Source organism: Streptomyces sp. NPDC057137 (genome assembly GCF_042670825.1).
Classification (GTDB): Bacteria; Actinomycetota; Actinomycetes; order Streptomycetales; family Streptomycetaceae; genus Streptomyces.
This window is the reverse complement of sequence record NZ_JBHUUW010000002.1, coordinates 56,352-114,022: the sequence shown is the minus strand read 5'-3', so window position 1 is coordinate 114,022 and position 57,671 is coordinate 56,352. Positions and strand designations below refer to the sequence as shown.

Here is a 57,671-nt window from a genome sequence, read left to right as displayed (position 1 = left end):
CTGTGGCTGGCCGAACTCGGCGAGGAGCGCGTACTCGCCGACCGCCACGCCACGCACTTCTCCGCGCTCGTCCGGGAGGCACACGCCGGATGGCTCGGCCGGGACCAGATCGCCTGGTACGGCAGGATCGCCGACAGCCACTCCGACCTGTGCGACGCCCTCGACCACTTCCTCGCCACGGACCCGGCGGCGGCCCAGGAGATGGCGGGCCGGGTCGGCTTCTTCTGGACCTGCTGCGGCCACCTCCACGAGGCCAGGATCTATCTGGAACGCACCCTCACCGCCCACCACGCGCCCGGACCGGACCGGACCCGCACGATGTGGGCGCTGGGCCTGACCGTCATGCTCCAGGGCGACCACGAGGCCGCGCACCGCTTCGGCGAACGATGCAGCATGGCCGCCTGGCAGGACAAGGACCCCGAGTCCATGCTCTCGGCGGCGTACCTCCTCGGCCTCACCTCACTGATGATGGGCCGCGCGCAGGCCGGCCACACGGTGTCCGACCGCGCGCTGAGCGCCGTCGGGGGCGACGGCTTCTCCTACCCCTCCCAACTCCGCTGCCGCCTCGTCCGTGTCTTCGCCCTCACCGGTCTCGGCCGGCTCGAAGAGGCGGGCAGGGAGGCGGCGGCCCTCCGCGAGGAGTGCGCGGAACGGGGCGAATGCTGGACCCGCTCGTACGCCGACTACCAGCTCTCCCTGGTCCATCTGCTGAGCGGCCACGCGCACGCGGCGGAGATCCACGCCCGCTCGATGCTCGCGGGCAAACACCAACTGCGCGACAGCTTCGGCATCGCGCTGGGCCTCGACCTCCTGGCGGCGGCGGTCGCCGCCCAGGGCGACGGCGAACGGGCGGCCCATGTCTACGGCACGGGCCAGGCCTACTGGCGCATGGTCGGCCACCCTCAGCGCGGCACGCCGGAACTGGCGGCGGTCCGCGCGGAGTGCGAACGCAGCGCGCGCGAGTCGGTGGGCGACCCGGCGTACGAGACGGCGTTCGGCCGGGGCCTCGCGGAGGACAGGGCGAACGGTCTGGCGCGGGCGCTGCGGGGGCCGATGCCGTGACCGGGGCGGGACCGTGGCGGGACCGCCAACGCTGCTTTCATGCGCGGGAGTTGCCCGAACTTGTTGCAGGCTTCGTCGTGGCGTGAACCCCGCCGGACGGGTAACCCGGTAGGTATGACGTCCACCGACGTGAAACCAGAGCCAGAACCCGCACAGAGTCAGGGCAGGACACGCGTCTCGCGCGTGTCGAGGGCGCCCTGGTGGGTCAAGCTGCCCGTCGGGCTCGTGGTGCTTGTCGTGCTGCTCGGCATCGGCAGCCGGCTCGACCTCGTGCCCGGATTCGACGACGTCTTCGGTGAGGAGACGAACGACCGGACCGGACCGACCCTTCTCAAGTCCATCCAGGACCTCAGCCGGTACCAGGCGGCGTCCGGGAACTTCCAGGTGGTGGTGGATCTGGAGAAGGACGCCAAGTACCTCCCCGACACCATCAAGGGGAGCCGCACGCTCTACGTGGGGGCCGGCAGCGTCGGGTCGTACGTGGATCTCGGCGGGATCGGCGACAAGAACGTCCAGGTCAACAAGGAACGCACCACCGCGACGCTGCGGCTGCCGCACGCCCAGCTGGGCAAGGCCACGCTGGACGCCGACCGGTCGTACGCCGTGTCCAAGCAGCGCGGGCTGTTCGACCGGCTCGGTGACTTCTTCTCCGACAATCCGGCCGACGAGCGCGCCGTCAACAAGCTCGCCGCCAAGCACATCCAGGACGCCGCCAAGGACAGCGGACTGACCACACGCGCCGAGAAGAACACCACCAGCATGCTGCAAGGGCTGCTCACCTCCCTCGGCTTCAAGGAAGTGACGGTCGTCTACGGGACGGCGGGCTGACCGGGCCCATCTGTCCCCGCGTCCCCTACGCCGTATGCCGTCCCACGCCGTCCTATGCCGTACGCGGGGCGGGCAGCGGCAGCGTCGCGGCCGGCAGTGTCGCCGCCAGAGCCGTCAGGCGGGCCACCAGATCGCCGAACGGGCCGCCCGGCGGCTCGTCGGCGAGGACCGGCAGCAGGATCCGTGCCATCTCGTCGTCGTACGCCGCGCTCACCGCGGCCAGCGCGGCGAAGTCGTGCACCAGCTGCAACTCCAGGTCGCCGCGCGGGATCCGGCGGCCGTCCAGCCACAGCAGCGCCGTCGACTCGGCGAGCGACACCCAGGAGCGCACGACCAGCTCCAGCCGGGGCGGCGGCGACTGGATGGAGAGATGGGACAGGATCTGCTCGTACGCGGCCTGCCGCACCTCGTCGATCATGGCGTTGGCCCTGGACGAACCCACGGCCGGACCGCCCCGCATCAATGCGAAGAAGCCGGGGCCGTGCTCGTCGACGAAGTCGAAGAAGCGCGTCATGACACGCAGCAGCCGGGCGCCGAGCGGCCCTTCGCGCGGTTCGACGAAGCGCTCGGCCAACTCGTCGGCGGCCCGCCGCAACGCGGCCTCGTACAGCGACTGCTTGCCCGGGAAGTAGTGGTAGACCAGCGGCCGGGAGATGCCGGCGGCCGCCGCGATCTCGTCGATGGAGACGTGATCGGGCGAGCGGTGGCTGAACAGTTCCAGCGCGACACCGATCAGTTGTTGCCGTCGTTCTTCGACGCCCATTCTGCGTCGCACCCCGGTCGTCATATGAACAGCCTAACCGTCGGTGGCCGCGGCCTGTCGGTTACGCTCGCCGACCATGAGCGCATCTGACCAGGAAGAGGTCACCGAAACGCCGGAACCGGGGCCGGTGTCCGGGGCGAAGGGGGAGTTGACGGCCGACCTCCCGGCCGTCGCCGACGACCCCGCCGACGACCCCGCCGACAACGGCACGGACGACCTCGACGACAGCGGCGCCGACGGCCACGACGAGCCTGACGACGGCCACGACGACAGTGCCCTCACGCCACGCCAGGCCCGCCGCATCCGCGTCGTCGTCGCCTCGGTGCTTCTGGTCACCATGGCCGCCCTGTTGGCCGTACGCCTCGCCAACCGCAGCTCCGTCCTCGTCGTCGGCCTCTACGGATTCGCGATGATCCTCTGCGGCGTCGTCATCGAACTCAGCAGGAACGGCCGTACCCGCCTCGCCACCTGGGTGCTCGGCTTCGGCCTCGCGGGGACGCTCGCCACGGACTGGCTGCTCCTGCCCTGACCGGCCGGGGGCGGCCCGCCCGTCACCGCAGCGCGCCCACCCGGGTGCCGTCCGCCAGCCGCCCGTCCAGCTCCGCCCGGTCACCGGGCTTCGCCGGTGCCGCGAGCACCCGCCCCCGCGCGTCGCCCGTCACGCCGCCCGTCGCACGGACGGAGCGGAACTCGTCGCTGCCGGCGGCCAGTACGTACCACCGGCCGCCCCGCGACTTCCACAGCACGCCCGCCAGCACCCTCGGCTCCCGTACGCCGCACGCCGACGAGTTCGCGGCGCGCGCCGCGATCGCCCCGGTCTTCGGCGCCCCGGCCTTCGCCGACGGCGGCTGGAACTGCGCCAGCACCCTGCTCTCCGTGCCCCGCCACGTCTCCGCGCGGGTGCACACCCACCGCGCGTCGCCGTTGGACTCGGGCAGGCTCTGGCTCGCGTACTGCCAGGAGTTCACCGTCCGCACGCCGTGCGAGCGCACCGCGGGCAGCAGGCACGCCGTACGGGCCCAGGCGGCGCGCGCCGCGCCGCCCGACACGTCCGAGGGGGCCGATGGCGGGCCCGACGTCAGCCGGGCGGGCGTCAGTTCGCCCAGGTCGGACAGCAGCCTCACGGCGCCGTCTCCGCCGCCGCCGCTCTCCGCCACCTCCAGCACGTCCCACGCCCCGCACTCCCGCGTCGCCCCCGGCGTCGGCAGCGGATCCGTCACGCCGTCCGCGCCGCGCCGCAGGGGCCGCGCGTCACCGGTCGGGTCGAGCAGATCGCGTACGGCCGTCGCGCCCACCCAGGGCGCCGTCAGATAGCGCACGTTGCCGTCCGTGCGCCCGGCGACCAGCGCGTACGTGGCCGGGGGCGCGCCGGGCGCGGTGTCCGCCGACGCCCCGTCGACCCGGGCGAAGTCCAGTGCCACGGAACCCGTGCCGGTGCGGGGTTCCGCGTACCGGGCGATCCGCAGCCCGTCGTACAGCAGCACCACCCGCGCCCGGTCGACCTCGCCCGCGTACAGCAGCTGCGCCGGCCCCATCGGCGGCCCCACCGGTGTGGCCGGGGTCGAGGAGACCCGTACCGACGATCCCGGTCTGGCCCACACCGCCAGCGCCCGCCGCAGCAGCGGCCGGTCGTCGGCCAGCGCGCCGCGCGTGGGCCACACGGAGAAGTCCGTACGGGCCGAGGCCCGCCACGCGTTCTCCGGGACGCGGTGCACCTTGGCCGGGTCCAGAGCCGCCTCCGCCGCCGAGTTGCGCGCGTACGACGGGGCGGCGGCGCCGTTCGCGCCCCAGCCGTCGCCGGGCAGCCCGAGCAGCGCGCCGCATACGGCCACGGCGGCGACACCCGCGACCGCGGCGCGCGCGTGCTGGCGCCGGCGCAGCAGATCGGTGGGGCGGGCCTGGAGCGAACAGGGGTCGTACTCGGGGGACTCCAGCAGCGCCACGCCCTCCGTACCGATGCCGTCGGCCTCCAGGAGCGCCGCGTGCGGGTCCTCGACCCCGGCGGCGGTGAGCAGCCGGCGTACGTCCCTGTCGGGCAGCCCTTCCAGCCCCCTCAGTACGAAGGCGGCCCTGGCGCCGCCGGAGAGGCCCGACAGACGCTGGTCGAGGGCGAGTTCGTCGGCGCCGCCGGAGCGCGGGAACAGCCGCAGGCCCCACACGTGCGGCAGCAACGGCGGCAGTTGGGCCCGCCGGGGCCACGCCGCGCGGCGCAGCGACCGCCCCGCGTCGAGCGCCTGCCGCAGCACCCGGCCTCGTACGTAGGCGTATCCGTCGTCCGGCGTCGCCGCCGTGCGGTTGCGCGGCAGCGAGCGCTGGACGACGGCGTGGGCGGTCAGCACGCGGCGGTTGCGGCCAAGGGCGGGAGGCAGCACGAGATAGGCGATCCGCACCAGCCGCGGGTAGTGCTCGACGAGGGCGGCCTCGGCCTGCTCCACGTCGATGGGGGCGGGGGCGGAGGCGGGCGCGGTGGCCGTGGCGGCGTCGGGTGGGGGCACGTTCAGCAGAACGAGCGATTCGTCGGATGGTCACCCCAACGGCACGGCCCGACGCCCACAACTCCCTTGTCACACGGGCGCCTTCACGCCCGCGGCCGGAGTCCCTGCCGGGCCCTGGGGCGTCCCGGCGGGACGACGCCCCGCCCGTGACGCCTGGACCACGTAGGGCCGGGTCGTCCGCCACGCCGGGCCGTCGCCTCGCGAGGCATCGCGAGGCGACGTGACAACAGCCGCTCCGTGGCGGGCGCGAGCCCCGCCCTGCGGGCGGCGGACACCCCTTGGAGCGGGTCTGCCGGGGCACTCGCGCGAGGCGACAGGCGCGTTCACGGCGTTGTCGTCGGCCGCGCACGCGCGCGTGGCACGCGCTTCGCGACGCCGCTCGCCTCCGCGCCGGCCCGCCGGACACGCCCTGGGGGCGGGTCTGCCGGGGCACTCGCGCGAGGCGACAGGCAAGTTCACGACGTTGTGGTCGGCCGCTCACGCGGGCGCACGCGCCGCGACGCCGCCCCCCGGCCCGCCCACCGGCAGACGGGGCTACTTGCCGGACACGCCCTGGGGCGGGTCTGCCGGGGCGTGTCGCCCGACGCGACAGGCACGTTCACGGCGTGGTCGTCGGCCGCGCACGCGCGCGTGGCCGCGCCCTGCGACGCCGCGCGCCTCCGCGCCGGCCGGCCAGGCACCCTTTGGGGCGGGTCTGCCGGGGCGTGTCGCCCGACGCGACAGGCACGTTCGCGACGTTGTCGTCGGCGGCTCACGCGGGCGCACGCGCCGCGATGCCACCCACCCCCGGGCCCGCCCACCGGCTGACGGCGCTACTTGCCGGACGCGCCCCCGCCCGACACCCCCCACCCGCTGAACTCGACCGTGCCCCGCAGCCCGCTGCTCCCGTTCGTCGCGCTCATGAACAGGCCCACGTCCTGGACAGCCGCCGCGCCCGGGACCGGGATCGAGGACACCGTTCGCCAGGTCGCACCGTCGTCCGTCGAGCACGCACCCGTGAACAGGCCGTCCGCCCGCGTCAGTCGCAGCAGCACCGGGGCCGTGACGCCGGTGATGCGCCGGTACGTGTCGAGCGTGCCGTCGCCGGACGTGTCGTACGACAGCACCACTCCGTTGGACGGCGTCACCGCCAGGTTGACGATGCCCGGGGAGCCCGGCGTCGTGAGGGTGTCGCGGGCGATGAGGCCCGCGCGGGCCCACGCCCCCGTGTTCTCCTGCGCGTCCACCCGGACCGTCACGCTCACACCGTCCTTGAGCGCGCCTTCTTTGAAGGCCGTGCCGAACTGCGCGGTCCCTCGCCACAGGTCCTGGCCGCCGCCGTTGACCGCGAAGCGGTCGCCCAGCAGCCCGAACACCGCACCGTTGTTGCTGTACGTGCGCCAGCCCGGTGCCAGTGGCCCGGCGACGTACACGGTGCCCCGCTGGACGGTCCGCACGCGCTCCTCGCCGCGCGGCCCGTACTCCAGCGCCAGCGCGTACGGAAGCGGGCGCAGCGGCGCCGTGAGCGGTTCGGCGGGGGCCGTCACCGACCAGGAGACGGACCCGGTGCCCGCCGGGGCGACGGACGGCAGGCGTGTCGGGCCGTCCGGCCGGGCGGCGGGGCCGGTCAGGGCGAAGTCGACGGGGCCGGTGCCGCGCAGCCCGTTGACGTTTCGGAAGTCGGCCTTCACCGTGCCCGTGCTGCCCGGCGTGAAGGCGAGCGGGTCGGCGGTGACGGTGACGCTGCCCTGGTACGGGGCGGCGGCCAGGGTGTCCCGTACGCGCAGAGCAGTCCGGTACGCGTCACCCGTCGCCCGTACCGGATAGGCGCCGCGCGCCCGCGTCCACGCCTCCTCGTCCACGTACCAGTCGAAGGCCTTCGGCTCCCGCCCGGTGGCCAGTGCGTCGGCCAGCTCGTCCAGATAGGCCTGCCACTGCGGCAGATGGACATCGGCGAGCAGGCCCTGCCAGTCGCGGTTGGCGTAGTTGCTCAGAAGCCCGGCCGCCGACCTGTCGGCCCATGTGGTGATCAGCGTGCGCGCCGTCCACTCCAGCGTCGCGGCCTCCGCCGGACCGGTTGCGAACCGTTTGGCGTCCTCCAGCCACGGACCGAGCAGGAACGAGCGGTGGCAGCCCGCCATCGTGTCGCTCAGCCGCATCAGCTTCAGCCACAGCGCGGCCAGCGCGCGGAACGTGGCGGCGTCGCCTCCTTGGAAGGCGCCACGCAACTGCGGCAGCAGCAGCCGGGAGCGGTTGGCGAGCGCCTGCCTGGCCAGCTCGGTCACGTCGTGCCGGTACGCGTCGGAGCCGCGCAGCCCGGCCGCCACGTCGAGCAGCGAGCCGAGGGCCTTGTCGAACTCGGCGGTGTCGAAGGCGGTTCCGACGGACGAGGTGAGGGAGGGGCGGCGGGAGAAGAGGGAGTCGACGGGGCGGCCGTCGGCGGTCGTCAGCCGGTACGCCGTCGCCGCGAGCACGCCGAAGGCGTCCCGCGCGGCGCCGTCCTCGCCGCCGTAGCGCAGATCGGCGTACGACCGGAACCAGCTCTCGCGGTCGACCGCCTCCTCCCGCCACGCCAGTTCGCTGAACAGCTCGAAGGCGGCCGGGTCGCGCTCGGCGGCCTCCGGCATGTACGCCGTCCCGACGAGCGCGCTGCCGGGCTTGTCGCGCCAAGCGGTGAACCGCTGCGTCCAGCGGTCGGTGTTGGCGCCCAGCGTCGTACGGCCGCCGAAGTTGGGGATGGTGCCGAAGGCGTACGGCGCGCCGCCCCAGTCCCGTTCGCGGTCCGTCACCGAGTCCAGGTCGGACAGGCCGTCGACGATCAGCACGCGGTCGGTGTCGATGGCGTCGAGCAGGGCCGGTACGGGGTTGGTCTGCCAGCCGAGGATCACCCAGGTCGCGTCGGGGCGGGCCGTGTGGAGCGAGGTCTCGACCGCGCGGGCCGCGTCGGGCACGGGGACGTCCCCGGCGCTGCCGCCCTCGTGCAGCAGGTCCATCTTGAAGTGGTCGACCTCGCCGAAGAGATCGCCCTGGTGCCGGTAGAAGGCGGCGGCGACATCGGCGAAGACCGGGGTGCGCGGGTCGAGCCAGTCGGGGCGCGGCAGACCGTTCCAGTCGCCCTGAGGCACGGTCCGCGCGCCGGGGTTGCGGGCGGCGAAGCCGTCCGGGACGGTGCCGAAGTAGCCGGGGAGCACGGGGGACATGCCCAGCTCGCGCATCCGGTCGGTGATCCGCCGGCCCAGCAGCGCGCGGGCCTCGATCAGCTCGGGGGAGAGCGGGCCGCCGTACGCGCTCATGTTCTGGAGCAGCCACCACGGCTGGTGGGAGGGCGCGGGGAGCCAGGTGCGGGCCTCGGTGTCGGTGTAGCCGAAGTCGGTCAGCAGCCGGTGGTAGACGGCCTCCTGGCCGGTGGTGACGAGGACCTCGTTGCAGCCGTGCAGGGCGAGGATGTCGAGCATCCGCTCCCAGCGCGGCCAGTCGGCGTACGGCGCGGTGTAGCCGTCGTGCGTGTCGTTGAAGGCGAACCGGTGCCGTACGGTCGCCGAGCGCTCCAGCGGGCGGCGGGGCGCGGGCAGCGTCGCGGGGAGGTCGAGTTGGCTGCCCGACCAGCTGACGTGGGCGCCGCACTCGTACTTCAGATACCAGTGCACCCCGGTGAGCAGGACTCCCGCGTCGGTGCCCGAGACCTCGATCCGGCCGGCGGACCCGGCGACCCGGAACCGCTCGGCGCCGCGCACCACCCGGAAGCGGAACTGGTCGGCGTGGCCGGGGAGCAGGCGTCCCACGGCGGCGCGGGCGGCGGCGGTGACCGCGGCGTCGGTGGCACGGGCGGTGGCCGGCGGCGCGGCGGGCCGGGCCGCCGCGGGGGAGTGCGTGGCCAGCGCCGTACCGACGCCGATCGCACCGGCGCCGGCCAGCACGGCGCGTCTGGAGGGAGCGGAGGGGAGCGAGGCGGTGGCAGGAGGGATGGGACTCGGCAGCTCGGGCATCAGCGGTCCTCTGTCCTCGGTTACGGGGGGTGCCAACAGGTGCGTGCGGAGCGCACGCTAATGACGGGGAGGGGGGTGGGCAACGATGTGATGCGTCGTTCACCCGCGCGGGGGCTTGTGGAGAGGGCACGATGGCCGAATGCGTACCGAGCGACCCCGAGTGGCACTGGTGGTGCCGGCCCTGGCCCTGGCCCTGTTGAGCGGCTGCGGATCCAATGACGACGAGGCCCCGAAGGCGCCGAGGACGGCGACCGGGAGCCTCGAACAGCTGGCCGAGAAGGCCGAGTGTGATCCGAACGTGCAGACCGACGCGGACGAGCTGCGCCAGGCCAACTGCAAGACGGGTTACGGCAGATACATCCTCACCACGTTCGCGACCGACCGAGGTCTGCGCGAGTGGATCAACGAGGCCAACGACTACGGCGGCTCGTACCTCGTCGGCAGGAAGTGGGTCGCCAGCGGCGACGCGAAGGTGGTCGAGTCGCTGCGCGGCCGGCTGGGCGGCACGGTCGAGACGGCCCCGGCGCACGGCTCGGGCGGAGGGGACTCCGGCACCGGCGGCGAGGACCACGGCACCGGCGGCCAGGACCACGGCACCGGCGGCGAGGACCACGGTACCGAGGGGCACTCGGGGCACCCGAAGAAGAGCTGACATCGAGCGGCGCCGGCCGGGCTCTGAGCCCGGCCGGCGCCTGAGAATCGGATTTACATCACACCGTCAGTTGCATTCCTTGCCGGTGTTGATGCAGTCGACCATCTTGTTCATCACGTCCTCGTCGAAGACATTGATGAAGTCACCGTGGTCGGTGACGGGCTTGTGCAACTGCTCCGGGAACGAGTCCACCGCGAATCCGGGACCCGGCGGAATGTCGTACACGATCCGCTGCTTGAGCTGCGGAATCGCCTGGAATCCCTCCTGGCACTGACCGTTCTCGTCGGCGAACGCCACATGGGTGCGGTGATTCGCGCTGTCGGTGTTCTGCCCGTCCCAGCAACTCTGGAAGTCGAATGAACGCACCACCTGGCTGTCCGCCGGGCAGATCGGGTATTTGTCCTTCAGCTGGCGGTCCTCGAATCCGGTGCAGCTCCACGAGGCATTGGCGTTGGCGTCGCCGTTGACGAACGCCTTCGCGTCACCGGTGATGATGCGCAGGAAGCGGGGCATCGCCGTGACCTTCGACACGGCGCTGCCGGCGAATTGCAGGGTGACCTCGGACGGCGTCTGGATCTCTCCGACGTTGCCGTCCTTGCCGCCGCCGTCCTCGTTCGCGTCGGCCTCGTTCTGACCGTTCTGCAGGCGGACCACCGGCCAGTAGTAGGTGGACTTGTCACCCTGCTCGTTGCAGGTCGTCTCACCGTTGGCCAGGTCGTCGTCGCTCGCGAAGGCGTTGTTGGCCTGGTTGCCCACGTAGTCGTGCTTGTGGTGGGCGCCGTTGCTCACGCCGGGCGCGGCGATGACGTTGTCGGAGTTGAAGAGGCCGTTCTCGTTGCGCCCGCACTCGGTGGTGAAGTTGCCGGTCGACGCCTGCTCACCCGGCTGGGGCTCCTGGATGTTCGGCTCGACGGACTCGATGGCGACGAAGTCGGAGGCGTCGGGGCCGTTGCCGGGCGGCTGGCCGCCGTCGCCGCCCTGGCCACCGTCCTGACCGCCGTCCTGGCCCGCGTTCTGACCCTGACCGCCGTCCTGACCGCCGTTCTGGCCGCCGTTCTGACCTTGCCCGCCGTTCTGCCCCTGGCCACCGTTCTGGCCGCCGCCCGGGTCGCCGCCGTTGGTGCTGTCGTCGTCGGGCCGCATGGTGCAGGGGGCGAGCGAGTCCAGGCTCTTCTGCCAGTGCCCCGCGCGCTTGAGCGCGGAACGGATCCGCTTGAGGCTGGCGAGCCTCTTCGCCTTCAGCGGCTTGAGGATCTTCTTCTCGGTAAGTTTCGGATCTCTCTCCAACTTCACCTTGTTGTCGGCGAACCGCTTGTAGGCATCGGTGATCTGCGTGTCCATCCGGGCCAGTTCCCGGTCGACCGTGGCTCGGGCGCGCCTCGGCACCTTGGTGAGCTCATTCGCGACCTCGGGACAGTCGATGGTGGACATCTGCCGTCCGGCATTCTGGATCCGCTGCTCCTGACCGGAGCGGCCTTCTCCCGCGGATGCGTAGACATTTACCGCTACCAGCCCACCCCCGCCCAGAATCAAGGCCGCCGAGGCCGCGATGGCCCGGTTCGCCACTGTCGAGCGTTTTCTTGACGTGCGTCCCATGGAACTCCTCAAGCTTCGGTGCCGGTTCAGGGGGATCTCCGGCGTGGGGAGGAAGCGCTCCGTTCCATACGGACGTCATTCGCGGCCTGTTCAGCCGCCATGAGAATTCATAGAAATCTCCATCAACAAACCGGGCGGATGCCCTCAACACACCTCGCCCGGCGCCCCCTTGGGCAGTACGGGCGCCGCGGCGCCCGCCCCGCCACTGCCGCCCCCGGCCCTACTGCTGTCCCCGGTCCAGATACGCGATCACCGCGAGCACCCGCCGGTTGTCGTCGTCCGACACCGGCAGCCCCAGCTTCCCGAAGATGTTCGACGTGTGCTTGGACACCGCCCGCTCCGTGACGACGAGTTGGGCGGCGATCGCCGCGTTCGACCGCCCCTGCGCCATCAGCTCCATGACCTCGCGCTCACGCGGCGTCAGCTGGCCGATCGGCTTGTCCTGGGCCCTGCGGGACAGCAGTTGCTGGATGACCTGGGGGTCCATCGCCGTACCGCCGCCGGCGACCCGGCGCACCGCGTCGATGAACTGGTCGGCGTCGAAGACCCGGTCCTTGAGCAGATACCCGATGCCGCCGGTGCCGTCGGCCAGCAGCTCCCGCGCGTACAACTGCTCGACGTGCTGCGACAGGACGAGGACGGGGAGTCCGGGGCGGTCCCGGCGCGCGGCGAGGGCGCACTGGAGTCCCTCGTCCGTGTGCGACGGCGGAAGCCGGACGTCGACGACGGCGACGTCCGGCTGAAGTTCCGCGAATGCTCTGGTCAGTTCGGGTCCGGTCTCCACGGCGGCCAGGACCTCGAAGTCGTACGCCTCCAGCATCCGGACCAGACCGTCACGGAGCAGGAAGAGGTCTTCGGCTAGGACAACTCGCAAGGGATCTCCACGGTGACCATGGTGGGGCCGCCCTCGGGACTGCTGACGGCCAGGATGCCGTCGAATGTACCGAGTCGGCGCTCCAGTCCGCTCAGCCCGGTACCCGAACCGATCTTCGCGCCGCCGTCGCCGTTGTCGCCGATCGCGACACGCAGTTTGGAGTCCGTGTGGATCATGTCGATCCAGATCCGGTCCGCGTTGGAGTGCTTGATCGCGTTGGTGAGGATCTCGCTGACCGCGAAGTACACCGCCGACTCCACCGGCGCGTCGGCGCGGCCCGGCAGATCCACCTGTACGTCGGTCTCCACCGGCAGGCGCAGCGCCAGCGCCTTCACCGCGTCACCCAGTCCGCGCTCGGCGAGCACCGGCGGGTGGATGCCCCTGACCAGGTCGCGCAGCTCGGTCAGCGCCTCGGCGGAGGACAGGCGGGCGTTGGCGATCAGCTCCTTGGCCTTGGCCGGGTTCTTCTCGATGAGCGCCTCGATCGTGCCCAGGTCCATGCCCATGGCGACCAGCCGGGCCTGTGCGCCGTCGTGCAGATCCCGCTCGATCCGGCGCAGTTCGGCGGCGGAGCTGTCCACGGCGTCGTGCCGCGTCTCGGTGAGGTGGGCGACGCGCTGCGCCAGCTCCTGGTCCTGGTTGGGGGCGAGCAGCGACTTGGCGAGCAGGAAGTGGCCGCGCTGGACGTCGTTGGCGTACCGGACACCGATCCCCATGATCACCACGCCCACGGCGGCGGCGAGCAGACCCGTGAACTGGCTGTCGACGGAGACGAAGCCGACGTACGGGTACGCGTTGTCCTCGAAGGCCCGCCACAGACCGGCCGCCAGCACCACGCCCTCCAGCCCGTAGATGAACAGGCCCGCGGAGAGCAGGGCGGAGACCGCCCCCACCGTCATGTCCTCCATCAGCCACACCAGGTCCCGCCAGGTCGCCGGGTCCTTCAGCATCAGCGTGGTCCGCTCCACCTGGCCGGTGACGCCGGTGCGCAGATCGGCGGGCATCGGGCGGTACGGCACCGGGACCTTGACGTCCGACCAGGTGGCCGCCAGCAGCCGGCGCCGGTTGGCGTGCGCCCGTACCGCGGTCAGGACGTAGGGGGTGGTGAAGAAGCCGATACCGAGGAGGATCAGGGTGATCGAGAGCACCGAGAAGACGAACAGTGTGATGGAGCCGACGAGGGCGGTGATCCCGAGCACCAGCCCCCGGCCCGTGGTCCTGGCCGACTCGGCGATCATCTTCGTCCCGTTCATCGTGGATCCTCTCTTGTCGCCCGTGCCCCATCGGCGACCGGCCTTCCGCCCGCTGACGGGCACAGCCATCAGTCTGCCGTGAGGTGCCCGTCGTACGTGAGCGGTTTCCGCCCCCAATCGGTGGTGTACCTAGCACCACTTGGACACCATCGGCCATCCCCCGTCAGAGGGACGTGAGAACCCCCGTCAGGGGGACGTGCGAACCCCCGTTCGCCGGGTCGAGGACCTGCCCGTCCGCCGGAGTCGGCCACCTGTCCGTCCGTGGGAGTCAGCCGCCCAGAAGGGCCGCCTCCACCTCCGGCGCGAGCCCGACCTTCGGGCGGTCCGGGCGCTGCGGGGCCTCGCCGCCGATCGACCGGAGCCAGGCCCAGGTGTCGTCCACGGTCTCCGCCACCGGCCGGCACCGCAGCCCGGCGGCGAGCGCCTTGGCGACATCGCCGCCGTGCATCATGTCGTGCAGTTCACCGCGCGGCAGCCAGATCGGCAGGTCCGTCCACGGCTCGACGCCGGCCGCGAGAATCGTGTCCGGGTCCGTCCAGCGCAGCTCGGCGTCCGAGCCGGTGGCCTTCACGCACGCCGCCAGCAGCTCGCCCATCGTGCTGTGACCCGGCGGACTCACCGCGTTGTACGCGCCTCCGAGGCCGCGTGCCGCCGCGTCGAGGGTCCACTCGGCGAGGTCGCGTACGTCGATGTACTGCAACGGGTTCTCGCGCGGTCCGGGCGCGAGCACCGGGCCGCCGCGCGCGATCCGCCCCAGCCACCACGGCAGCCGCCCCACGTTCTCCCACGGACCGAGGATCAGGCCCGCGCGCACCAGCAGCGCCCGGTCCCCGAAGGCCGCTTCGGCGGCCAGCTCGCCACCGCGCTTGTCCCGCGCGTAGTCACGCGGCTCGGCGTCGGCCGCCGCGCCCTCCACCAGCGGGCCGTCCTCGGGGAGACCGGCGGGGGTCGGGTACGCGTACACGGAACGGCTGGACACGTACGCGTAGTGGCCCGCTCGGTCGGCCAGTAGCCGGGCCGTGTCCAGCACGGCGGACGGCGCGCCCGACCAGGTGTCGACGACCACGTCCCATTCGGGGGCGGCGCCGCTCCCGGAGGTGCCGGTGTCGGCGTCGGGGGTGGCGCGGGTCAGGGCCGCGAGGCCGTCCGGCGCGGTGCGGTCGCCGCGCAGGACACGGACGCCCGCCGGTGCCTCGTGGTGACCGCGGTGGAACACCGTCACCTGCCAGTCCCGCGCGAGCGCGGCCTCGGCCACGGCGCGGCCCACGAACTCGGTGCCACCCAGAATCAGAAGTCTCATGTCGGAACCCTGCCACGCGGCTGTCCGATTACCGGATCCGTTCTGCTGCGGGCATAGCAGGTCAGCGCCGTTCGCACCATCTGCCGCACGCGCCACGGGGATGGCAGCATGAGCGCACCATGACAGATGCCCGGTCGCCGATGCGCGCCTTGCGGGCCGCGGTCCTCGCGGCGGTGTGCGTGACACTGGCGGCGGTGGGGCATTCGTCCATGTCCGCTCACAAACTTCCACTCGGTGTTCTTGCGGCGGCTTTTGGGGTGATCGCCGGGCTGTCGTGGCTCGCGGGCGGACGGCGCCGGGGCCTCGGGTTCATCGGGCCCGCCGTGCTCACCGCGCAGGCCGCGCTGCACGTGACCTTCTCCGCCACCGCCGGGACGCACGGCGCGCTGCCGTCGCGGGGCCACGGCCACGCGACGGCGGGCATGGGCGCGGGCGTCGGCACGGGTATCGGCGGTATCGGCGCGGACATGGGGGAGAGCGTGGGCGCGGGAGGCGTCGGCGGTGCCCTGCTGGCGGCCGTCGCCGACACCTCGCCGGGCATGCTCGCCGCCCACCTGGTCGCCGGCGCCGTCTGCGCGCTCTGGCTGGCCCGCGGCGAGGCCGCGTTCTTCCGGCTGGCCGAGACCGTCGCCGCCTTCGCGTTCACCCCGCTGGGGCTGCTGCTCGCCGCGCCCCGGCCCCTCGCCGTACCGCCGCCCGTGCGGCCCCGGCACCGCACCCGCGCGCCGCACCGGCCGCGCGGCGCCGTCCTGGCCCACGCCGTGTCCCGGCGCGGCCCGCCGGCCCGGCGTGCGCTCGCGATCCGTACGACGGCCTCCGGGGCCGCCGCCGCCATGGTCTGACCTGGGCGGGGCCCGGGGGTCGACTTCCCCGTGCCACGCCAACTCCTAGGACAGTCATGGCCATTGACGACCCCGTACAGGGCGCCGACTCCCCACGCACCAAGGCCCCCGCCAAGAAGCCGGGCGACAAGAAAGCGGGCGACAAGAAGCCGCCCGCGCCCGCCAACACCACCACCACCACCTGGGGCGCGGTGCGCCCGCTCGTGCTGCGGCTGCACTTCTACGCGGGCCTGCTCATCGCCCCGCTCCTGCTGATCGCCGCCACCACGGGGCTGCTCTACTCGCTCTCGTACCAGGCGGAGAAGATCGTCTACCGCCAGGAGCTGCGCTCGCCGGACAGCGACCGTACGGCCATGCTCACCGACCAGGTGGAGGCGGCACGCGCCGAGCACCCCGACGGCAAGGTCACCGCCGTCTGGCCGTCGTCCGAGGACGAGGAGTCCACCCGGGTCCTGATGACGATGCCGGACAGCGAGGAGAGCAAGTCGCTGGCGGTGTTCGTCGATCCGCACACCGCCCAGATACGCGGCGAACTGGACAGCTACGGCACCTCCGGAGCCCTCCCGCTGCGCACCTGGCTCTCCGAACTCCACCGCCATCTGCACCTCGGCGAACCCGGCCGTATCTACAGTGAGCTGGCCGCCAGCTGGCTGTGGGTCGTCGCGCTCGGCGGGCTGCTGCTGTGGATCGGCCGCAGAAGAACCTCCAAGCGCGCCCTGCTCCGGCCCGAACCCGGGGCCACCGGACGCCGCAGGACGCTCACCCGGCACGGCTCGCTCGGGCTGTGGGCGGCCACCGGATTCGTGCTGCTCTCCGCGACGGGCCTGACCTGGTCGACGTACGCGGGCGCCAACATCGGCGCCGTACAGGACCAGTTGGGCGGCGCCACGCCCGTCGTCTCGGCCACCCTCAAGAGCGGCGAGGACGCGGCGGCCGGTGCCGGGGCCCACGAAGGGCACGGCGGCGACAGCGGCGCGGGCGGCGACCACGAGGGCATGGACATCGGCATCGACAACGCCCTGACCGCCGCGCGCCAGGCGGGACTCGACGGACCGGTGGTCGTGAAGCCGCCCGCCGACGGTACGGCGTACGTCGTCGCGCAGCGGGACAACCAGTTCCCGGTCCGGCTGGACTCGGTCGCGGTCGACCCCGGCACCGGCCTCATCCTCGACGAACTGCGCTTCGCCGACTACCCGTTGCCGGCCCAGCTCACCCGGATCGGCATCGACGCCCACATGGGCCTCACGTTCGGCGTCGTCAACCAACTGCTCCTCGCCGCCCTCGCCCTCTCACTGATCCTGATCATCGTGTGGGGCTACCGCATGTGGTGGCAGCGCAGGCCCACCCAGGACCGCAAGCTGAGCGCGGGCAAACCGATGGCGCGCGGGGCGTGGCGCAAGGTGCCGCTGTCCGTACTGCTGCCCCTGATCGCCGTGGCGGCCCTGGTCGGCTGGTTCGTACCGCTGCTCGGGATCACCCTGGTGGCGTTCCTGGTCCTGGACGTGGTGCTCGGCGCGGTGACGCGGGCACGGGCGCGGGCGGCGAAGGCCGGGACGTAGTACGTGGGAGTACGTGTGAGTACGTGTGAGGCCCCCGCCGGTCCGCCCGGCGGGGGCCTCACCCAGGTCGCGGTCCCGGGCGGTCCTACGGGGCGTACTTGTAACCGACCCGCCGGATCGTCCGGATCGTGTGCCGGTGCTCCGCGCCCAGCTTGCGGCGCAGTCTGGCCACATGCACGTCCACGGTCCGGCCGTCGCCCACGTGTCCGTAACCCCAGACCGTGGTCACCAGCTGGTCGCGGGTGTGCACCCGGTGGGGGTTCGCCACGAGATGGGCGAGCAGTTCGAATTCGAGGTACGTCAGATCCAGCGGCCGGCCGTCCACCTCGACGGTCCGCTCGGTGGAGTCGATCCGCACCGGGCCCTCACCGGCGGCGGGGGCCGCGGCGGGCACCGGCGCGTACGTGGTGGTGGCCGTCACCGGGTGCTGGTCGGCCGGGACAAGGACGAGGTAGCCGACCATCGGCGGCCTGCCCGGCAGCGTCGGCAGGGTGTGCGCCGGGGCCGGCAGCCAGGTGGAGCCGGGGGGCAGGAAGTCCACGAGCTGGCCGGCCGCGCCGGGCGCCGTGAGAGGGACGACCTCGTCACGGTCGACGGCTCGTAGTCGGTGACGGCCGGAGGTGGCGGAGGAGGCCGCGGCGGTGGCGGCGGCCGTGGCCGCGGTGACGGTGGAGAAAGGACGGGAGTTCGCCATGAGGGGTCAGCTCTTTCGCGCGAAGGATGTCGTCGAGTCGACAGGACGGGACGTACGTCATTCGCGACGGCCGAAGGCCTGGGAAGAGGCTTTAGAGGGCCGACGCGTTCCTCGCGCGGCAACACACCCGGTCGAAGTCGTGGTGCTGCCGGGACGGCCAGAACGGCTCAAGGTCGATGCGACCCGACGCGTCGTGCTGAAGACTGGCCATGACCTCATTGAAGCAGATATGGGGCCGTAGCAGGAGTGCCCTCTCAAGGGTCGATACGTGGAGAGGGATCCATTGGCGATTTCATGGGCTGTTCATGGGATTAACAGCCCGTTCACGAAGGCCGGCCGGCCCGGCGCCCACCGCTCGCCGCCGCCCCTCAGCTCAGCCGCTTGCGCCAGTCCAGATCCCCGACATCGATCGCCGACCCCGGCGAACCGTCCCACGTCACCGACAGCCCCGCGTCCGCCAGCGCCGCCGTGACCTCCCTGCCGACGGCCGCCGTGGTCTCCTCCGAGCCGTCGAACCCTCCGTAATAGAGCGAGAGCCCGCCGCCGACCGCCGCCGCCTCCGTGCACTGCGTGTGGAAGAAGACGAAGCCGCGCACCTCCCGGGTGTCGCCCTCCTCGCGCTCGGCGCCGATCTCCGCCAGCCCGCAGCCGCGGCAGCAGGTGAAGTTCTCCCGGGCCACGATGCCCCGCTCGTCCAGCCCCGCGAACACCGCCGTGATCCGCTCCGGATCGGTCTCGCCCTCCCACCCGGCCTGCTCCTCGACGCGCTCCAGCCACAGCCGGTCCACGATCCGCTGCGCCTGCGCGGCGGACACGGGCCGCTCGTCCCCGTCGACCAGCCACTCCTCGGCGTCCTCGGCGAGCTGCGCCCGTCCGTCGTAGCCGCGCCTGATCAGCCCGCGTACGTACTCCTCGACCTCGCGCCGGGTCTTGTCGTCGAGCTCCGGCACCGGCTCGACCGGCGGCAGGTCCACGCGCTTCCAGACCACGCCCGCGTCCCAGCCGTCCTCCTGGCGGGCCCACGCCACCATGACCCGGGTCACCGACTCCGCGTCCGGCAGCTCCGTGCCGAACATGCCGTCGGCTGAGCCGTCCCGGTGCTCCAGCGTGTAGCTCTCGGCGCTGTCCCGCGCCACCTGGATGAATACGTAGGGCCGGTCGGGGATCCGGTCCACGGTCACGAACTGATCGTCGACACCCCCTATCCGCGCGATCAGCTCACCGAGCCGGTCCGCCGAGATCCGCTCGTATTCCTGCCAGTTCTCTGTCTTCACCCTGATGGCCAGCATGGGCAGCACTCTGGCACAGGCCACTGACAACTCCGCCGACGTCGCGTGCCGTCAGCGCAGCAGCGAGCCGAAGCCCGCCGCCCGGATCCGGCGCGTGATCTCCTGGGGCGTCGTGCCCAACTGGTCCGCCGTACGCCGCAGATGCCAGTCGTTGTCGGCCAGGCTGTTCAGCAGATGACCCCGTCTGATCTGCGCCGGGGCCAGCCGGAACGTCTTCAGGTACGCCGTGCGCCCCTTGTGGTCGGTGATCAGCTCACCGATGTGCTGCCCGTCGGAGTCGACCCGGAACGGCGGCAGGAAGCGGTACATGTCGAACGACGCCATGCGGCGGACCCGCTCGAACGAGTACGACGTGCCGAGCAGTTCACGCGCCATGACCGTGTCGTGCGACTCGCTCCACGCCCGCTCCTGCCCCCGTGCGGCGGCCCGCAGATCGGCGAGCGTCGCGATGTGCCGACCGTCGCCGAGGCGCGCCTCGAAGTCCGGTACGGCTCCGCCGAAGTAGCCGTACTGGTAGATCAACTCCCCGTACATGTCCTGGAGCAGCGTCGGGTGCAGCGCCCGGTAGTCGTCGGGGTGCGGCACCACGAAGGCGGCGGCCAGCGCGTCCGCGACGTACACCATCACCCCGCACTGGTCCGGATGGATCTCGAAGACCCGCAGCGCGTCGGCGAGCCCGCGCACGTCGAACCCCAGATAGGCGGCCTCGGAACGGGGCGAGAGCCCCTGCCGTACCGCCTCCTCCGACCAGGTGTGCCACGCGATCGTCGGGCCGCCGAAGTGCAGCGCCAGATACCCCTCCATGGCCAGGTGCAGCGGCAGGAACCGGCAGCGCGCGACCGCGCCGGCCGGCTGCCCGTTCCGCTTCTTCGCCGGGTGCCGCTTGACCATGCGGTGGTGCCGGCCGACCGCCATGGCCGTGGGCCGCGCGGTGTCCAACTGCGTTCCGTACGCCGCCGATTGCTCGCCGGACCAGTCGGCGACGAGCCCGTGCGGGATGTACGACACATAACTGATGCCCGGCGACACCAGCACCTCGCCGAAGCGGTCGTACACCTCCTGGTGCAGCCGGAGCCCCGGCACCGGCTCCGCACGCACCAGCGGCACGAGCCGCACACCGCCCCACACCTGCGCCGGGCGGGCCGTCAGCCCGGTGAAGTCGAGCCCGGTCATGTCGCCCTTCCCCCCTCGTACGTGAGCAGAAAACCCTCGATCCGCCGGTCCAGATACGCCTGCAGTTCGGCCAGCCCCGTCCGGCCCTCGGCGAACTGCGCGATCTCCACCAGCGCCGGCAGATCCTCCGCGTCCCGGATCCCCGCCGTCGGCACACTCGCCGCCAGCCGGCGCACGTCGAAGCCGTCCGCGTCGTACACCGGATTCAGATGCGTGACCGTCGTACGCCGCTCCCGGTCCAGCCGCGTACGCCACACCCGCAGCACCTCGCCCGCCAGCCCCGGAGGCGCGTTGTCCCAGCCGTCCGACACGACGACAAGACGATCGGGGGCGTACTCCAGCGCGTCGATGACGCGCATGCCCAGCGGTGTCGGACCGTACGGCCGCACCAGGAGCGGGTCCGTACCGCCCGAGGTCCACCACGCGCCGTACGCCCCCGGCGCCGCCAGCGCCTCCAGCAGGAAGTGCCCGCCGAGCGCGACGGCGAGCGGACGGCGGCGCTTCTCGCCGGAGCCGGACGCGGAGTAGCTGTCGTCCAGTACGGCGGCGACGCGCCCCCACGTCCCGGCGTACGGCCCCGCGGCCCGGCGCGCCGCCGTACGCAGCGCGCCCGTCAGCTCCGCGCGCCGCCGTACCCGCTCGTCGGTCCCCAGCGACAGGGCGTACAGCGCGAGCCTGGTCAGCGGCATGACGGAGAGATCCGTCCGCGCGGCGGCCCCCACCACGTCCGCGCCCGCCTCGCGCTGGGTGCGCAGCCGCTCCAGCCGGGTCATCCGGGGCGCGATCCGCTCCACGAACGCCGCACGCTTGAGGCCGTGCTTGGCCGCGAAACCCTCGGCGACGGTGAACGGCAGCTCGTAGATCGCGCCCTGCTCGTAATGGGCGCGGCGGTACGCGTCGAGCAACCGGTGCTCGTAGCGCGGGCGCACGCCCGGCTCGAAGAGGAAGTCGCCCAACTCGCCCTGGGCGGCGGGGACTTCGGTCGTCGTCCGCAGCGGCAGATGGAAGTGGCGCGCCACGGTCTTCAGCCCGTCGCGGTACTTCACCGCGTCGTGCCCCAGATCGGGCCGGGCAGCCAGCCAGTCGCGCATGATCGCACGGGTACGGCGGTTGCCGACCTTCGCGGCGCGCAACGCCCGGAACAGGCGGTAGACGCGCTGCGGCGGCAGCAGCGCCAGCCGGGCGGCGATCAGCCGGCCCTCCGTCCGCTTCTGCTCCGGGCTCGCCTCGCCCGCCGTACGCAGCAACCGCTCCACGACGCGGGCCGCGTTGTGGTCGTTGATGTCGAGCGCGAGCGAAGCGGCGTACACGGTGCGGTAGTTGACCCGCACGTACTCATGGAGGAAGTCGAGCGACAGCCGCTGCGAGGACGCCTGGGAGCGGAACTCGCGCTGTCCCGTGGACGTGACGGCGGCGTTGACGAACAGCAGCACGTCCTCGGCCGCGATCAGATCGGCGTCGGTGTGCGTCATGCTTCCCCCTGTCCCCGAACATGCTGAAGCCGGCCGGGGCATGGGGGCGCGAACAGCGAAATTGTTGCTTCAGAGGCAAGTCCCGGAAGTCGCACCGGAGGCCCGCGGCCGGCCCGTGAAACGTAGCACCGGGGGTCCCGTACCGCGCCACCCAATTCCCGGCGGCTCTGGGCCGGGGCGGGGTGCGGACGGCACACTGATCCACATGACCCAGCTACGCATCGCACTCCTCGGCACCGGCCCCTGGGCCGAACGCACACACGCCCCCGCCATCGCGGCCCACCCGGAGGTCGAATTCAGCGGCGTCTGGGGGCGGCGGCCCGAGGCCGCCGGCGCGCTCGCCGCCGCCCACGACACCACGGCGTACGCGGGCGGCGGTGAGGGTGGTCCCGGCGTGGGCGGTCTGGACGGGCTCGACGCGCTGCTCGCCGTGAGCGACGCGGTCGCCTTCGCCCTGCCGCCCGACATCCAGGCGCCGCTCGCGGCCCGCGCGGCGGCGGCCGGCTGTCATCTCCTCATGGACAAGCCGGTCGCGACGACCGTGCCGGGCGCGCGCGCCGTGGCGGACGCCGCCGAGCAGGCCGGCGTCGCCTCGCTGGTCTTCTGCACGCTGCGCTTCGCCGCCGGGACCGCGGAGTGGGTCGAGGAACAGGCGGCGCTGGGCGGCTGGTTCACGGCACGCGCCCACTGGCTCGGCGCGCTGTACGGAGTGGGCAGCGAGAGCAGCCCGTACGCGGACTCGCCGTGGCGGCGCGAGAAGGGCGGCCTGTGGGACGTGGGCCCGCACGCCCTGTCCGCGCTGCTGCCGGTGCTGGGCGACGTGACGGCCGTGACGGCCGTACGGTCGGAGCCCGACCTCACGCATCTGGTGCTCACGCACACGTCGGGCGTGACGAGTTCGGCGGTGCTGAGCCTGAGCGCGCCCGTGGAGGGCGCGGGGGCGGGGCTCGAACTGCGGGGCGAGCACGGGACGGTGGTGCTTCCCGAGCGGTGGGGCGACCCGGCGGACACGTTCGGCGCCGCGATCGACGCACTGCTCACAGCGGCGCGCACGGGCCGACCGCACGCGTGCGACGTGCGGTTCGGCCTGCGGCTGACGGAGATCCTCGCGGAGGCGGAGGGGCTGCTCGCCCGCCCCTGACCGGATCTGTTCCCCGGGGTCAGCCCACGCGCTCGATCCGGGCGTTGCGGATCAGGAACTTGCCCGGTTCACGGACCTGTTCGAACGCCGCGTCGTTGAGCAGCGCGCAGCTGCCCGACGGCGCGGTGACCCGCACGGTGGTCGACCTGTCGTTGTCGAGGTTGGTCACCTTGAGCGTGGTGCCGACGGGGAACTCGTTGCTCGACGCCGCCGGGGCGCCTGCCTCGCCGGACAGGGTGACGGTCGATCCGGCACAGACGACCTCGCCGACCTGGCCGGCGCCCGCGCCGTTGTCCTCACCGGCGCCCGCACCGTCGTCCCCGCCCGCCTCGTCGGCGGGGGGCGCCGCCTCGGCCGGGGGCGCCTCGGCCGGGGGCGGCGCGCCGGTGTCACTCGCGCCCACCTCGCACCCGGAAGCCGCCTGCTTCCGCTTGATCTCCTCGATCACGTCCTGCCGGTTCTTGATCCGCGCGTCGGACAGGGCGTCCGGAGCGGCCCGCTGGCCGTCGATGAAGCGCTGGTTGTTGCCGAGGGCGGTGTTCAGCCCGTCGCACTCCACCGACGCCTGACTGGTGCCGGTCATCGCCACCGCGGTACCGCCCACCAACGCGACCGCGCCGACGAGCAGGGCGATCTTCTTCTTCCGGCTGAAGGACTTCTTCCGCGACACGTGGGGGCTCCTGTTCCCGGCCGCGGGGGGCGGCCGACTGGGTTCCGTGTGCCGTTACGTACGAGCGGGGAGCCCGTACCGCTCAAGAGCCCCCGCAGCAACTTCGGCGACACAGGCCGACCGCCCCCCCGCCTCCCGCTACCTCAGCCCGTGGTCCTCAACGGCCCGAAGAACGCCCGCAGTTCGTCCGCCACCTGCTCCGGCTCCTCGTGCGCCATGAAGTGCCCGCCGCGCCCCGGTGTGCTCCAGTGCCGCAGATCGGCGCAGAGCCGCTCGGCGAGGCTGCGGGGCAGCCCCGCCAGCGCCGGCTCATGGCTCAGGGTCACGGCCGCCGGCACCTGGATCGTCGGGACCGGCTTGTTGAGCGGGTAGTCGTAGTACTGCCGGAAGGACGATCCGATGCTGCCCGTCGCCCAGTACAGCGTCGCGATCGTCAGCAGCGTGTCCTTGTCCCAGCGGCTCTCCAGATCGCCGTCGCAGTCGCTCCAGTCCCGGTACTTGTCGATGATCCAGGCGAGGAGCCCGGCGGGGGAGTCCATGAGCGCCGCGGCGATCGTGTCGGGCCGGGTCCACATGATCTCGCTGTAGCCCTGGTCACCGACGTCGTAGGCGTCGAGGACATCGAGGTACGCCTGCTCCTCGGGCGTCGCCGGGCGGTTCTCGAAGTCGGACGTGATGACGGCGGAGGTGAGGTGGATCCCGGCGACATGGTCGGGGTACAGGGCGCCGAGCCACTGCGTGACCCCGCCCCCGATGTCCCCGCCGAAGGCGCCGTACCTCTCGTACCCGAGGGTCCCGGTCATCAGCTCGTGCCAGATCTCGGCGACGCGCCTGCGCGTGAACGGCCCGTCGGGCAGCGCCGAGTAGAGGAAACCGGGCAGCGACGGGACGACCACGTCGAAGGCGTCGGCCGGGTCACCGCCGTACGCGGCCGGATCGGCCAGCCGCTCGGCGGCCTTCAGCATCTCCACGAAGCTGCTCGGCCAGCCGTGCGTCATGATCAGGGGCAGCGGCGCGGGCGCGCCCTCGGCCCGCCTGCCCCGGATGTGGACGAAGTGCACCGGTCGGCCCGCCACCTCGGCGATTCGGTGCGGATACGCGTTGAGGGCGGTCTCGGCCTGCCGCCAGTCGAAGCCGTCCGCCCAGTGGGCGACAAGCTCGCGCAGGTAGGTGGGGTCGACTCCCGCCGCCCAGAAGGTGCTGTCGGACGCCGCGGTGAAGAGGGTGCGGTTCAGTCGGTCACGCAGGTCTTGGAGTACGTCGTCGGATACGGAGATCCGGAACTGCTCGGCTGTCATGTCTTCCTTCGCTCAGAGAATCTGTCCGTGTCCGGACGGCTCCTGGGCGCGCAGGTCAGACGGACGCGACGGCCAGGAGTGCCCGGAAAGTTCGGGTACCGCACATCGGGCTCACCTCCTCGCGTCACGTGGTTCGCCGGACGTTACAGGAGTCGCCCCGTGTGTGTCGCCGGATATTGCGGCGAAGGCTGCCATGTCTCTCTCAAACACCGTCTGGCCAGGGGCGATTGTCAGTGGGGGGCGGTAGAATTGTAAGTGTTCGTGAGGGTTCCACCACCGTGCCGGGAGGTCGCCGATGGCCGTTGCCACAATCACGACGAAGCTCTTCGACATCACACAGCCAGCAACCAGGACCGTGCAGCGCAAGCCACTGCCCGCGGGACAGCCCCGCGAGTGGTACGAGACCCACAACCGCCGCCTCAAGGCCATGCGCCTCGCCATCGCCCTGCTCGACTCGGGCGTGTATCACCCGGCGAACGCCAACAACCGGAAGATACGTGCGACGGCGTCGCTGATGGGCATCCATCCGCCGTCGGACACGACGTGCCGCATGGTGCGCGCCCTGATCCGCTACGGGCGCTGACGGGACTGACGAGCGCCCGCGGGCCGGCGGGCCGGGAACAGTGAGACAGCGAAGCCCCTGTACGGGACCGGTGGAGGCGCCGGCTCCGTACAGGGGCTTTCGCGCACCGGAGATCGGGGGCGGGAGATCGGCACGGGGCCCGGGTGCCCGGCCGTCCGCCGCTTCCGGCATGCTGAGGCCGGTGAGATCTCCCGAAGCCGGGCACATACACATACGGCGGTCGACAGCGACGGCGAACGGGCGGCGAGCCCGATGAACGCCGTCCTCCTCGGCTTCCTGCCCATCTGGGTGATCACCGGCCTCGGCTGGGTGGCCGCGCGCCACGACATCCTCGGCGGCCAGGCCCAGCACGTCCTCGGGCGCTTCGCCTTCACCTTCGCCATGCCGGCCCTGCTGTTCCTGGCGATGGCCGGAGCCGATGTGACCGCCCTGCTGAACGTCGGCGTCCTCGTCTTCGCCATCAGCCTGATCGTCGTCTTCGCCGCCGGACTGCTGGTCAGCCGCTGGGTGTTCCGGCGCGGCCAGGCCGAACAGGCCATCGGCGCGATGGCCGCGGGCTACGTCAACTCCGCCAACCTCGGTATCCCGGTGGCCGTACACGTCCTGGGCGACACCTCCTTCATCATCACCGTGGCTCTCTTCCAGATGCTCTTCGTCGCGCCGGTGGTGCTTGTCCTCATCGATCTGGATGTACGGCGCGAGGCGCGCGGGCGCGCCGCCCGGATGCTCCAACTGCCGTTCCGCAACCCGATCATCGCGGCCTCCCTCGCCGGAGTGGCTGTGTCGGCGCTCGGCCGGCCCCTCCCGCCCGAGGCCACCGCGCCGCTCCAACTGCTCGGCGACGCCGCCGTCCCGGCCGCCCTCTTCGCGCTCGGCATGTCCCTCAACACCCGCGTGCGGTCGGACTCCTCCGCACGGACCGAACGCGGTCTGCTGGTGGCCCTCAAGATCGTGGCCCAGCCGCTGCTCGCCTACGCCGTCGGCCACTGGCTGTTCGGGCTGAGCGGTCACACCCTGTTCGCCGTCGTGGTCTGCGCGGGACTGCCGACGGCGCAGAACGCCTTCATCTTCGCCTCCGAGTACCGACTGGACACCGACCTCGCCAGGGACACGGTCATCCTGTCCACGTTCTGCTCGATGGTGTCCCTGACGCTGATCACCTGGCTTCTCGTCTGAGCAGCCATCTCACCTCGCCGTCGTGCCACTCGTCGGTGGGCTCCAGACCCGCGGCGCGTGCGACGGCCTTCGACGCCGCGTGGTCGGGGTGGACATAGGCCGCGACCTCGCGCACCGCCGAGAGTTGTTCGAGCCGGCCGACCAGCCCGCGCGCCGCCTCGGTGGCGATACCCCGCCCCTGGAAGGCTGTTCCGACGACCCAGGCGATGTTCGCGACCAGCGCTGGCCCGCCGGGCCCGGCCGGGACGATCGTGGCCTGGACCGTTCCCACCAACTGCCCCTGCTCCAAGCCCTCTTCGCCCGCCCGGAGCCGGATCACCCAGTTGCACCAGGACTCGGCCGGATCGGCGGGCCCGGCGGCCATGCGCGCGTAGCGCGAGCGCAACTCGTCGGCGGTCGCCGGCTCACCCCCGATGAAGGTGTGCAGCGCCGGGTCGGACAGCACCGCCGCCATCTCCCGCGCGTGCTCGACCCGCTGCGGCACCAGCACCAGCCGCTCCGTGCCGATGACTTCCGCCTCGACGCGGGTCACTGCCCGGTCCGTCGGGCCGGGATCTGGCGCAGCACCATTTCGATTCGTGACTCGTCCCGCAGCCCTGTACCGGATCCCGGGCCGGGGAAGAAGTGCCTGGGATCGACCGCGTCCGGAAAATCTCCTCCGCTTCCTCCCTCGTGCTCGGTGCGGCCGCCCACTCCGCGTTCCACCGCTCCAGAAAAGGTCCCCACCCCACGTTGTCCATCCATGTGACTCATCGTGACATCGGCCACTGACAACCGGTCGCGAACCGGGCGGACCCAGGTCAGAGCCACCGCGCCGGATCGGTGCCCCACATCGACGGCGGACCGGCCCAATCACCCGGCCCACCCTCGTAGTCGACCGGCGATCGGACGTACCGCAGCCGGCCGTACGGCGAGGGTGTTTCCGCCATCCACACCTCGGGGTCGTTCACCCCGTCACCTTCGACCCCGGGCTCCGGCCGGATGTCATTCATCAGCCACGACGCGGTCCCCGCGAGGGAGAGCCGCAGATGCCGGCCCGCCCCGTCGCGCTGACGCTCGGTGAGCGCGCGCAGGACAGCCGCCGCGAGGAGATAGCCGGTGCTGTGGTCGAGGGCCTGCGCGGGCAGTACGCCGGGCCGGCCGTCCGCTCCCCGCTCGATGAGGGCGATCCCCTTCGCCGCCTGCACCAGGGAGTCGAATCCACGCCGGTCCCGCCACGGCCCCGTCCAGCCCCAGGCGTCCAGCCGCGCGACGATCAGTCCGGGGTGCCGCGCCGACAGGGTGTCGGGGGTGAGGCCGTACCGGTCCAGCGAGTCGGCGCGGTAGCCGAGGACCACGGCATCGGCCGAGTCGAGAAGTCCGTCGAAGACCGCCCGATCGGCCCGGTCGCCGAGGTCCAGTCGGGTGGAGCGCTTGCCGAAGCCGGTGTCGGCGTGCGCCTTGGGGTCCTCGGGCAGCAGGGGCGAGTCGACGCGCAGTACGTCGGCGCCCAGCAGCCCGAGCGTACGGGTGGCCACCGGCCCCGCGATGACGCGCGTCAGATCGAGGACCCGCACCCCGTGCGCCGGCAGCGACGTGGCCCCCTCCGGCAGGCGACGGCCGGCCGGCGCGCCTTCACCACCCGCCACCGGCCGACTCTCGATCAGCGGCCACCTCTCCGGACCGGGCTCCGCCACAGCGACGGCCAGCCCGCCCGCCTCGTACACGGTCTCCTGGACCCACCGGGCGGGCCGTGCCCGCAGCTCCTCGGCCAGCCGCTCACGCAGCGCGCCGTCGTCGTCCCCGTCGTCGGGGATGCCCAGCGCCGACAGCAACCGGGCCCGGTGGTGGGGGTAGTTGGCATGCGTACGCACCCAGCCGTCGGCCGTGGGCCAGAACGAGGAGAGCGGCGCGAACGGGGACCAGGTCCGCCCGTCGATCCGCAGCTGCCGCTCACTGACGAACGCCGCCCCGACGGCCGCCTCGTGCACCCGTACCCCCGGCATCCGCCGCCCGGACCGCCGCGCCACCAGTTCGGCGGCGGCCAGCGAGCACACCCCCACGCTCGCCCGCGCCAACTGCCGTACGGGCAGCCGTGACGGCAGCACGTCCGGAGCGGGTACGTACGTCACCAGCCCCGCCGATTCCGGGGCGCCCCCGAGAGCACTCCAGGCGTACGCGGTCGCCGCGTCGATGTCCTGTGTCACGGACGACGCTCCCTCCGGTCTTGTCAGTGGCAGATGCCAGAATTCTCATCATGTCTCTCGCCGACCTGACTTTCGACCGCTGGCGCGCCCTTGACCGGGACGCCGCGCAGCACCACGCGCGTGAAGCCGCCCGGCTGGCGGACGGCCGGCTGGTGGAGTTCGACGGCACGCCCCACCTGGGCGGTGTGCTGCACCGCGCGGTGATCGAGCGCGAGGGACGGCGGTTCGCGCTCATACCCGGCGGCGAGGTGACGGTCGGATTCGACCTGGCTGCCTGGCGGCCCCTGCCGGAACAGCTCGACTCGTACCGGACGGAGAGCCTCGCCGGTGGGTTCGGCTTTGACGACGACCTCGCGGCGCATCTCGCGCGGTATCTCAGCCCGCGGCGTACGGCCACGGTGCCCACCGTGCTGATGGCGGTGGAGCCGGAGGAGCTTCCCGAGGAGGCCGAATCCGTCACGGAGTTCCTGACGGAGCTGGGCCTGCGGCTGCCCGGTCCGGATGAGTGGGAGCACGCCTGTGGGGCGGGCGCGGAGACGCTGTTCCGCTGGGGCTCCGCCTGCCCGCTGGACCTTTCCCCGTACGGCGACGACCACGACGACCCGGCCGGTCTTCGGCACCGGCCGAACGCCTTCGGTCTGCACATAGCCCGCGACGTCTACGAGTCGGAGGCGACGTCCGACCGGGGGTCGGTCTACGGCGGGGACGGCGGCGAGGCGGTCTGCGGTGGCTACGGCGCCTTTGTGTCATGGCTGCCCCTGGCGACCGCCAACCGCAATCCCGGCATGGCCGAATTCCTCAACGGCCCCGAGGGCGACGACATGAGCGACGAGTTCGGCGTCCGTCCCGTCCTCGACCTCAGCTGAACGGGGCGTACCCGCCAGTCCCGCCGGAAGATCCGATCAATCCCGGGTGGCCGATTCATGCTCCCCGCACCTCTGTTGAGCGCTGTCGGCACCGGAGGAGAGGTCAAGGGGGACATTTTGTCATGGAGGAAAACTAATCTTCGGATAGTTCAGCGCCGACCCTTGACCCCCCTATACCTCCGATGTTCACTACGCCTGACGACGCCGCCGCCTCGTCGTGAATCCCCGCTTCGCTCAGCCAGCGCCCCCGGGCGCACCGAGAGAGGACCGGCTAGTGCGTCTTGTGTCCCGCGCCCTGATCGCGCTCGTCCTGGCGGCCATGTCGCTCGTCGCCGTACCGCAGTCTCCACCGGCCCAGGCGGCGCCCGCGCCGGCCGGCGAACAGGCCCCCGCCCCGGCCGCCGCCGCGCCCCTGACCAAGGTCCTGGTCTTCTCCAAGACCGCCGGGTTCCGGCACTCGGCGATCCCGGCCGGCATCGCCGCCGTCCAACGGCTCGGCGCCGCCAACGGGTTCACCGTCACCGCCACGGAGGACGCCGGCGCGTTCACGACCGCCAACCTGGCGCAGTACCAGGCGGTGATCTGGCTCTCCACCACCGGTGACGTACTGAACGCCGCGCAGCAGACCGCCTTCGAGTCGTACGTCGCGAACGGCGGCGGTTACGTCGGCGTGCACGCCGCGTCCGACACCGAGTACGACTGGCCCTGGTACGGCGGCCTGGTCGGGGCGTACTTCGCCTCCCACCCCGCCACCCAGCAGGCCACGATCAAGGTCGAGGACCGGGCGTCCGTCTCCACCTCGCATCTGCCGCGGCGCTGGACCCGCACCGACGAGTGGTACAACTACCGCGCCAATCCGCGCTCGGCGGTGAAGGTGCTCGCGAGCCTGGACGAGGCGTCGTACACCGGCGGCACCATGGGCGATCATCCGATCACCTGGTGCCAGGACTACCGGGGCGGCCGCTCCTGGTACACCGGCCTCGGCCACACCGAGGAGTCGTACGCGGACCCGGCCTTCATCACCATGCTCCTCGGCGGCATCCAGACGGCGGCGCGCGCCAAGGCCGCCGACTGCCGCCCGGAGACCGGCTACACGCCGCTGTTCGACGGCAGCCAGGCCAGCCTCGACAAATGGCGGCAGGCCGGCGCCGGAAGCTTCAGCCTCGCCGACGGCACGCTCTCCTCGGTCGGCGGCATGGGCCTGCTCTGGTATCCGGTGACGCCGTTCGCCGACTACTCGCTCAAGGCCGACTGGATGATGCCGGGCGACGACAACGGCGGCGTCTTCATCGGCTTCCCCGATCCGCAGGGCGACCCGTGGAAGCCGGTCGACCTCGGCCACGAGATCCAGATCGACGCGTCCGACGGCGACCCGACCCGTACCACCGGAAGCGTCTACAGCTTCAAGGCCCCCGACACGGCGGCCCGCACCGCCGCGCTCAACCCGCCCGGGACCTGGAACAGTTACGAGATCGCGGTGCACGGCAAGCACGTCGAGATCTGGCTCAACGGCGTGAAGATCAACGACTACACCAGCACCCGTGACATCGCGCTCGGCCATATCGGGCTCCAGAACGACGGGGCCGGTCTGGACATCAACTACCGCAACGTCCGCATCAAGCAGGACGGCGCGCAGTCCACCGATCTCGCACGCGGCAAGCCGGTCACGGTCACCAGCGTCGAGCCCGGCAGCGCGCACGCGGGCGCCAACGCGGTCGACGGTGACTCCACCACCCGCTGGGGCAGCGCGTACGCCGACCCGCAGTCGATCACCGTCGACCTCGGCGGCGTCCGTACGCTCCAGCAGGTCCGGCTCAACTGGGAGACCGCCCACGCCACGGCGTACACGGTCCAGACGTCGACGGACAACACCACCTGGCGCACCGTCAGCACCGTCACGGCGGGCAACGGGGGTCTCGACGAGATCGCCGTGAGCGGCACCGGACGCTACATACGGGTCCAGGGCACGGCGCGCGCCACGCAGTGGGGCTACTCCCTCTGGGACCTGAACGTGTTCGGCACCAACTAGGGGGTGTCTTGCCGATCTTGCCGGGCTCGCGGTCCCTGGCACCGCGCCTCGCCGCGTTGTCGTCGGTCGGCATGGCTCCGCCATGCCTCCCTCCTCCGCCTTGCGATCCACGGCACCAGACCCCGCTCCCTGATCCGGCCTGATCGACAAGACACCCCCGCCCTGTCTCACCCGTACCGAGCCCCACCCCTCGATCGACCCGGCACGCGGCACTCCGCCGCGCGCCGGGCCGTCGGGGCGCGCCCCCGCACCCGCGATCGGCCCCTGGAGGTTCCGTGTTGTCGCGCGCTGTCGCCTACCTGACCGCCCTGTTAACCCTGTCCGCCCTGCTGCTCGCGCCCGGTGCCGTGGCGGCCGACCCGGAGGCCGGCCAGAGACCCGCGGCCCTGACGGCTGTCCAGAAAGCGGACCGGAAAGCCGCCGCGCCCCCGCCCACCAGCGGCTTCGAGAAGGTCAAGCTCGACGGCGGTCTGGGCATGGGGGAGCCGATCGAGCTCTCCGTACTGCCCGACGGCAAGGTCCTCTACATCAACCGCGGCACCAGCGCCGCCGGTGGTCAGGTCCGCCTCTACAACCCGGCCACCAAGTCCACGACGGTCGCGCTGACCATCCCGCTGGACGCCCGCTTCGAGGACGGGCTGATCGGCATCACCCTGCACCCGAAGTTCGCCACGACCGGCTGGGTGATGCTCTTCTACTCGCCCAAGAGCACCCCGCTGGTGAACCGGATATCCCGGTTCACCTTCAGCCAGAGCACCAACACGATCGCCCCGTCCAGCGAAGACATGATCATCGAGTGGCCGACCGAGCGTGAGATGTGCTGCCACTCGGCCGGTTCCATGTCCTGGGACACGGCGGGCAACCTCTACTTCGCGGTCGGCGACAACACCAACTCCGGCGGCGACGCGCAGGGCATGGCCCCGATCGACGAACGCCCTTCCCGGCACGCCCAGTTCGACGCCCAGCGCACCTCGGGCAACGCGAACGATCTGCGCGGCAAGATCAACCGTATCCACCCGGAGGACAACGGCACGTACACCGTCCCCGACGGCAACCTCTTCGCCAAGGGCACCGCGGGCACCCGATCCGAGGTCTACGTGATGGGCGTACGCAACCCCTACCGCGTCTGGGTCGACAAGAAGGCCAACAACACCCTGTACTGGGGCGAGGTCGGCCCCGACGCGGGCGCCACCATCCCCGCGCGCGGCCCGGCGGCGTACGACGAGTTCAACCGCGCCACCGGCCCCGGCAACTACGGCTGGCCGTACTGCGGCGGCAACAACGTGGCGTACAACGACTGGGACTTCGCGGCCAACCAGCCGCGCGGCTGGTTCCCCTGCGGTGGCGGCACCGGCCCGGTCAACAACTCCCCGCGCAACACCGGCATCCAGCAACTGCCGCCCACCAAGCCGTCGTTGGTGTGGGAGCAGCACGGCGGCAGCAAGGAGTGGCCGCAGCTCGACAATCCGGGCGGCTGTGGTTCGCCCAATCACACCGAGGTCTACCACTACGACGCGAATCTCAACTCCGACGTCAAGTGGCCCCAGTACTACGACAACAAGCTGCTGATCTCCGAGTACTGCCGCAACTGGATCAAGGAGGTCCAGTTCAACAACGGGAACGCCAGCACCGGTACGCCCACCGCGATCGAGCCGGTCCTGGACGGCATGAAGCTCGTCCACCCGATCGACATGGAGTTCGGCCCGGACGGCTCGCTGTACCTCCTCGAATACGGCAGCGGCTACTTCTCGGGCGCCGAGGACGCCGGGCTCTACAAGATCAACTATGTGCAGGGCGGCCGGTCACCGCTCGCCAAGGCGGCGGTGAACAAGGACAACGGACTCGCGCCGCTGGCCGTGACCTTCTCCAGCGCCGGCAGCAGCGACCCGGACGGCAATCCCCTCACCTACGCGTGGGACTTCACCGACAACGGCAGCACCGACTCCACCGCCGCCAACCCCTCCTTCACCTATCCGTCGAACGGCAGCTTCCAGGCGAGACTCACGGTCAGCGACGGCACCGGACGCACCGGCACCGCGACGGTCCCGGTCGTCGTCGGCAACAACCGGCCCACGCTGACGATTTCGCAGCCACCGGCGGGCGGCGCGTTCGAGTGGAGCGAGAACGTCACCGTCACCGCGTCGGCGACCGACCCTCAGGACGGCCCGATCGACTGCTCGAAGGTGATCGTACGGATCGCCCTGGGCCACCAGGAGCACGCGCACGAGGTGGCCGAAGGCACCGGATGCTCCACGACCTTCAACACCGGACCCATCCACTCCGGCCTCGACGCCACGCAGTTCTACGTGGTGCGGGCCACCTACACCGACAAGGGCGCGGCCGGCACCGTACCGCTCACGGGCGAGAAGGAACTCAGCCTCTGGCCCAAGAAGTGGCAGGCCGAGCACTACGCGCAACTGTCGGGCCCCCAGATCATCACCGCCGCCGGAGCCGAGGGTGGCAAACGCCTCGGCGACGTACAGAACAACGAATGGGTCAAGTACCACCCGGTGAGCCTCAAGGGCGTCACCGGGATCAAGGCGCGGGTCTCCTCCGACAAGGCGGGGAACGTCGCGACCTTCCGGTACGACTCCGTCACCGGTCCGGTGGTGGCGCGGGTGACCGTGCCCAACACCGGCGGCTGGGAGACGTACTCCGAGATCAGTGTGCCCGTCACGGGCGCCGTGGAGCAGCCGCGCGATCTCTTCGTGGTCTTCACCGGCGGCTCCGGCGCCATTCTCGACCTCGACAGCTACACCTTCACCGGGCCCGGCATCAGCCGCCCCGCCACCCTGACCGGCCGTGGGAGTGATGCACAGTGATCACCGCGAGATCAGCCAGAAGACCCGCGACGACGGGCACGGGAACGAGCGCCGCGCGCCGTACGAGAACGCGGGCCGCCCGCTCCACGAGAACGCGGGCCGCACGCCTCCTCGGCGCGTTCCTCGTCCTCGTCTGTATGGTGACCGGCCTGTCGGGCGTGTCCGGTGTGTCACCGGCCGTGGCCTCACCCACCGACCACGCCTTCAACTCCTCCACCGGCATGCTCAACGTGGACTACGCGAAGTACATGTCCAAGCACGACATCGTCTACAACCGCCCGACCACCGACCCCAAGCACGGCCTCACGGTCGGCAACGGCCGTACGGGCGCGATGGCTTGGCAGAACAACGGCCTCAACATGCAGGTGTCCGGCGTGGACACCTCGCAGCAGACCGCCTTCGGCGCCGGGCTGCTCAACCTGTCCACCACTCCGGCGATGGACAGCGGCTACTCGACCTTCCAGCAGCGCCTCAACCTCTACGACGGCACCCTCACCACCAAGTACGACAACAACCGCACCGTCACGGTGATGGGCCAGCCCAACTCCGAGGTCATGGGCATCCATGTGGAGGACAGCCGCTCCGGGGTGTCCGCGATCACGCTGGATCTGAGCCTGTGGGACGTCGCCAACCTCGGCAACAGCGGTGACGTGCCCGACATCAACACCTGGCGGACCGTGTCCACGTACGCGGACGCCGCCGGCGCCGGGCTCAGCCGGGGCCAGTCGGACCCGCAGAACTTCGGCTACACGCTGGGCGCGACCGTGGAAGGCGCCGCGTACACCACGCGCGTCGTGGACGGCCGCAAGGTGCGGCTGTCGATCACGCCGGACTCCAGCTACACCATCTGGTTCACGGCGAGCAGCCGGCTCAACGCGCCGAGCCACAACTCGGTCACCGAGGCCAAGCGCGCGCTCGCGGCCGTCAAGACCACGGGATACGCGAACACCAACACCGCTTATCTCAACTGGTGGCACGCGTTCTGGCAGAAGTCGTTCGTCCAGTACTCCAACGGGTCCCGCGAAGCGGACTACATGGAGAACGTCTACTACCTCTCCACGTACATGATCGCGGCGGCCGGATACGGAAACTATCCCGCCCACTTCATCAACGGCGTCTTCCGGGCCACCGGGGACGCCACGAAATGGAGCAACGCGTACTGGTTCTGGAATCAACGGGACATCTACAACTCGTTCCTGGCCTCCAACCACACCGATCTCATGGCCGGGTTCAACAAGCTCTACAGCCGGAACTTCGACGCGCTGAAGGCATACACCCGTACCCGGTACAACGTGGACGGCATCTGGGTGCCGGAGACGATGGGCTGGGACGGCAACGCGCGCGGCACGATCAACAGCGACTACACGAAGAACATCTGGACGACCGGTGCGCAAGCCGCGTACAACATGTATCTCCAGTACACGTACACGAATGACGCGAACTATCTGCGCAACACGGCCTATCCGTTCATGCGGGAGATCGCGAAGTTCTACGCGGCGAAGCTGTCGTACAACAGCTCCACGGGCAAGTACTACGTGGCCACGTCGAACGCGCACGAGACGTACTGGAACGTGCCCAACGCCATCACCGACCTGACCGCCGTACGCACCCTGTTCCCGCTCGCCATCAAGACCGGCGCCCAGCTCGGTCTGGATGCCGATCTGCGGCCTCAGTGGCAGAACGTCCTGGACAATCTGATCGCGTATCCGTCGGACACGGCCGCGAACACCTATCTGCCGCACACGCCGCCGATCGCGCAGACGCGCAACAACGAGAATGTCGCGGCCGAGATCATCTGGCCGTACGACCTCACCGGCATCGGCTATCCCGACCAGCAGAAGGCGATCAACACCTGGAACGTCAGGCCGTTCCCGTACGGAAACGTATGGGCCAACGACGCCATCCAGGCCGCCAGACTCGGGCTCGGGAATCAGACGCTCCAGGGTCTGAAGACCATGCTGCAGAAGTACCAGAACTATCCGAACGGCATGACCAGCAACACCAACGGCGTCTTCGAATATCTCGGCGTGCACCTGGCCGCGACGAACGAGTCGCTGCTCCAGTCGTACAACGACAAGATCCGGGTCTTTCCCGCCGTCCCCACCGATTCCACCTTCGTCGGCAAATTCAGCCTGCTGGCCAAGGGCGGATTCATGGTCAGTTCGGAGAGGGAGGCCGGAGAGGTCAAGTACGTCGGACTGAAAAGCCAGTTCGGCAACGCCGCCCGCGTCGTCAATCCCTGGGGTACGCAGGAGGTCAGGGTCCGCAGGACCTCCGACAATGCCGTCGTGACGACCACCAGCAGCGCCGAGATCACCTTCAACACCGGTGCGAACGAGGTGTACGTCGTCGAGCGGACCGCCAAGCCGCTCAGCTCCTACACCCAGGCGCAGCTCACCGGCACCGCGAACCAGGGCATGAAGTCCCTGGCCGGCACCAGCTCCACGCTGGGGTCGAACGCGACGGCCGACCCGATGGTGAACAACACCGCGCTGACGTACGACAGCAACTGGCATCTCACCAACAGCCGCGGCTACGGCGACTTCAACGACGACACGCACCACAGCAACACGGTGGACGCGACGGCGTCGTACACGTTCACCGGCACCGGGATCCAGTATCTGTCCGAACGCAACGGCGACATGGGGACGGTCGACGTCTATCTGGACAACGTCTTCCAGGCGACGGTGAACCTGAAGGCCGACGGCGCGAGACAGGTCCAGCAGGTCGTGTGGCAGAAACAGGGGCTCACACGCGGTTCGCACACGATCAGGATCGTGAACCGCGGTACGGCCGTGGGGATGGTGGACGCGCTGCGTATCACCCCCTGACGGGCCGCCCATGACTGTGGCCCCGCGCGGAGGGACGCCGCGCGGGGCCACACCCATGACGGATGAGCGTTACGTCACCACGGCGCGGGCGCCGGAGGGGCGACCACCGGCGGGCGGTCGTCGCACGTGATCGTGTTCGGCAGCAGCCAGGGCGCGAGCCACGACTCCGTGCCCCGGCCCCCGTCGTTGCCGCCGAGGTCGGTGAGCGCGAACTCCGATCCGGCGGGCGTGAAGTTGAAGGAGCCGCAGTTGTTGACGCCGACGGCGCCGACATTGCGCGCGTCCACGTTCTCGAAGGACGCGGACCCCTTCACCCGGGCGCTGACCGCCGACGTACCCGTCCCGTCGATCCTGACGTCCTTGAAACGGACGCCGTCGATCGCGTACAGGTCCTTCACGGCGTAGTCGCTGACCAGCATGATCGCGTTGTACGTGCTGTCGAGATAGCGGTCGCCGGTCACCCGGATGTCCGCGTCGATGTCCTTGTCGAGCGCGTAGAGCCAGATGGCGCCCAGCCCGATGTTCCAGTTCAGCTCGTAGGTCCCGGCGCGGACCGTGGTGTTGTCGGTGAAGTTCAGCGCTCCGGTGAAGGCCTCGGCGCCGAAGCGGGACCCGGCGTGCAGCGCGCTGCCCTCCCGGACCGGGTCGGCGACGAGATTGTCCGAGACGGTGTTGTCCGTGCCGCCGTAGATCGCGATGCCGTTGGCCAGCACCGGTGACTGCACGGTGTTACGGGTGAACGTGTTCCGCGCGTTGGCGGTCTTCTCCGACCACATCGCGAGGCCGTCGTCCCCGGTGTTGCGGACGAAGTTGTCGGACACGGTCGAATTGGTCACGCCGGTATGGAAGTTGAGGGCGTCGGCGATCTGGTCGACGACGATGTTGCCGGACACGCGGACGTTCGACATCGGCCCGTCGAACCAGAGGCCGACCTTGGTGTGCCGGATGTGCAGCCCCTTGATCGTGGAGTCGCTCATCGCGCCGCCGACGCCGTTGACCTGGTCGGTGTCGACCCGCTCCCGTACGTCGCCCTCGATCGCGAAGCCGGACAGATGGACGTTACGGCTTCCGCCGTCCGCCGCGTCCTTGCCGTAGAAGCCGACGCCGGTGTGGACCGAGCCGTCGGGGGCGGGCCGGTCGAGGGTGACCTGGCGGCCCTTGACGACCGTGTGCCAGTTGCCCGCGCCCTCGATGGTGACGTCGTCCACGACGATGTGCCGGTTCACCTGGTAGGTGCCGGGCGGGAGGTAGACCGTGAGGTTCTTGCGCTTCGCGTAGGCGATCGCCCTGTCGATCGCGTCGGCGGAGTCCCGCCGGCCCGACGGATCGGCGCCGAACAGCAGCACGTTCGCGGCGACGAGCCGGACGTGCGGCGCGCCGACCAGCTCCGAGTCGAGCAGGTCCACGACGGTCCAGTCGGCCTTGCTGCCGGCCGGGACCGTCAGCCGTACCTTGTCACCGGCGCGGTACGTCCTGCCGAGCTTCAGCCGCTGCTCGTCGTAGAAGTGGCTCGGGCGGAACGGCTTCGTGATGACCGGCGCGGGGGTGGTCGCGGCGGGCACGCACGCGCACTCGGTGATCCACCAGTCGGGGTGCAGCAGGTCGGCGCCGGGGTCGTTCGAGAACGGGTACTGATTGTAGAGCCACGCGTACTGCGAGGTGAGCGTCATGGTCTGACGGCCCTTGCCGTTGACCGTGACATCGAGGGGCGCGGTGATGCCGCCGCCCCCGGGCGCGTCCGGAATGCTGTAGCGCACGGTGATCGCGTTGGCGGCGCTGGGCAGGGTGAACTCGACGTACTGCTTCGGCGTCAGCTTCACCGCCGTACGGCCGGACGCCTCGGAGGGCAGCGTGTACGCGGTCCGGTCCGGGCCGATGACCGCGCCGTTCGTCGCGACGTTCTCCGCCTCCTGCTCGGCGAAGCCGACACGGGCGCCCCGGCCGGAGACGAGCGCGGGGTCGAGGGCGGCGCGGGTGACGACGGGGCCGTTCGTACGGGGTCCACCGTCCGGCGGCGCGGCGACGGCGGTGCCACCACCGCCCAGCAGGCCGACGGTCAGACCGAGCCCGACTGCGGCGGCGGTCAACGAGGTCCACGACATCTAAAGCTCGATTCTCTTGGGGAGGACGAACGTCTGTGGGGCTGACGCTCGGCGGAGCGGACGCCGTGGGGGTGAGGTGGACATTAGGACCGCCGCGCCTCGCTCCACAAGATGGCTGCGAGCGGTTTTCGTGACTCTGCGACTCAACTGCGCCTGTGAGTCGACTTCTTGCGTCGGGCGTCAAGATCGTTTACGAGTTTCCGGCGCCCGGCATAGTGAGGGCTTCTCCCGCGCGTCAGCACGGGTAGGCAGGGCCAGGCCGGCCCGCCGGGAGAAGAAGGTGACGATGGACGCCACAAGCCAGGAGAGCTTCCTGGAATTCGTACGGAACAGGTCGACCGCTCTGCTGAGAACGGCCGTGCTGCTCAGCGGAGGCGACCGCCACGCGGCCGAGGACCTGCTGCAGAACGCCCTCATCAAGGCCGCCGGCCGCTGGCACCGGATCGACGAACCGGAGGCGTACGTACGGCAGATCCTCTACCGGCAGCAGGTCAGCCGGTGGCGGCTGAAGGGCCGCCGCAAGGAACTCTCCGTCGCCGAACCGCCCGACCCCGGCGTCGACACCCGCACCGGTGTCGTCGGAGCCGACACCACCGGTGCGGCGGAACTGCGCCTCGTGATGCGCCAAGCGCTGTCCCGGCTCACCGCGCGGCAGCGCGCCGTACTCGTCCTGCGGTACTTCGAGGACCTGCCCGAGGCCGACGTCGCGCTCCTCCTCGGCTGCTCCGTCGGCACGGTCCGCTCCACCACCCACCACCCACCGCTCACTCGCCCGCCTGCGCGTCCTCGCGCCCGAACTCGCCCTGCTCGACCCGTCGTCGTCCGACGCCGGGCAACAGCAGACGCCGCCGTCCCGCGACTTCGCCCCTGTGGAGGTACGACCGTGAACGTCGAGGAACTCGTACGGGCCTCGCTGCGCGAGCAGGCCGCCGACAGCGTGTCCGCGCCGAGCGACTTCGCCGGCCGGATCCTCACCGCACGGCGCCGCCGCACCCGGCGCACCGTCACCGGCGTCGCCGCCGCCACCGTGCTCGTGGTCGCCGTCGCGGTGGGCGTGCCCGTCGCGCTCAACTCGGGCGACGGGTCCACCCAGTTGGCGAGCGAGGTCTCCCGGGGGAAGACGCTCACCCAGGTCGACCAGTCGCCGCCGCGCGACCTGATCGCCGCCGGTGACCAGGCGCTCGCCGCGTACTACACCCTCCGCAAGGTCGAGCAGCCCAACCGCGACCAGATCATGACCCGTACCTACTCCCTGCTGGACCAGAAGACCGGAGAGTACGAGGTCGACGCGCGCTGGGCCTATGTGGCGGTCGCGCCCGGCATGCGTACGGCGGCGGTCCTGGAGCGCCAACTGCCCGCCACGCGCATAGGAGTTCTGGATCTCCTCACCAAGAAGGTGACGCGCTGGATCCCGGTGGAGGGAGCCGAGGGGGGCGTCGGCGCGGTCGAGTTCTCGCCGGACGGCAAGCGGCTGATCGCCACGACGTACGCGAAGAACCCGGACCGCCTCTCCTGGTCGAAGAGGATCGAGGTCAGCGACGCGGACGGGAGCGCGATGCAGCCGCAACCCGTCTACTCCCGCACCGGGTTCGCGATCGTCGACGTCGGGACGGGCGACTCCGACTGGCACGAGGTGCCGCCCCACCGGATCCCGGGCATGGGGCGAGACGTCGAATCCGGTGAGAAGTTCCATTTCAACAGCGATGGCACACTGGTGTACGAGCCCGCCGTCATCGCCGAGGACGTCAGTCTCATCGACGGCGACGGCGACGGCGACGGCGGCGGCATGTCGGCGTACGAGCCCGCCAAGGCGGACCCGGGCCGGATCTTCCGCGACCTGCGGGGCCAGAAGGCGCCCGCGCCGCCGAACGAGAGGTACGTCGACCTCAAGATGGCCCCGGCGGGCCTCTCCCCGAACGGTGAACTCGTCGCGGGCCCCTTCGCCGGCGGCGGGCATACGACGGCCACCGAGGTCCTCGACCCCGGGACGGGCGAGCGCGTGGCCAAGCTGAAGGGCCAGGAACTCCTCGCCTGGGCCGACGACAAGCGCCTGATCGCCTGGGACATCGCGCCCGGCGGCAACGAGTTCGAGAACCGGCTGGTGCTGATCACGATCGGCAGCGACAAGGTGGTCCCGCTGAGTGGAGCCCGTACCCCGAAGGACTACGCACCGGGCCGCTGGGAACCGATCCTCGCCAAGCGCTGACGCCCGATGCCCCGGGCCGGGACCGTCGGGGGGCGGTCCCGGCGCCACCGCAGCAGCGCCGGCAGCCACGGCGCGGCGCCGATGACGAGCAGAAGCGACAGCAGGGGCACGCGCCACCAGGACGACAGGTGCGCCGGGGGCGGGGACGGGGTCTCAGCGACCCACGGGCGGGCCGTCTTCGACCACGCCACGAACGCGTCGCCGATCGGGATCAGACCGAAGGCGTAACGCTTCGTCCACGGGGTGCTGACCGGCACGCCGAGCAACTCCCCGTAGTTCGCGATCCCTTCGGCCAGCGAGGCATCGCCCTGGACCTGCGCCGCGCCGAGCGTGACGACCGTCGCCGACAGACTCACGCCGAGGGGAAGCGGTCCGGAGTCGACATCGGCCGGGCCGTCCATGCCCTCGGGATACTCGCGCGTCGTGGGCCCGAGGCCGAGCGGGGTTACGACATAGCGGTCGCGGAAGATCATGTACTGCTCACGGGCGAAAACCGGTTCTATCTCGACCAGGAACCGTTGGATGATGCTCTGCGAGGTTCCCCTGGCCACTTCGACGGGGTCGCCGGTGTCGGGGGTGACGCGGTGCGGCAGCAGTCTCGTACGGGGGTCGAGACGCTGCCGCACCCCGTCGAGCCACCGCTCCACCGTGCCGGTGAACCGCGCGGGCAGCAGCGAGTCGTGCAGCCGCAACGAGGCCACGGCCACGGTCGAGTCGACGGGCCACGCCTGGCCCGGATACGCCGTCAGATAGGGCGACTCGGAGTCGTCGAACGCCGCGCCGAGAGCGGCGGAATCGTCCGCGAACCGGCGCGTCTGCGCGGCGTCGCGCTCGCCGGCCGACTGCAGCATCAGCGTGCCCCCGCGCAGCCAGTTGGTCCAGCCACGGTAGAAGACCCCGTACGACGGGGTCAGTTCGGGACTGAACGCGGCCCGCCCGGCGTCCGAGTCCAGCCGCCCCAGCGCCCACCGCGCTTCCCGCAGCGCCTCGGCGCGCGCCGTGCCCGCCGGCTCCCGCATCCCCAACTCGACCCAGCTCAGCCCGTACAGGGCGTGCAGGAAGAAGTACCCCTCCGGGAACTGCTGTTGGGCGTCGTCACCGGCACCGTCGTCCAACGACGCGCGTATGAAGTCCAGTTGGGCACGCACCCCGACGGGCTCACCGTCCGTCCCACCGGTGGCGGGCGCCACGAGCCGTACGGCTCCGACCAGCGCACACGCACTGACGAGCACGGCGACCACCAGGCGTGCCCATCGCAGGACCTGGCGCGTGGTGATTGCGGCTCGCTCCGACATCCGCCGATCCTAGGCGGCTCGCGCGCCCGCCGTTCGGGGCGCGGCGTGCATGTGCTGTTCACCTGGCGGTGCCGTGGCGTTCCCGGTGGTGAAGGTCCCGGCGGGGTGGGATGGGGGGAATGAGACGTCGTGTGGTGGGTTGGGCCGGGCGCTTGGTCGTCGTGGGGCTCGGCCTGGTGATGCTGGGGTGCCAGATGGGTTCAGGGTCGGGAACGGGTTCCGGGAAAGGCTCCAGGGCGCGGGCGGCGGGGGAGTGCGGGGCCGTTGATGTGTTCGTGTCCGGGGAGGCGGGTTACGACACGTTCCGGATTCCGGCCGTCGTGGCGGTGAAGGAGCCGGGGTCCGGGCGGGACGTGCTGGTCGCGTTCGCCGAGGGGCGGCGGCTGGGGAAGGCGGACCACGGGGATGTGGACGTGGTGCGGCGCCGTTCGTACGACGGTGGGTGCACCTGGTCGGAGCTGCGGCCGGTCGCCGACGCCGGGCAGGACACACTGGGCAACCCCGCGCCGGTGGCCGTCGGGGACGGCGGCCGGCTGGTGCTGCTGACCACGCGCAACGGCGGTGACGCCACGGAGTCCGCGATCATGACGGGGCAGGTCGCCCCCGAGGACGGCCGCCGGGTGTTCGTCCAGTCCAGTCCGGACGCGGGAGCCACCTGGTCCGCGCCACGCGAGATCACCGCGCAGGTCAAGCGGGCCGACTGGCGCTGGTACGCCACCGGCCCCGGCCACGGCGTCGAACTGACCGCGGGCCCCGACGCGGGGCGACTCGTCGTCGGGGCGAACCACTCCGTGGCCCCCGCGGACGGGAGTACGGACACCGGAGCCGAGCCCCGTTACTACGCCGGGCACTCCCTGCTCAGCGACGACGGCGGCGAGACCTGGCGGATCGGGTACGTGGACGCCGCCGGTGACGGCACCCACCATGTGAACGAGACAGCCGTCGCCCAACTCCCGGACGGCACCGTCTACTTCAACGCCCGCGACCAGAAGGGCAGCGCGCCCGGCAACCGGGTGCACGCCTGGAGCCGGGACGGCGGCGCGACACTCGACGCCCCTTTCGAGGCGGTCGCCTCGATCACCGCGCCGCCCGTGCAGGGCAGCCTCCTCCAGGTCGGCGGGGACGCCCCCGACGCGGCCCCGCTGTTGATGGCCGCGCCCGCCGACCCCCGCGACCGGGCGTGGATGACCGTGCGCACGAGCCTGGACGGCGGCGCGACCTGGTCCGACGGATACCGGCTCTCCGACGCCAAGGCCGCCTACTCCGACCTGGTCCGACTGGACGCGGAGCACGTCGGGATCCTCTACGAGACGGGGAGCACCACTCCGTACGCGGCCATCCGCTTCACCCCGCTCCCGGTCACCTCACTGACAACCGACTGACGACCCGTCAGGTACGGCGCCGTACGTCGTCGAGATAGCGCAGCACCGCCGCGACCCGGCGGTCCGTCTGATCGGCGGGCGACAGGTCGAGCTTGGCGAAGATGCTGCGGATGTGTTTGTGGACGGCGCCGTCCGTGACGAAGAGCCGCTCGGCGATGGCGGAGTTGCCCAACCCCTCGGCCATCAGGGCGAGTACGTCGCGTTCACGGGGACTGAGCCGTTCCAGCCGGGTGTCGTCGCGGCTGCGGGTGAACAACTGCGCGACGACATCGGGGTCGATGGCGGTCCCGCCGTCCGCCACACGGTGCAACGCGTCCAGGAACTCCTCGACGCGGCCGACCCGTTCCTTGAGGAGATACCCGAGTCCGGTGACACCGCCGGTGAGCAGGTCCGTGGCGAAGCTCTGCTCGACGTACGCGGACAGGACGAGCACGGCCAGGTCGGGACGGCGGCGCCGGGCCTCGACCGCCGCGACGATCCCCTCGTCGGTGTGGGTCGGCGGCATCCGTACGTCGAGGATGGCGACATCCGGCTTGTGCTCGTCGATGGCGTCGAGGATCCCGGCGGCGGTACCGGCGGTGGCCACCACGTCGAGGCCTTCCGCGCGCAGCAGGAGCGCGAGTCCTTCGCGCAGCAGCGGGTCGTCCTCGGCTATCACGATCCGCATGGGAGTTCCACCTTGAGGGTTGTGGGGCCGCCGGGAGGACTGGCCACGGTGAGGGTGCCGTCGAGCGCCGCGATACGGCGCCGGATACCGACCAGGCCGGAGCCGCCGTTCTCGTCCGCACCGCCCCGGCCGTTGTCGCTGATGTGCAGGCGCAGCCTGCCGCCGCCGCCGCGCACCGTGACGGTGGCCTGCTCGGCGTGGCTGTGTTTCGCGATGTTGGTCAGCGCCTCGGCCACCACGAAGTAGGCAGTCGCCTCGACGGACGCGGCGCGCCGCTCGGGTGCCTCGACGTCGATCCGGCAGGGCACCGGGCAGGACGCGGCCAGGCCGGTGAGCGCGCCTTCGAGCCCGCGGTCGGTCAGCACGGGCGGCAGGATGCCGCGGGCGACCGAGCGCAGCTCGGCAAGCGCCTGCTCCGCGGAGCTGTGGGCGCGTTCGAGGAGTTCCTCGGCGCCGGCCGGATCGCGGGCGACCATGCGCCGCGCGGCGCCGAGCAGCACCGTGACGGTGACGAGCCGGTTCTGGGTGCCGTCGTGCAACGAGCGCTCGATGCGCCGCAGTTCGGTGGCGTGGGCGTCCAGGGCGGCTGCCCGGGTGGCGGTGAGTTCCGCGATCCGCAGCGACAGGTCGGCGTCGGGCCCGGCGGACAGCAGCCGACGGCCCGGCCTCGCCTGGAGCCTGGCCATGCCCGGTGTGAGGCCCATGATGATGGCGATCCACCCCAGGCCCAGCAGGGCCACGGCGGCGGCGTCGGACCAGCCGCGCGCGACCCCGAGCCCGATGGAGGCGCTGCTCGCGCCCTCGGGCAGCAGCTGCCAGTAGAGAGGGAAGGTGCTGTCGCGGATCGCGCAGAGCGGCAGCAGTACGCCGATCAGGCCCAGCAGCAGTCCGAGCGTCGCGTGGCGGACCAGCCAGCTCAGCTCGCGGCGGGTGGTGGGGTCCGTGAGGGCCGGGCGCAGTTGGGTCGGGGCGGGATCGGGACCGGCCAGTTCGGGGCCCCACCGGTTCAGCCTGCCGCGTTCACGGTCGGCGACGGCGTGCAGGAGGCGCAGCGCGAGGGGCGCCATGAGGAGGCCGATCCCGACCGGGGCGGCCACGACGGTGACGGCCAGCCATACCAGGGTGAGGAGCGCCAGCAGGGCCGTACCGAACCCGCCCGCGAGCCTTTCGAGCGCGACGAGGGCGGCGCCACCGGCGCGGACGACGATGTCGCGGATGCCGGTGTCGCGGATACCCGTGTCGTGAGTGCCGGTCTCGTGGACGCTGTCCGGCCGGGTCGTGGTTTCTCGTGTACCGGCCTCAACGGGCCCGCCGATTTCGCCGTGTTGGGTCGACATCAACCTCTCCTTCGGCAGCGACCCTATGCGGCCGACCGGTCGGCAGCCAGCCGGACGGCCGAGGAGTACAGCCTGCTGTACCAACAACCGGGCGGCAGGCGGGCTCGGCCGCGAGGGGGGCCGGTTCATAGCGTCGGTGACGACAGCGAGAGCCCCTCCGAGCACACCGAGGAAGCACCCCATGACATACACCGACCCCTACCGTCTCACCGGCGCCGTGGGCAGCCCCGACGCGCCGCCGCCGACCGACGTCACCCGGGCCGGAGTGGCACGCACGCTGCTCTGGCTGGTGCTGGTGATCAGCGCGGTCGGCAACATGGTCGCCTCGTACGGCGGCCTGGGTACGCCGGTCCACCTCACGTGCGGCGTGGTCACCGCGCTCTGCGTGACGGCGCTCGTCGTTCAGCGTCTGCGGGGCCGGCGATGAGGGCGGCGGTCGGGCGGGCGGTCGGGCGGGCCGAGAAGCGTTCGGCGGACGCGGGCGTCGGACAGAGCCGGAGGGAGGGACAGGGCCAGGGACAGGGTTACGGCCGCGTGCCCGTGCCCGCCATCGAGTTGGCGAACCTCGGCAAGACGTACCCGGGCGGGGTCGTCGCTCTGCACGACGTGTCACTGACCGTGGAACGCGGCACGTTCCTCGCCGTGATGGGACCGTCGGGGTCGGGCAAGAGCACCCTGATGCACTGCGCCGCCGGGCTCGACGCCCCGACCGGCGGAAGCGTACGGATCGACGGCCAGGAGATCGGCGGGCTGAACGAGAACCGCCGGACCGAACTGCGCCGCGAACGGATCGGGTTCGTCTTCCAGTCCTACAACCTCGTTCCCTCGCTCAGCGTCGCGGACAACATCACCCTGCCCCTGCGGCTGGCGGGACGGGCCCCCGACCGGCAGTGGCTGCACGCCCTGACCGAGCGCGTGGGACTGTCCGACCGGCTGAGCCACCGGCCGGCCGAACTCTCCGGCGGTCAGCAGCAACGCGCCGCGATCGTAAGGGCGTTGGTGGCCAAACCGGCCGTCGTCTTCGCCGACGAACCGACCGGTGCGCTGGATCTGCGCAGCGCCCACGGGGTGCTGAACCTGCTGCGTGAACTCGTCGACGAACTCGGTCAGACGGTGGTGATGGTCACCCACGACCCGGCCGCCGCGGCCCAGGCGCACGAGGCGCTGGTGATGGCGGACGGCCGCGTCGTGGACACCCTGCGGGCGCCGACCGCCCCCCAACTGGCCGCCCGGCTGGTCTCGTTGGGAGAGAACTGATCATGCTGCATCTCGCGGTACAGATGGCCCGGCACCGGATCAGCGCCCTGCTGGCCGTGGTGTGCGCGGTACTCGGCGGTGCGGCCCTGATCACCGGCACCGGCGTACTGGCGGAGTCGGGACTGCGCTCCCAACTGCCGCCGGGCCGGCTCGGCGGCGCCGACATCCTCGTATCGGCCGACCAGACCTTCCGGCACAGCCCGGACCTGCCGATCGCGCTGCCGGAACGCGGCACCGTTCCCGCCGCGTTGGTCGAGCGACTGGCCCAACTGCCGGGCGTCACCGCTGCGGTGGGGGACATCAGCTTCCCCGTCGGCCTCCTCGACGCCCGTGGGCGGGCCGTGCCCGTCGAGGACCCTGGGACGGCCGGGCACAACTGGTCGTCCTTCAGGCTGTTCGCCGGCCCGGACAGCGCGGGTCGTGACAGCGCCGGCCCGGACATCAAGGGCGAGAAGCCCGCCGGTTCCGGCGAGATCGCGGTGGACAGTGCCGTCGCCGCCGCGGCGGGTGTGCGGCCGGGCAGCGAGGTCCGCGTGGTCGCGGCCGGCCGCCCCGCCGCCGAGTACCGCGTCTCCGCGGTGATCGACGCACCCGGCGCCGGTGTCCTCTTCGCCGACAGGACCGCCGCCGACCTGGCCGGCCGTGACGGCGGGTCCCGCTCCGGTCCCAAGTCCGGTTCCAAGTCCGGCCCCAAGTCCGGCCCCAGGGCCGATCCAAGGTCCGGGACGGTCGACCTGATCGGACTCCGTACGGAGCCGGGCGCCACCGCCGCGGTCGCGACCGCCGTACGCGCCGAACTGCGTGACATCCAACCGCGCGCCGCCGAACCACCCACCCCCCGACTGGTGGTGGCCACCGGCACCGGGCGCGGCGACATCGCGGCCCCCGACGCCGCGGCCGCCCGCTCCCTGCTGATCCTGCTCGCGTCCTCACTGGCGGGCATCATCCTGCTGATCACCGGCTTCGTCATGGCCGGCGCCCTGGGCGTGGCGATCGCCGGGCAGCGACGCGAACTGGCCCTGATGCGCGCCGTCGGCGCGACCCCGAAACAGATCCGCCGGCTCGCCGCCGCCCAGGCCACCGTCATCGCGGCCGTGGCGCTCGTGCCCGGCATCCTCCTCGGCTATCTGCTGGCCGGCCAGTTCCGGCGACTGCTGGTCGACCGCGGCGTACTCCCGGAAGCCCTCCCGCTGACGGTCGGCCCCCTTCCCGCTCTCGCCACAATCCTCCTGCTGGCCCTGGCAGTTCAGCTGTCCGCCCGGGGCGCCGCCTGGCGTACGTCCAGGATGCCCGCCACCGAGGCGGTCGCCGAGTCGCGCAGCGAACCACGCCACCCCTCCCGCCTGCGGACCCGCGCCGGCCTGCTGCTCATCGTCGCCGCGACGACCCTCTCCGTGGTGCCGCTGCTGTCACGGACCGCGCTTGGCGCGACCACGACCTCCCTCGCCGGTATCGTCGCGGCGATCGGCCTGGCCCTGGCCGGTCCGGCCCTGATCGGGCGCGTCAGCGACACGCTGGCCCGCCGTCTGCCACGCGGTGCCTCACCCGCCACCTGGCTGGCGATGTCCAACGTCCGCGGCTACGCCATCCGTATCGCCGGAGTCGTCAGCACCCTCGCCATGGCGGTCGTCTTCACCCTCACCTACACCCTCGCCCAGTCCACGGTCCTGACGGCCACCACGAACGACGTCCGCACCGGCACCCTCGCCCAGGAACGCCTGAGCGCGCCGGGCCTCGGCGGAGTGCCCGAGGGCACTCTCGCCGCCGTACGGGACACCCCGGGCGTACGGGAGGCGGCTCCCGTCACCTCCACCACCGTCCTGTGGCCGTACAAGCAACTCGGCGACACCGTGGTCGAGTCGGCCGCCGCGATGATCCTCACCCCCGCCGCGCCGGACGTGCTCGACCTCGACGTACGCTCCGGCAGCCTGGCCCGCCTCACCGGTGACACCGTCGCCGTCGCCAGTGACGTCGCCGCCTCGCGCGGCGCGACCGTCGGCCGGCGGGTCGACCTGATCCTCGGCGACGGTACGCGCGTCACCCCGCGCGTCGTCGCCGTCTACCACCGCGGCCTCGGCTTCGGCCCGGTCGTCCTCTCCCGCGATCTCGCGATGGACCACACCACCACGCGCCTCGACCAGAGCATCCTCGTCCGCACCGACACCACCGCGACGGCACACGCGAACCTCACCGCCCTGGCGGCCACCCGCCCCGGCCTGTCCCTCGCACCCGCCGACACCACCGGCACCGGCGGCGGGCTGAGCGACGCGCCGCCCGAGGTCTGGATCAACCTCGCCACCATCGTCGTACTCCTCGGCTACCTCCTCCTCAGCATCGCCAACAAACTCACCGCCACCACGGCCCAACGCCGCACCGAGATCGCCACTTTGCGGCTCAACGGCACCACCCCACGCCAGATCCGCGCCATGATGCGCCGCGAAGCCGCCCTGATCGCCACCGCCGCCCTCACCGCGGGACTGGCGGTCTCCGCGATCCCGCTCGCCCTTCTGGGCATCGGTTTCCTCGACCGCCCCTGGCCCGCCGGCCCGCCCTGGCTGCTCCCGGCCGTCGCGCTCACGATCGTGAGCATCGCCTTCCTCACGATCGAACTCCCCACCCGCCGGGCCCTGCGCACATCACCGGCGGACGCGCTCGCGCACCGCGAATAGCGCGAAGCCGCCCGCCGGCCTGGTCCTTTAGGGTGACGGAATGCGATACGTCATCCCGTTCACCGGCTCTCGCGCGGACCGGCCCCGCGCATGACCAGGGAGACCAGATCGCTGCCGGCGCTCGCGCCGGGCGGGGTGGACACGCCGTTCGTCATCGTGGGGTACGACGAGGTCGTCGCCCACGACACCGTCTGGGACGAGCACTCGCACCCCTTCCACGAACTGCTTTGGAACGAACGCGGCGCGTCCTCGGCGGTGGTCGGCGCACGGGTCTGGACCGTCACCCCGGCGCTGGGCCTCTGGATGCCGGCGGGGACGCTGCACTCCGGTTCGGCGGTCGCCGGCACCTGGTTCCGGGCGAGTTTCTTCGGCTTCCGCACCACGTCGTCGATCTCCCCGACGCCGGTGGCCGTCGAGATCACGCCGCTGCTGCGACTGCTGCTGGAACGGCTCGGTGACCCCGCTCTCTCCGCCGCCTCGCGCGCGGCGACCGAGGTGCTGGTGCTCGACGTACTGTCGCCGTCGCCGCGGGAGTTGCTCGTCCACGTACCCACCTCCGCGCTGCTGCGCCCGATCGCCGAGGCGGTGCGCGAGGATCCGGGTGACCCCCGGACGCTGACGGACTGGGCGTCCGCGCTCCGGGTCAGCCCCCGCACGATCACGCGTGCGTTCAACACCGAGACGGGTACGAGCTTCGCGCGCTGGGTGGCGGCCGTGCGGGCGCAGCACGCGGTCGCCCTGCTCACCCGGGGCTGGGACGTCGAGGCCGTCGCGGAGCAGGTCGGCTACCGGTCGGCGAGTGCATTCGGTGTGGCCTTCCGGCGTACGACCGGACTGACGCCGGGCACTTTCCGTACGCAGTGAGCCCCGCCGTTGTCCCGGCCCTTGTCCCCACCGATCTCCCGGCCGATGTCCCGGCCGATGTCCCGGCCGATGCCCTGACCGGTGTCCGGATCGCTACAACCCATGTCTCAAAGGGTCGATTGCGACACAGCGGTCCCTTCTCATAAGGTACGAAGGTAAGGCTTACCTAAGCTTGCCTAACCGGGCGTCCACCCGGCGAGGACCGCACCCCCGACCTTTCCGAAAGCTGAGTACGGACCCATGCCTGCACACCGTCTTCGCCTGCTCGTGGCGGCCGCCGCCGCAACCGCCCTGACCGGTCTCGCCGCCTGCGGCGGCCCGGCCGACACCGAGAGTGGGAGCAGTGGGAGCAAGGGCGGGAAGGGCGGTTCGAGCGGGTTCCCCCTGACGGTCGAGCACGCCTTGGGGAAGACCACCATCCCCGCCGAGCCCAAGCGCGTCGCCACGGTCAACTGGGCCAACGACGAAGTGCCGTTGGCGCTCGGGGTCGTACCGGTCGGCATGGCCAGGGCGAACTTCGGCGACGACAACGACGACGGCGTCCTGCCCTGGACCGCCGAGCGTCTCGACGAGCTGAAGGCGGAGACGCCGGTGCTGTTCGACGAGACCGACGGCATCGACTTCGAGGCCGTGGCCGACACCGAACCGGACGTCATCCTCGCCGCGTACTCGGGACTTACCCGCCAGGACTACGACACGCTGAGCGAGATCGCACCCGTGGTGGCGTACCCGGAGGCCGCGTGGGCGACGCCGTGGCGCGAGATCATCCGGACGAACAGCAAGGCGATCGGACTCGCCGACGAGGGCGAGAAGCTGATCACGGACCTTGAGGGCGACATCTCCACGACCGTCGCCAAGTACCCGCAGCTCAAGGGGAAGTCGGCGATGTTCATGACCCACGTCGACCCCAACGACGTGAGCGAGATCGGCTTCTACACCGCGCACGACACCCGGACCCTCTTCTTCGAGGACCTCGGGATGAAGATCCCTGGCAGCGTCGCGAAGGCGTCGGAGGGCACGAAGAAGTTCGCCCTGACGAAGAGCGCCGAACAGATCGACGTGTTCGACGACGTCGACATCATCACCGGTTACGGCGACGAGTCGGGCGAACTGCTCACGTCGCTCGGCAAGGACCCGCTGCTCTCGAAGATCCCCGCCATCGACCGCGGCTCGGCGTACCTGCTGCCCGGTGACGCACCCCTGGCGACCGCCGCCAACCCGACACCCCTGTCGATCTCCTGGGTGCTGGACGACTACGTCGCGGCGCTCGCCAAGGCCGCGGACAAGGTCAAGTGACGGCGGCCACGACGACGGTCGACCCGGTACGTCCGGCGAGCACGCGGACGCTGTGGCTGCTCCTCGCGGTCCTGGTGCTGGTGGCCCTCATGGTGTCGTCCCTCGCGTACGGCTCGCGCGCCGTCGCCTGGTCCGACGTCTGGGCGGCGCTCGGGGGAGCGGACGACACCCTGGAGCAGGCGGCGGCCACCAAGCGCGTCCCCCGTACCGTCCTCGCGGTCGTGATCGGCGGTGCGCTCGGCCTGGCCGGGGCCGTCATGCAGGGGGTGACCCGTAACCCGCTCGCCGACCCGGGCATCCTCGGCGTCAACATGGGCGCCTCGCTCGCCGTCGTCACCGCCGTCGCCTTCTTCGGGCTCACCTCGCCGACCGGATACATCTGGGTCGCGACCGCGGGCGCCGCGCTCTCGGCCCTGTTCGTGTACGTGGTCGGGACACTCGGACGGGGCGGCGCCACGCCCCTCAAACTCGCGCTCGCCGGCGCCGCCATGTCGGCCGCGTTCGCCTCGCTCGTCAGCGCGGTCGTCCTGCCGCGCAACGACATCGCGGGAAGCTTCCGGCTCTGGCAGATCGGCGGCGTCGGCGGCGCGTCCTTCGAGCGCATCGGGCACGTCCTGCCCTTCCTCGCGGTGGGCTTCGCCCTCTGCCTGCTGTCGGCACGCGCGCTGAACTCGCTCGCGCTGGGCGACGAACTCGCGGCCGGGCTCGGCGAACGCGTCGCCGTCGCACGGGCCGTGGCGGCGCTCGGCGCCGTCGTACTGTGCGGCGCGTCCACCGCGGTCGCCGGGCCGATCGCGTTCGTCGGACTCGTCGTCCCGCACGCCTGCCGGTTGCTGATCGGCGTCGACCACCGCTGGCTGCTGCCGTTCTCGGTGCTGCTCGGGGCGGCGCTGCTCACGGCCGCCGATGTGGTCGGACGCGTCGTGGCGCGTCCGGCGGAGATCGACGTGGGCATCGTCACGGCGCTGATCGGCGCCCCGTTCTTCATCTACATCGTCCGCCGCCAGAAGGTGCGTGCCCTGTGAGCGCCAAGGTCCTGACCGGGCCACCGTCCGCCGGAGGCGCCGAAAGCGCCCGAGCCGTGGAAGGCCCGGCAGCCGTCGACGGCGTCGAAGCCGTGGCGCGCGGCCGGGTCCGGCGCGCGTCCCGTCGCCGCATGGTCGTCCTCGTACTCGCCGTGCTCCTCGTCGCCGCGTTCGCCGTCACCCTGATGGCGGGCCAGACGTTCTACCCGCCCCGCGACGTGGTCCGGGTGATCCTCGGCGAACAGGTGCCCGGCGCCTCCTTCACCGTCGGGCGCCTCCGGCTGCCCCGGGCCGTCCTCGCCGTGGTGGCGGGATTCAGCTTCGGTCTGGCCGGCGTCACCTTCCAGACGATGCTCCGCAACCCGCTCGCCAGCCCCGACATCATCGGCATCAGCTCCGGCGCGAGCGCCGCGGCGGCCGTCGCGATCGTGACGCTGTCCCTCGGCGAGACGCAGGTGTCGATCCTCGCCATCGCCGCCGGTCTCGGCGTGGCGATCCTGGTGTACAGCCTGGCGTTCCGGGACGGCGTGGTCGGCGCACGGCTCATCCTCATCGGCATCGGGATCTCCGCGATGCTCGACAGCGCCACGTCCTACGTGCTGTCCCAAGCCGCCGAGTGGGACCTCCAGGAGGCGATGCGCCGGCTGACGGGCAGCCTCAACGGCGCGACGTGGGACCAGACCGTACCGGCGCTCGTCGCCGTGGCCGTACTCACGCCGGTGCTGCTGGCGCGGTCGCGCGACCTCTCCGCGATGCAGCTCGGCGACGACACCGCCGCCGCTCTCGGCGTACGCGTCGAACGCACCCGGATCACGGTGATCGTCGCCGCCGTCGGGCTGATCGCCTTCGCCACGGCGGCGGCCGGACCGATCGCGTTCGTGGCGTTCCTCTCCGGTCCCGTCGCGGCCCGGATCGTGGGGGCCGGTACGTCCCTGCTGGTGCCCGCCGGACTGGTCGGGGCCCTGCTGGTCCTCGTCGGCGACTTCTGCGGCCAGTTCGCCTTCGGCGCCCGCTATCCGGTCGGCGTCGTCACCGGCGTACTCGGCGCCCCGTACCTCGTCTATCTGATCATCCGCACCAACCGGGCGGGAGGCTCGCTATGACCACGACCCATTCACTCGCCGCCGAACAGCTCACCCTCGGCTACGGCGACCGCACGGTCATCGACTCCCTCGACCTGGCCGTCCCGCCCGGCCGGATCACGGTGATCGTCGGCGCGAACGCCTGCGGGAAGTCCACGCTGCTGCGCTCGATGTCCCGCCTGCTCGCACCCCGCGAGGGCCGCGTCGTCCTCGACGGCAAGGAGGTGCACCGCCTGCCCGCGAAGCAACTGGCCCGTACGCTCGGCCTGTTGCCGCAGTCACCGGTGGCCCCCGAGGGCATCACGGTCGCGGATCTCGTCGGCCGCGGCCGGCACCCGCACCAGACCGCCTTCTCCCGCTGGAAGAAGACGGACGACGACGCGGTGGCGTCCGCCCTGGAGGCGACGCACACGACGTCCCTCGCCGACCGCTCCGTGGACGAACTCTCCGGCGGCCAGCGCCAACGCGTATGGATCGCGATGGCGCTCGCGCAGCAGACCGATCTGCTCCTGCTCGACGAGCCCACCACCTTCCTCGACGCGAGCCACCAGATCGAGGTCCTCGACCTGCTGACCGACCTGAACGAGGCCCGCGGCACCACGATCGTCATGGTCCTGCACGACCTCAACCTCGCCGCCCGCTACGCCGACCACCTCATCGCCCTCGCGTCCGGCCGCCTCCACGCGTCCGGCCCCCCGTCCGACGTACTGACGCGGGAGACCGTCCGCACGGTGTTCGGCCTCGACAGCCGCGTCATCGAAGACCCCGTCTCCGGCCGCCCCTTGATGCTCCCGATCGGCCGCCACCACGTACGCGAGTGAACCCACTGCCAACCCCCAACATCTTCCGCCTGATCGAGGCGACGCCCGGAGCCCAGGGCCGCACCGAGTGCGAATCAGCCGCACCGGCCGGCGGTGCGGGCTAACTCATGCCGCGCAGCTCCTGGACCTCGCCGCCCACCTTCGTGCGGAGCTTCTTGAGCAGCGGGGGCTTCGCGCCGATGGCCCATCTCGGGCCGACCAGGTAGGTACCGCCGTACATGCTCGCGGTGTCCAGCCACGTCTGCTTGAGCTTCTCCGTCGGGAACGTCGTCACGATCCAGTTGCCCTCCGGGGTGACGCACACCGCTTCACGGAGTTCGTCGGCCTCGGTACGCATCTCCGCCGCGCAGCCGGTCATGGACGCGATCTTCTCGATGCTCGCGGGTGCGGCCGACGGGACGGGCGTGGCCGTCGCCTTCGGGGGTGGTGTGCTCGCCCTGCCGGCCGGATCGGCCGAGCATCCCATGACCAGGGAGGCCAGGAGGAGGGGCAGGGCGAGCGCCCCCGTGATGCGTGCGGGGTGGGCGCGGGGTGACGTCACCGGTGTTGCCTTCCTGCGGGCGGGGTGTGGGGGGAGGTACGTATCGGTGCGGCCCGCCGTTCAACCTGGCGGGTGAGCCGCACGTTGATACCGAGGCGTGGATGATGTGCGCAGCATGGCCAAGGCCGAAGGATCCGCGCCTCGTCGTCCCCCACGCGCAGAGCGGGCGGGACGATGGCTTCGCGCTGCCGTGTTCACGGGGACAAGTGCCGTGCTGGCCGTGGTCGGTCACCATCTGGCGTCGGAAGACCCGGTGCCGTGGCTCCGGTTGCTCGTCGTGTCCGCCGCTGTGCTGGCTGTCGTTGCCGCCGGGGCGGGCAAGGCCCGTTCATGGTGGCCCGTGGCCGGGGCGACGGCGGTCACGCAGGTCGTTCTGCATACCGCGCTGTCCTCGTCCGACGGCCCCGTCACCGTTCAGCACAGTGAGGCGCACGGCGCCGCGAGCACGGGATACGCCGCGCACCACAGCGCTCCGATGATGTCGGCCGCGCATCTCCTGGCGGCCGTTTCCGTCGCCGTCCTCATGCATCGCGCCGATCGGCGGCTGTCCAACTTGCCGCACGACGTGGGCAGCTGGGCCGGGGCGCTCGCCGCCGCTGTCGCCACCGCGGTCGGGCGGCGCGGGCTCATACCCCGCTCGCTGCCCCGGACTTCGAGCGGTCCACCACCGGTCGCGTACCGGCAGTCCACGGCGCGGACCGTTCTCGCCCACGTGCTGATCCGTCGAGGTCCACCGGAAGGCCGCGTACGCGACGTTCCCCTGAACCCCGCGGATCGCGCCCGCTGCGCGTGACTCCGCCCGTACGGAGAGAGACCCGCTCATGAACGCTTCACGCACATCCACCGCTGGCCGGCGCCTCGGCGTCCTGGCCGCCGCGACCGTCGCGACGCTGGCGATAGGGACAGGTCCGGCCGCGGCGCACGCCGAAGTGACCGCGTCGGACAGCAGGGCGCTGGCCGAGAACGTCACCCTGTCGTTCGTCTCCGAGGCGGAGTCCGACGCCGCCGGCATCAAGGAGCTGCGGATCGTGCTGCCGAAGGGCATCGCGCCCGACACCGTCGCTCTGAAGGAGGCCCCGAAGGGGTGGAAGCTGGCGGCCACGGCCGACGGCTACACCGTGGGCGGTACGGCGCTGGCCGCGGGCACGGACGCCGAACACAGCGTCACCGTCCGGCAGTTGCCGGACGCGAAGTCGCTGGCCTTCAAGACCGTCGAGACCTATGGCGACGGCAAGATCTCCCGCTGGATCGAAGTACCCGGCGACGGACAGCAGGTGGAGAACCCGGCCCCGGTGCTGGAGCTGAAGGAGGCCGCGCCCGGCGCCGAGTTGATCGCGCCGAGTCCGTCGGCGGAGCCGAGTGCGAGCGCGTCGTCGTCGGCCGCCGCCGGTCCGGGCGACGGTGCCACGGCATCGGCTTCGGCTTCCTCGGAGCCGGAGGCCGATGCGGAGGAGGAGGACTCCGGCAGCGACGGGGTGCTCCTCACCGTGGTCGCCGTCGTCGCGGTTCTGGCCGCCGGAGCCGCGATCTGGTGGGTGCGCCGCTCCCGTAACCGCGCCTGACCGTGAGCGTGCCGGTGCGCGACGTATGCCGCGCACCGGCCCGCTCCCCGTCGGGCGTACGCCACGTCGAGGGGCCGGACGGGTCCCGGGCTTGGAGCCAGCTCACTAAGACGCTTAGTATGCGTGATCGAGCCTATGTACGGTCG

45 protein-coding genes and 1 pseudogene (1 of these 46 only partly in view) are annotated in these 57,671 nt (G+C 71.6%); 26 read left to right on the top strand and 20 right to left on the bottom strand.

Annotated elements, in window-relative coordinates:
- On the top strand, positions 1-1,062 hold the 3' portion of the coding sequence (locus ACFT9I_RS03080) for an ATP-binding protein (RefSeq protein WP_382560239.1). The gene continues 975 nt to the left of window position 1, outside the view; 1,062 of the gene's 2,037 nt are visible here — the last part of the coding sequence; its start codon lies beyond the left edge, outside the window; its stop codon occupies positions 1,060-1,062.
- Positions 1,063-1,245: 183 nt separating this feature from the next.
- A complete protein-coding gene (locus tag ACFT9I_RS03075; protein ID WP_382559880.1) occupies positions 1,246-1,890 on the top strand; it encodes a DUF4230 domain-containing protein in 645 nt (214 codons plus the stop codon).
- A 52-nt stretch (positions 1,891-1,942) separates the two neighbouring features.
- On the opposite strand, the gene ACFT9I_RS03070 is transcribed toward ACFT9I_RS03075, so the two are convergent.
- Positions 1,943-2,677 (bottom strand): TetR/AcrR family transcriptional regulator, encoded by a 735-nt coding sequence (locus ACFT9I_RS03070; protein WP_382559878.1) that lies wholly within the window; start codon positions 2,675-2,677, stop codon positions 1,943-1,945.
- Between the two features lie 52 nt (positions 2,678-2,729).
- On the opposite strand from ACFT9I_RS03070, the gene ACFT9I_RS03065 reads away from it, so the two are divergent.
- Positions 2,730-3,182, top strand: a complete 453-nt coding sequence (locus ACFT9I_RS03065) for a hypothetical protein (protein ID WP_382559875.1) — start codon at positions 2,730-2,732, stop codon at positions 3,180-3,182.
- A gap of 22 nt (positions 3,183-3,204) precedes the next feature.
- Here ACFT9I_RS03065 and ACFT9I_RS03060 read toward each other — a convergent pair whose 3' ends face one another.
- Together ACFT9I_RS03060 and ACFT9I_RS03055 are read right to left on the bottom strand one after the other, a co-directional pair.
- Positions 3,205-5,148 carry a hypothetical protein gene (locus ACFT9I_RS03060; protein WP_382559872.1) on the bottom strand — a complete coding sequence of 648 codons (1,944 nt, stop codon included), beginning with the start codon at positions 5,146-5,148 and terminating at the stop codon, positions 3,205-3,207.
- Positions 5,149-5,960: 812 nt separating this feature from the next.
- On the bottom strand, positions 5,961-9,113 hold the full coding sequence (locus tag ACFT9I_RS03055; RefSeq protein WP_382559870.1) for an alpha-N-acetylglucosaminidase TIM-barrel domain-containing protein: 3,153 nt from the start codon (positions 9,111-9,113) through the stop codon (positions 5,961-5,963).
- Positions 9,114-9,252: 139 nt separating this feature from the next.
- On the opposite strand from ACFT9I_RS03055, the gene ACFT9I_RS03050 reads away from it, so the two are divergent.
- Positions 9,253-9,765 carry a hypothetical protein gene (locus tag ACFT9I_RS03050; RefSeq protein WP_382559869.1) on the top strand — a complete coding sequence of 171 codons (513 nt, stop codon included), beginning with the start codon at positions 9,253-9,255 and terminating at the stop codon, positions 9,763-9,765.
- 66 nt (positions 9,766-9,831) lie between these two features.
- On the opposite strand, the gene ACFT9I_RS03045 is transcribed toward ACFT9I_RS03050, so the two are convergent.
- The 4 genes from ACFT9I_RS03045 to ACFT9I_RS03030 all read right to left on the bottom strand — a co-directional run bounded on the left by ACFT9I_RS03045 (position 9,832) and on the right by ACFT9I_RS03030 (position 14,788).
- Positions 9,832-11,361 carry a DUF1996 domain-containing protein gene (locus ACFT9I_RS03045; protein ID WP_382559867.1) on the bottom strand — a complete coding sequence of 510 codons (1,530 nt, stop codon included), beginning with the start codon at positions 11,359-11,361 and terminating at the stop codon, positions 9,832-9,834.
- 220 nt (positions 11,362-11,581) lie between these two features.
- The gene (locus ACFT9I_RS03040) at positions 11,582-12,235 is read right to left on the bottom strand and encodes a LuxR C-terminal-related transcriptional regulator (protein ID WP_382559864.1); all 654 of its coding nucleotides are present in this window, start codon (positions 12,233-12,235) and stop codon (positions 11,582-11,584) included.
- Positions 12,220-13,488, bottom strand: coding sequence for a sensor histidine kinase (locus ACFT9I_RS03035; protein WP_382559861.1), 1,269 nt, complete (start codon positions 13,486-13,488; stop codon positions 12,220-12,222). The genes ACFT9I_RS03040 and ACFT9I_RS03035 overlap by 16 nt, the downstream gene beginning before the upstream one ends.
- Before the next feature lie 268 nt (positions 13,489-13,756).
- Positions 13,757-14,788 carry an NAD-dependent epimerase/dehydratase family protein gene (locus ACFT9I_RS03030; RefSeq protein ID WP_382559859.1) on the bottom strand — a complete coding sequence of 344 codons (1,032 nt, stop codon included), beginning with the start codon at positions 14,786-14,788 and terminating at the stop codon, positions 13,757-13,759.
- 119 nt (positions 14,789-14,907) lie between these two features.
- On the opposite strand from ACFT9I_RS03030, the gene ACFT9I_RS03025 reads away from it, so the two are divergent.
- Together ACFT9I_RS03025 and ACFT9I_RS03020 are read left to right on the top strand one after the other, a co-directional pair.
- Positions 14,908-15,630 (top strand): hypothetical protein, encoded by a 723-nt coding sequence (locus tag ACFT9I_RS03025; RefSeq protein ID WP_382559857.1) that lies wholly within the window; start codon positions 14,908-14,910, stop codon positions 15,628-15,630.
- Between the two features lie 56 nt (positions 15,631-15,686).
- Positions 15,687-17,189, top strand: coding sequence for a PepSY-associated TM helix domain-containing protein (locus ACFT9I_RS03020; protein ID WP_382559855.1), 1,503 nt, complete (start codon positions 15,687-15,689; stop codon positions 17,187-17,189).
- 85 nt (positions 17,190-17,274) lie between these two features.
- Here ACFT9I_RS03020 and ACFT9I_RS03015 read toward each other — a convergent pair whose 3' ends face one another.
- The 4 genes from ACFT9I_RS03015 to ACFT9I_RS03000 all read right to left on the bottom strand — a co-directional run bounded on the left by ACFT9I_RS03015 (position 17,275) and on the right by ACFT9I_RS03000 (position 21,817).
- Positions 17,275-17,883 carry a winged helix-turn-helix domain-containing protein gene (locus tag ACFT9I_RS03015; protein ID WP_382559853.1) on the bottom strand — a complete coding sequence of 203 codons (609 nt, stop codon included), beginning with the start codon at positions 17,881-17,883 and terminating at the stop codon, positions 17,275-17,277.
- A 368-nt stretch (positions 17,884-18,251) separates the two neighbouring features.
- The gene (locus tag ACFT9I_RS03010) at positions 18,252-19,172 is read right to left on the bottom strand and encodes a DUF6891 domain-containing protein (protein ID WP_382559851.1); all 921 of its coding nucleotides are present in this window, start codon (positions 19,170-19,172) and stop codon (positions 18,252-18,254) included.
- 51 nt (positions 19,173-19,223) lie between these two features.
- Positions 19,224-20,345, bottom strand: a complete 1,122-nt coding sequence (locus ACFT9I_RS03005; RefSeq protein WP_382559849.1) for a hypothetical protein — start codon at positions 20,343-20,345, stop codon at positions 19,224-19,226.
- On the bottom strand, positions 20,342-21,817 hold the full coding sequence (locus tag ACFT9I_RS03000; RefSeq protein ID WP_382559846.1) for a hypothetical protein: 1,476 nt from the start codon (positions 21,815-21,817) through the stop codon (positions 20,342-20,344). Before ACFT9I_RS03000 ends, ACFT9I_RS03005 begins: the two co-directional genes overlap by 4 nt.
- A gap of 205 nt (positions 21,818-22,022) precedes the next feature.
- Here ACFT9I_RS03000 and ACFT9I_RS02995 point away from each other — a divergent pair, with 205 nt between their 5' ends.
- A complete protein-coding gene (locus tag ACFT9I_RS02995; protein WP_382559843.1) occupies positions 22,023-22,958 on the top strand; it encodes a Gfo/Idh/MocA family protein in 936 nt (311 codons plus the stop codon).
- Between the two features lie 19 nt (positions 22,959-22,977).
- Here ACFT9I_RS02995 and ACFT9I_RS02990 read toward each other — a convergent pair whose 3' ends face one another.
- Both ACFT9I_RS02990 and ACFT9I_RS02985 read right to left on the bottom strand, forming a co-directional pair.
- Positions 22,978-23,628: a hypothetical protein gene (locus ACFT9I_RS02990; RefSeq protein WP_382559841.1), complete on the bottom strand. Its 651-nt coding sequence runs from the start codon at positions 23,626-23,628 to the stop codon at positions 22,978-22,980.
- 143 nt (positions 23,629-23,771) lie between these two features.
- Positions 23,772-24,926: an epoxide hydrolase family protein gene (locus ACFT9I_RS02985; protein WP_382559839.1), complete on the bottom strand. Its 1,155-nt coding sequence runs from the start codon at positions 24,924-24,926 to the stop codon at positions 23,772-23,774.
- Positions 24,927-25,221: 295 nt separating this feature from the next.
- Here ACFT9I_RS02985 and ACFT9I_RS02980 point away from each other — a divergent pair, with 295 nt between their 5' ends.
- Together ACFT9I_RS02980 and ACFT9I_RS02975 are read left to right on the top strand one after the other, a co-directional pair.
- Complete coding sequence (locus ACFT9I_RS02980; RefSeq protein ID WP_382559836.1) at positions 25,222-25,509, top strand: hypothetical protein; 288 nt, start codon at positions 25,222-25,224, stop codon at positions 25,507-25,509.
- Positions 25,510-25,761: 252 nt separating this feature from the next.
- Positions 25,762-26,685 carry an AEC family transporter gene (locus tag ACFT9I_RS02975; RefSeq protein WP_382559833.1) on the top strand — a complete coding sequence of 308 codons (924 nt, stop codon included), beginning with the start codon at positions 25,762-25,764 and terminating at the stop codon, positions 26,683-26,685.
- On the opposite strand, the gene ACFT9I_RS02970 is transcribed toward ACFT9I_RS02975, so the two are convergent.
- Positions 26,666-27,217 (bottom strand): GNAT family N-acetyltransferase, encoded by a 552-nt coding sequence (locus ACFT9I_RS02970; RefSeq protein ID WP_382559831.1) that lies wholly within the window; start codon positions 27,215-27,217, stop codon positions 26,666-26,668. The genes ACFT9I_RS02975 and ACFT9I_RS02970 overlap by 20 nt on opposite strands.
- A 268-nt stretch (positions 27,218-27,485) precedes the next feature.
- Positions 27,486-28,721, bottom strand: coding sequence for a CoA transferase (locus ACFT9I_RS02965; protein WP_382560237.1), 1,236 nt, complete (start codon positions 28,719-28,721; stop codon positions 27,486-27,488).
- 200 nt (positions 28,722-28,921) lie between these two features.
- Here ACFT9I_RS02965 and ACFT9I_RS02960 point away from each other — a divergent pair, with 200 nt between their 5' ends.
- The 4 genes from ACFT9I_RS02960 to ACFT9I_RS02945 all read left to right on the top strand — a co-directional run bounded on the left by ACFT9I_RS02960 (position 28,922) and on the right by ACFT9I_RS02945 (position 37,419).
- Entirely contained in the window at positions 28,922-29,737 is an 816-nt protein-coding gene (locus ACFT9I_RS02960; protein WP_382559828.1) for a hypothetical protein, read from the top strand.
- A gap of 274 nt (positions 29,738-30,011) precedes the next feature.
- Positions 30,012-31,766 carry a ThuA domain-containing protein gene (locus tag ACFT9I_RS02955; RefSeq protein WP_382559826.1) on the top strand — a complete coding sequence of 585 codons (1,755 nt, stop codon included), beginning with the start codon at positions 30,012-30,014 and terminating at the stop codon, positions 31,764-31,766.
- A 275-nt stretch (positions 31,767-32,041) separates the two neighbouring features.
- Entirely contained in the window at positions 32,042-34,588 is a 2,547-nt protein-coding gene (locus ACFT9I_RS02950) for a PQQ-dependent sugar dehydrogenase (RefSeq protein ID WP_382559823.1), read from the top strand.
- Complete coding sequence (locus ACFT9I_RS02945; RefSeq protein ID WP_382559820.1) at positions 34,585-37,419, top strand: glycoside hydrolase family 95-like protein; 2,835 nt, start codon at positions 34,585-34,587, stop codon at positions 37,417-37,419. The genes ACFT9I_RS02950 and ACFT9I_RS02945 overlap by 4 nt, the downstream gene beginning before the upstream one ends.
- 74 nt (positions 37,420-37,493) lie before the next feature.
- On the opposite strand, the gene ACFT9I_RS02940 is transcribed toward ACFT9I_RS02945, so the two are convergent.
- The gene (locus tag ACFT9I_RS02940) at positions 37,494-39,521 is read right to left on the bottom strand and encodes a glycosyl hydrolase family 28-related protein (protein WP_382559818.1); all 2,028 of its coding nucleotides are present in this window, start codon (positions 39,519-39,521) and stop codon (positions 37,494-37,496) included.
- Between the two features lie 286 nt (positions 39,522-39,807).
- On the opposite strand from ACFT9I_RS02940, the pseudogene ACFT9I_RS02935 reads away from it, so the two are divergent.
- Positions 39,808-40,408, top strand: a pseudogene (locus ACFT9I_RS02935) (SigE family RNA polymerase sigma factor).
- Positions 40,405-41,727: a hypothetical protein gene (locus ACFT9I_RS02930; protein WP_382559815.1), complete on the top strand. Its 1,323-nt coding sequence runs from the start codon at positions 40,405-40,407 to the stop codon at positions 41,725-41,727. The pseudogene ACFT9I_RS02935 and the gene ACFT9I_RS02930 overlap by 4 nt, the downstream one beginning before the upstream one ends.
- On the opposite strand, the gene ACFT9I_RS02925 is transcribed toward ACFT9I_RS02930, so the two are convergent.
- Entirely contained in the window at positions 41,685-43,022 is a 1,338-nt protein-coding gene (locus tag ACFT9I_RS02925; protein WP_382559813.1) for a hypothetical protein, read from the bottom strand. The genes ACFT9I_RS02930 and ACFT9I_RS02925 overlap by 43 nt on opposite strands.
- Before the next feature lie 275 nt (positions 43,023-43,297).
- Here ACFT9I_RS02925 and ACFT9I_RS02920 point away from each other — a divergent pair, with 275 nt between their 5' ends.
- Complete coding sequence (locus tag ACFT9I_RS02920; RefSeq protein ID WP_382559810.1) at positions 43,298-44,404, top strand: exo-alpha-sialidase; 1,107 nt, start codon at positions 43,298-43,300, stop codon at positions 44,402-44,404.
- Positions 44,405-44,411: 7 nt separating this feature from the next.
- On the opposite strand, the gene ACFT9I_RS02915 is transcribed toward ACFT9I_RS02920, so the two are convergent.
- Positions 44,412-45,071, bottom strand: a complete 660-nt coding sequence (locus ACFT9I_RS02915) for a response regulator (RefSeq protein WP_382559808.1) — start codon at positions 45,069-45,071, stop codon at positions 44,412-44,414.
- Positions 45,059-46,408, bottom strand: a complete 1,350-nt coding sequence (locus ACFT9I_RS02910) for a sensor histidine kinase (protein WP_382559806.1) — start codon at positions 46,406-46,408, stop codon at positions 45,059-45,061. The genes ACFT9I_RS02915 and ACFT9I_RS02910 overlap by 13 nt, the downstream gene beginning before the upstream one ends.
- A 181-nt stretch (positions 46,409-46,589) precedes the next feature.
- On the opposite strand from ACFT9I_RS02910, the gene ACFT9I_RS02905 reads away from it, so the two are divergent.
- The 8 genes from ACFT9I_RS02905 (at position 46,590) to ACFT9I_RS02870 (ending at position 55,422) form a co-directional block, all read left to right on the top strand.
- Positions 46,590-46,835, top strand: a complete 246-nt coding sequence (locus tag ACFT9I_RS02905; protein WP_382559803.1) for a hypothetical protein — start codon at positions 46,590-46,592, stop codon at positions 46,833-46,835.
- Positions 46,832-47,665 (top strand): ABC transporter ATP-binding protein, encoded by an 834-nt coding sequence (locus ACFT9I_RS02900; RefSeq protein ID WP_382559801.1) that lies wholly within the window; start codon positions 46,832-46,834, stop codon positions 47,663-47,665. Before ACFT9I_RS02905 ends, ACFT9I_RS02900 begins: the two co-directional genes overlap by 4 nt.
- Positions 47,666-47,667: 2 nt before the next feature.
- Complete coding sequence (locus ACFT9I_RS02895) at positions 47,668-50,334, top strand: FtsX-like permease family protein (protein WP_382559798.1); 2,667 nt, start codon at positions 47,668-47,670, stop codon at positions 50,332-50,334.
- Positions 50,335-50,424: 90 nt separating this feature from the next.
- A complete protein-coding gene (locus ACFT9I_RS02890; protein ID WP_382559795.1) occupies positions 50,425-51,198 on the top strand; it encodes an AraC family transcriptional regulator in 774 nt (257 codons plus the stop codon).
- 240 nt (positions 51,199-51,438) lie between these two features.
- Positions 51,439-52,494 (top strand): iron-siderophore ABC transporter substrate-binding protein, encoded by a 1,056-nt coding sequence (locus tag ACFT9I_RS02885; RefSeq protein ID WP_382559793.1) that lies wholly within the window; start codon positions 51,439-51,441, stop codon positions 52,492-52,494.
- Between the two features lie 89 nt (positions 52,495-52,583).
- Positions 52,584-53,519, top strand: coding sequence for a FecCD family ABC transporter permease (locus ACFT9I_RS02880; RefSeq protein ID WP_382560234.1), 936 nt, complete (start codon positions 52,584-52,586; stop codon positions 53,517-53,519).
- A complete protein-coding gene (locus ACFT9I_RS02875; RefSeq protein WP_382559790.1) occupies positions 53,516-54,622 on the top strand; it encodes a FecCD family ABC transporter permease in 1,107 nt (368 codons plus the stop codon). Before ACFT9I_RS02880 ends, ACFT9I_RS02875 begins: the two co-directional genes overlap by 4 nt.
- Entirely contained in the window at positions 54,619-55,422 is an 804-nt protein-coding gene (locus tag ACFT9I_RS02870) for an ABC transporter ATP-binding protein (protein WP_382559787.1), read from the top strand. The genes ACFT9I_RS02875 and ACFT9I_RS02870 overlap by 4 nt, the downstream gene beginning before the upstream one ends.
- 100 nt (positions 55,423-55,522) lie before the next feature.
- Here ACFT9I_RS02870 and ACFT9I_RS02865 read toward each other — a convergent pair whose 3' ends face one another.
- Positions 55,523-55,963, bottom strand: coding sequence for a hypothetical protein (locus ACFT9I_RS02865; protein WP_382559785.1), 441 nt, complete (start codon positions 55,961-55,963; stop codon positions 55,523-55,525).
- Positions 55,964-56,174: 211 nt separating this feature from the next.
- Between ACFT9I_RS02865 and ACFT9I_RS02860 the strand changes: the two genes are divergently transcribed.
- Positions 56,175-56,756: a hypothetical protein gene (locus ACFT9I_RS02860; RefSeq protein ID WP_382559782.1), complete on the top strand. Its 582-nt coding sequence runs from the start codon at positions 56,175-56,177 to the stop codon at positions 56,754-56,756.
- Between the two features lie 28 nt (positions 56,757-56,784).
- Complete coding sequence (locus ACFT9I_RS02855) at positions 56,785-57,525, top strand: DUF1775 domain-containing protein (RefSeq protein ID WP_382559780.1); 741 nt, start codon at positions 56,785-56,787, stop codon at positions 57,523-57,525.
- Positions 57,526-57,671: the final 146 nt, after the last annotated feature.

Excerpts from the sequence above, each read along its gene's own strand:
- ACFT9I_RS03000 (WP_382559846.1), bottom strand. The coding sequence starts at position 21,817 with ATGACGCACACCGACGCCGATCTGATCGCGGCCGAGGACGTGCTGCTG.
- ACFT9I_RS02895 (WP_382559798.1), top strand. The coding sequence starts at position 47,668 with ATGCTGCATCTCGCGGTACAGATGGCCCGGCACCGGATCAGCGCCCTG.
- ACFT9I_RS03010 (WP_382559851.1), bottom strand. The coding sequence starts at position 19,172 with ATGCTGGCCATCAGGGTGAAGACAGAGAACTGGCAGGAATACGAGCGG.
- ACFT9I_RS03015 (WP_382559853.1), bottom strand. The coding sequence starts at position 17,883 with ATGGCGAACTCCCGTCCTTTCTCCACCGTCACCGCGGCCACGGCCGCC.
- ACFT9I_RS02905 (WP_382559803.1), top strand. The coding sequence starts at position 46,590 with ATGACATACACCGACCCCTACCGTCTCACCGGCGCCGTGGGCAGCCCC.
- ACFT9I_RS03065 (WP_382559875.1), top strand. The coding sequence starts at position 2,730 with ATGAGCGCATCTGACCAGGAAGAGGTCACCGAAACGCCGGAACCGGGG.
- ACFT9I_RS03005 (WP_382559849.1), bottom strand. The coding sequence starts at position 20,345 with ATGACCGGGCTCGACTTCACCGGGCTGACGGCCCGCCCGGCGCAGGTG.
- ACFT9I_RS02940 (WP_382559818.1), bottom strand. The coding sequence starts at position 39,521 with ATGTCGTGGACCTCGTTGACCGCCGCCGCAGTCGGGCTCGGTCTGACC.
- ACFT9I_RS03045 (WP_382559867.1), bottom strand. The coding sequence starts at position 11,361 with ATGGGACGCACGTCAAGAAAACGCTCGACAGTGGCGAACCGGGCCATC.
- ACFT9I_RS02960 (WP_382559828.1), top strand. The coding sequence starts at position 28,922 with ATGTCTCTCGCCGACCTGACTTTCGACCGCTGGCGCGCCCTTGACCGG.
- ACFT9I_RS03050 (WP_382559869.1), top strand. The coding sequence starts at position 9,253 with ATGCGTACCGAGCGACCCCGAGTGGCACTGGTGGTGCCGGCCCTGGCC.
- ACFT9I_RS02870 (WP_382559787.1), top strand. The coding sequence starts at position 54,619 with ATGACCACGACCCATTCACTCGCCGCCGAACAGCTCACCCTCGGCTAC.
- ACFT9I_RS02925 (WP_382559813.1), bottom strand. The coding sequence starts at position 43,022 with ATGTCGGAGCGAGCCGCAATCACCACGCGCCAGGTCCTGCGATGGGCA.
- ACFT9I_RS03070 (WP_382559878.1), bottom strand. The coding sequence starts at position 2,677 with ATGACGACCGGGGTGCGACGCAGAATGGGCGTCGAAGAACGACGGCAA.
- ACFT9I_RS03035 (WP_382559861.1), bottom strand. The coding sequence starts at position 13,488 with ATGAACGGGACGAAGATGATCGCCGAGTCGGCCAGGACCACGGGCCGG.
- ACFT9I_RS02855 (WP_382559780.1), top strand. The coding sequence starts at position 56,785 with ATGAACGCTTCACGCACATCCACCGCTGGCCGGCGCCTCGGCGTCCTG.
- ACFT9I_RS03055 (WP_382559870.1), bottom strand. The coding sequence starts at position 9,113 with ATGCCCGAGCTGCCGAGTCCCATCCCTCCTGCCACCGCCTCGCTCCCC.
- ACFT9I_RS02995 (WP_382559843.1), top strand. The coding sequence starts at position 22,023 with ATGACCCAGCTACGCATCGCACTCCTCGGCACCGGCCCCTGGGCCGAA.
- ACFT9I_RS02900 (WP_382559801.1), top strand. The coding sequence starts at position 46,832 with ATGAGGGCGGCGGTCGGGCGGGCGGTCGGGCGGGCCGAGAAGCGTTCG.
- ACFT9I_RS03020 (WP_382559855.1), top strand. The coding sequence starts at position 15,687 with ATGGCCATTGACGACCCCGTACAGGGCGCCGACTCCCCACGCACCAAG.
- ACFT9I_RS02885 (WP_382559793.1), top strand. The coding sequence starts at position 51,439 with ATGCCTGCACACCGTCTTCGCCTGCTCGTGGCGGCCGCCGCCGCAACC.
- ACFT9I_RS02985 (WP_382559839.1), bottom strand. The coding sequence starts at position 24,926 with ATGACAGCCGAGCAGTTCCGGATCTCCGTATCCGACGACGTACTCCAA.
- ACFT9I_RS03025 (WP_382559857.1), top strand. The coding sequence starts at position 14,908 with ATGACAGATGCCCGGTCGCCGATGCGCGCCTTGCGGGCCGCGGTCCTC.
- ACFT9I_RS02915 (WP_382559808.1), bottom strand. The coding sequence starts at position 45,071 with ATGCGGATCGTGATAGCCGAGGACGACCCGCTGCTGCGCGAAGGACTC.
- ACFT9I_RS02980 (WP_382559836.1), top strand. The coding sequence starts at position 25,222 with ATGGCCGTTGCCACAATCACGACGAAGCTCTTCGACATCACACAGCCA.
- ACFT9I_RS03030 (WP_382559859.1), bottom strand. The coding sequence starts at position 14,788 with ATGAGACTTCTGATTCTGGGTGGCACCGAGTTCGTGGGCCGCGCCGTG.
- ACFT9I_RS02890 (WP_382559795.1), top strand. The coding sequence starts at position 50,425 with ATGACCAGGGAGACCAGATCGCTGCCGGCGCTCGCGCCGGGCGGGGTG.
- ACFT9I_RS02910 (WP_382559806.1), bottom strand. The coding sequence starts at position 46,408 with ATGTCGACCCAACACGGCGAAATCGGCGGGCCCGTTGAGGCCGGTACA.
- ACFT9I_RS02880 (WP_382560234.1), top strand. The coding sequence starts at position 52,584 with ATGGTGTCGTCCCTCGCGTACGGCTCGCGCGCCGTCGCCTGGTCCGAC.
- ACFT9I_RS02975 (WP_382559833.1), top strand. The coding sequence starts at position 25,762 with ATGAACGCCGTCCTCCTCGGCTTCCTGCCCATCTGGGTGATCACCGGC.